General features: G+C 44.8%; 47 protein-coding genes and 1 pseudogene (2 of these 48 cut by a window edge). 24 read left to right on the forward strand and 24 right to left on the reverse strand.

From position 1 onward, the window contains the following. The 4 genes in view from B5D55_RS00270 to pheS are tightly spaced (at most 46 nt apart) and all read left to right on the forward strand, a layout consistent with a single transcriptional unit that may run on beyond the window. On the forward strand, window positions 1-632 hold the 3' portion of the coding sequence (locus tag B5D55_RS00270) for a rhomboid family intramembrane serine protease (RefSeq protein WP_078931982.1). Its footprint begins 7 nt before the window's first position; the window shows 632 of its 639 coding nt (coding positions 8-639); the start codon falls outside the window, past its left edge; its stop codon occupies window positions 630-632. A 46-nt stretch (window positions 633-678) separates the two neighbouring features. After that, entirely contained in the window at window positions 679-1,356 is a 678-nt protein-coding gene (locus B5D55_RS00275; protein WP_143593107.1) for a hypothetical protein, read from the forward strand. Between the two features lie 23 nt (window positions 1,357-1,379). Then, the gene (locus B5D55_RS00280; RefSeq protein WP_078931984.1) at window positions 1,380-1,784 is read left to right on the forward strand and encodes a hypothetical protein; all 405 of its coding nucleotides are present in this window, start codon (window positions 1,380-1,382) and stop codon (window positions 1,782-1,784) included. Between the two features lie 20 nt (window positions 1,785-1,804). Further along, the gene (gene pheS, locus B5D55_RS00285; RefSeq protein ID WP_078931985.1) at window positions 1,805-3,361 is read left to right on the forward strand and encodes a phenylalanine--tRNA ligase subunit alpha; all 1,557 of its coding nucleotides are present in this window, start codon (window positions 1,805-1,807) and stop codon (window positions 3,359-3,361) included. A gap of 42 nt (window positions 3,362-3,403) precedes the next feature. On the opposite strand, the gene B5D55_RS00290 is transcribed toward pheS, so the two are convergent. Next, window positions 3,404-4,324: an alpha-hydroxy-acid oxidizing protein gene (locus tag B5D55_RS00290; RefSeq protein WP_234975346.1), complete on the reverse strand. Its 921-nt coding sequence runs from the start codon at window positions 4,322-4,324 to the stop codon at window positions 3,404-3,406. Then, window positions 4,314-5,399 (reverse strand): 6-phosphofructokinase, encoded by a 1,086-nt coding sequence (locus B5D55_RS00295; protein ID WP_078931986.1) that lies wholly within the window; start codon window positions 5,397-5,399, stop codon window positions 4,314-4,316. Before B5D55_RS00295 ends, B5D55_RS00290 begins: the two co-directional genes overlap by 11 nt. A 160-nt stretch (window positions 5,400-5,559) precedes the next feature. Here B5D55_RS00295 and ppdK point away from each other — a divergent pair, with 160 nt between their 5' ends. Continuing rightward, entirely contained in the window at window positions 5,560-8,250 is a 2,691-nt protein-coding gene (ppdK, locus tag B5D55_RS00300; RefSeq protein WP_078931987.1) for a pyruvate, phosphate dikinase, read from the forward strand. Between the two features lie 181 nt (window positions 8,251-8,431). Here ppdK and B5D55_RS00305 read toward each other — a convergent pair whose 3' ends face one another. Further along, window positions 8,432-9,130, reverse strand: coding sequence for a tRNA threonylcarbamoyladenosine dehydratase (locus B5D55_RS00305; protein ID WP_078931988.1), 699 nt, complete (start codon window positions 9,128-9,130; stop codon window positions 8,432-8,434). Between the two features lie 29 nt (window positions 9,131-9,159). On the opposite strand from B5D55_RS00305, the gene B5D55_RS00310 reads away from it, so the two are divergent. Next, entirely contained in the window at window positions 9,160-10,608 is a 1,449-nt protein-coding gene (locus B5D55_RS00310; protein WP_159446111.1) for an OmpA family protein, read from the forward strand. A gap of 55 nt (window positions 10,609-10,663) precedes the next feature. Here the strand turns inward: B5D55_RS00310 and B5D55_RS00315 are convergent, their stop codons facing one another. Continuing rightward, a complete protein-coding gene (locus B5D55_RS00315) occupies window positions 10,664-11,563 on the reverse strand; it encodes a helix-turn-helix transcriptional regulator (protein ID WP_078931990.1) in 900 nt (299 codons plus the stop codon). A gap of 47 nt (window positions 11,564-11,610) precedes the next feature. Continuing rightward, entirely contained in the window at window positions 11,611-12,456 is an 846-nt protein-coding gene (locus B5D55_RS00320; RefSeq protein WP_078931991.1) for a CPBP family intramembrane glutamic endopeptidase, read from the reverse strand. Between the two features lie 187 nt (window positions 12,457-12,643). Here B5D55_RS00320 and B5D55_RS00325 point away from each other — a divergent pair, with 187 nt between their 5' ends. Beyond that, window positions 12,644-14,521 (forward strand): YgiQ family radical SAM protein, encoded by a 1,878-nt coding sequence (locus B5D55_RS00325; protein ID WP_078932254.1) that lies wholly within the window; start codon window positions 12,644-12,646, stop codon window positions 14,519-14,521. On the opposite strand, the gene B5D55_RS00330 is transcribed toward B5D55_RS00325, so the two are convergent. Further along, window positions 14,518-16,662, reverse strand: a complete 2,145-nt coding sequence (locus B5D55_RS00330; protein WP_078931992.1) for an EAL domain-containing protein — start codon at window positions 16,660-16,662, stop codon at window positions 14,518-14,520. The genes B5D55_RS00325 and B5D55_RS00330 overlap by 4 nt on opposite strands. Before the next feature lie 330 nt (window positions 16,663-16,992). On the opposite strand from B5D55_RS00330, the gene B5D55_RS00335 reads away from it, so the two are divergent. The 11 genes and pseudogenes from B5D55_RS00335 (at window position 16,993) to B5D55_RS00380 (ending at window position 26,400) form a co-directional block, all read left to right on the forward strand. After that, entirely contained in the window at window positions 16,993-17,976 is a 984-nt protein-coding gene (locus B5D55_RS00335) for an NYN domain-containing protein (RefSeq protein ID WP_159446112.1), read from the forward strand. A 17-nt stretch (window positions 17,977-17,993) separates the two neighbouring features. Beyond that, a complete protein-coding gene (locus B5D55_RS00340; RefSeq protein WP_078931994.1) occupies window positions 17,994-18,506 on the forward strand; it encodes a GNAT family N-acetyltransferase in 513 nt (170 codons plus the stop codon). Between the two features lie 41 nt (window positions 18,507-18,547). Further along, entirely contained in the window at window positions 18,548-18,994 is a 447-nt protein-coding gene (locus B5D55_RS00345) for a GNAT family N-acetyltransferase (RefSeq protein ID WP_200805258.1), read from the forward strand. A gap of 222 nt (window positions 18,995-19,216) precedes the next feature. Beyond that, window positions 19,217-19,674, forward strand: a pseudogene (locus B5D55_RS12085) (iron-containing alcohol dehydrogenase); the annotation flags it as partial. An 18-nt stretch (window positions 19,675-19,692) separates the two neighbouring features. Beyond that, complete coding sequence (locus tag B5D55_RS12090; protein ID WP_456154918.1) at window positions 19,693-20,379, forward strand: dehydroquinate synthase/iron-containing alcohol dehydrogenase family protein; 687 nt, start codon at window positions 19,693-19,695, stop codon at window positions 20,377-20,379. A gap of 218 nt (window positions 20,380-20,597) precedes the next feature. Then, window positions 20,598-21,764, forward strand: coding sequence for an ABC transporter substrate-binding protein (locus B5D55_RS00355; RefSeq protein WP_078931996.1), 1,167 nt, complete (start codon window positions 20,598-20,600; stop codon window positions 21,762-21,764). Between the two features lie 279 nt (window positions 21,765-22,043). Continuing rightward, a complete protein-coding gene (locus B5D55_RS00360; RefSeq protein ID WP_078931997.1) occupies window positions 22,044-22,958 on the forward strand; it encodes a branched-chain amino acid ABC transporter permease in 915 nt (304 codons plus the stop codon). A 39-nt stretch (window positions 22,959-22,997) separates the two neighbouring features. Next, on the forward strand, window positions 22,998-24,089 hold the full coding sequence (locus B5D55_RS00365; protein WP_143593109.1) for a branched-chain amino acid ABC transporter permease: 1,092 nt from the start codon (window positions 22,998-23,000) through the stop codon (window positions 24,087-24,089). Beyond that, window positions 24,086-24,898 carry an ABC transporter ATP-binding protein gene (locus B5D55_RS00370; RefSeq protein WP_078931998.1) on the forward strand — a complete coding sequence of 271 codons (813 nt, stop codon included), beginning with the start codon at window positions 24,086-24,088 and terminating at the stop codon, window positions 24,896-24,898. Before B5D55_RS00365 ends, B5D55_RS00370 begins: the two co-directional genes overlap by 4 nt. Before the next feature lie 118 nt (window positions 24,899-25,016). After that, window positions 25,017-25,757, forward strand: a complete 741-nt coding sequence (locus B5D55_RS00375) for an ABC transporter ATP-binding protein (protein WP_078931999.1) — start codon at window positions 25,017-25,019, stop codon at window positions 25,755-25,757. Window position 25,758: 1 nt separating this feature from the next. Further along, the gene (locus B5D55_RS00380) at window positions 25,759-26,400 is read left to right on the forward strand and encodes a trimeric intracellular cation channel family protein (protein WP_078932000.1); all 642 of its coding nucleotides are present in this window, start codon (window positions 25,759-25,761) and stop codon (window positions 26,398-26,400) included. A 10-nt stretch (window positions 26,401-26,410) separates the two neighbouring features. Here B5D55_RS00380 and sdaAA read toward each other — a convergent pair whose 3' ends face one another. From sdaAA to B5D55_RS00395, 3 genes are all read right to left on the reverse strand, one after another. Then, window positions 26,411-27,280, reverse strand: a complete 870-nt coding sequence (gene sdaAA, locus B5D55_RS00385) for an L-serine ammonia-lyase, iron-sulfur-dependent, subunit alpha (protein WP_078932001.1) — start codon at window positions 27,278-27,280, stop codon at window positions 26,411-26,413. Between the two features lie 10 nt (window positions 27,281-27,290). Further along, on the reverse strand, window positions 27,291-27,953 hold the full coding sequence (gene sdaAB / locus B5D55_RS00390) for an L-serine ammonia-lyase, iron-sulfur-dependent subunit beta (RefSeq protein WP_078932002.1): 663 nt from the start codon (window positions 27,951-27,953) through the stop codon (window positions 27,291-27,293). 132 nt (window positions 27,954-28,085) lie between these two features. Then, window positions 28,086-29,345 carry an ABC transporter substrate-binding protein gene (locus B5D55_RS00395; protein WP_159446113.1) on the reverse strand — a complete coding sequence of 420 codons (1,260 nt, stop codon included), beginning with the start codon at window positions 29,343-29,345 and terminating at the stop codon, window positions 28,086-28,088. A 187-nt stretch (window positions 29,346-29,532) separates the two neighbouring features. Here B5D55_RS00395 and B5D55_RS00400 point away from each other — a divergent pair, with 187 nt between their 5' ends. Further along, window positions 29,533-30,726 carry a THUMP domain-containing class I SAM-dependent RNA methyltransferase gene (locus B5D55_RS00400; protein WP_078932004.1) on the forward strand — a complete coding sequence of 398 codons (1,194 nt, stop codon included), beginning with the start codon at window positions 29,533-29,535 and terminating at the stop codon, window positions 30,724-30,726. Then, a complete protein-coding gene (locus tag B5D55_RS00405; RefSeq protein WP_078932005.1) occupies window positions 30,701-31,297 on the forward strand; it encodes a TetR/AcrR family transcriptional regulator in 597 nt (198 codons plus the stop codon). The genes B5D55_RS00400 and B5D55_RS00405 overlap by 26 nt, the downstream gene beginning before the upstream one ends. A 9-nt stretch (window positions 31,298-31,306) precedes the next feature. Here the strand turns inward: B5D55_RS00405 and B5D55_RS00410 are convergent, their stop codons facing one another. The 8 genes from B5D55_RS00410 to rbr form a co-directional block, all read right to left on the reverse strand. Beyond that, entirely contained in the window at window positions 31,307-32,260 is a 954-nt protein-coding gene (locus B5D55_RS00410) for a hypothetical protein (protein ID WP_078932006.1), read from the reverse strand. 42 nt (window positions 32,261-32,302) lie between these two features. Next, window positions 32,303-36,760 carry a type I pullulanase gene (gene pulA / locus B5D55_RS00415; RefSeq protein WP_078932007.1) on the reverse strand — a complete coding sequence of 1,486 codons (4,458 nt, stop codon included), beginning with the start codon at window positions 36,758-36,760 and terminating at the stop codon, window positions 32,303-32,305. 95 nt (window positions 36,761-36,855) lie between these two features. Further along, window positions 36,856-38,562 carry a SulP family inorganic anion transporter gene (locus tag B5D55_RS00420; RefSeq protein WP_078932008.1) on the reverse strand — a complete coding sequence of 569 codons (1,707 nt, stop codon included), beginning with the start codon at window positions 38,560-38,562 and terminating at the stop codon, window positions 36,856-36,858. Window positions 38,563-38,652: 90 nt separating this feature from the next. Beyond that, on the reverse strand, window positions 38,653-39,570 hold the full coding sequence (locus B5D55_RS00425; protein WP_078932009.1) for a DMT family transporter: 918 nt from the start codon (window positions 39,568-39,570) through the stop codon (window positions 38,653-38,655). 60 nt (window positions 39,571-39,630) lie between these two features. After that, entirely contained in the window at window positions 39,631-42,129 is a 2,499-nt protein-coding gene (locus B5D55_RS00430; RefSeq protein ID WP_078932010.1) for a glycogen/starch/alpha-glucan phosphorylase, read from the reverse strand. A gap of 73 nt (window positions 42,130-42,202) precedes the next feature. Beyond that, window positions 42,203-44,323: a glycogen debranching protein GlgX gene (gene glgX / locus B5D55_RS00435; RefSeq protein ID WP_078932011.1), complete on the reverse strand. Its 2,121-nt coding sequence runs from the start codon at window positions 44,321-44,323 to the stop codon at window positions 42,203-42,205. 88 nt (window positions 44,324-44,411) lie between these two features. Further along, window positions 44,412-45,323, reverse strand: a complete 912-nt coding sequence (gene era, locus B5D55_RS00440) for a GTPase Era (protein ID WP_078932256.1) — start codon at window positions 45,321-45,323, stop codon at window positions 44,412-44,414. A 255-nt stretch (window positions 45,324-45,578) separates the two neighbouring features. Then, window positions 45,579-46,115 carry a rubrerythrin gene (gene rbr, locus B5D55_RS00445; protein ID WP_078932012.1) on the reverse strand — a complete coding sequence of 179 codons (537 nt, stop codon included), beginning with the start codon at window positions 46,113-46,115 and terminating at the stop codon, window positions 45,579-45,581. Window positions 46,116-46,323: 208 nt separating this feature from the next. Between rbr and nrdD the strand changes: the two genes are divergently transcribed. Next, on the forward strand, window positions 46,324-48,489 hold the full coding sequence (nrdD, locus tag B5D55_RS00450) for an anaerobic ribonucleoside-triphosphate reductase (protein WP_078932013.1): 2,166 nt from the start codon (window positions 46,324-46,326) through the stop codon (window positions 48,487-48,489). Between the two features lie 39 nt (window positions 48,490-48,528). Then, the gene (gene nrdG / locus B5D55_RS00455; protein WP_078932014.1) at window positions 48,529-49,026 is read left to right on the forward strand and encodes an anaerobic ribonucleoside-triphosphate reductase activating protein; all 498 of its coding nucleotides are present in this window, start codon (window positions 48,529-48,531) and stop codon (window positions 49,024-49,026) included. Here nrdG and B5D55_RS00460 read toward each other — a convergent pair whose 3' ends face one another. The 4 genes from B5D55_RS00460 to metK are packed head-to-tail and all read right to left on the reverse strand — an operon-like array spanning window position 49,027 to window position 52,972. Beyond that, a complete protein-coding gene (locus B5D55_RS00460; protein ID WP_234975347.1) occupies window positions 49,027-50,199 on the reverse strand; it encodes an HD domain-containing protein in 1,173 nt (390 codons plus the stop codon). Then, entirely contained in the window at window positions 50,168-51,067 is a 900-nt protein-coding gene (locus tag B5D55_RS00465) for a mechanosensitive ion channel family protein (protein ID WP_078932015.1), read from the reverse strand. Before B5D55_RS00465 ends, B5D55_RS00460 begins: the two co-directional genes overlap by 32 nt. A gap of 36 nt (window positions 51,068-51,103) precedes the next feature. After that, window positions 51,104-51,739: an endonuclease III gene (gene nth, locus B5D55_RS00470; RefSeq protein ID WP_078932016.1), complete on the reverse strand. Its 636-nt coding sequence runs from the start codon at window positions 51,737-51,739 to the stop codon at window positions 51,104-51,106. An 18-nt stretch (window positions 51,740-51,757) separates the two neighbouring features. Next, window positions 51,758-52,972: a methionine adenosyltransferase gene (gene metK, locus B5D55_RS00475; RefSeq protein ID WP_078932017.1), complete on the reverse strand. Its 1,215-nt coding sequence runs from the start codon at window positions 52,970-52,972 to the stop codon at window positions 51,758-51,760. 291 nt (window positions 52,973-53,263) lie between these two features. Between metK and B5D55_RS00480 the strand changes: the two genes are divergently transcribed. Both B5D55_RS00480 and B5D55_RS00485 read left to right on the forward strand, forming a co-directional pair. Then, entirely contained in the window at window positions 53,264-53,581 is a 318-nt protein-coding gene (locus tag B5D55_RS00480) for an isoamylase early set domain-containing protein (protein ID WP_078932018.1), read from the forward strand. A gap of 172 nt (window positions 53,582-53,753) precedes the next feature. Further along, window positions 53,754-54,524 (forward strand): tRNA1(Val) (adenine(37)-N6)-methyltransferase, encoded by a 771-nt coding sequence (locus B5D55_RS00485; protein ID WP_234975348.1) that lies wholly within the window; start codon window positions 53,754-53,756, stop codon window positions 54,522-54,524. 88 nt (window positions 54,525-54,612) lie between these two features. On the opposite strand, the gene B5D55_RS00490 is transcribed toward B5D55_RS00485, so the two are convergent. The 3 genes from B5D55_RS00490 to B5D55_RS00500 form a co-directional block, all read right to left on the reverse strand. Continuing rightward, the gene (locus B5D55_RS00490; RefSeq protein WP_159446114.1) at window positions 54,613-56,187 is read right to left on the reverse strand and encodes an HAL/PAL/TAL family ammonia-lyase; all 1,575 of its coding nucleotides are present in this window, start codon (window positions 56,185-56,187) and stop codon (window positions 54,613-54,615) included. Between the two features lie 131 nt (window positions 56,188-56,318). Next, the gene (locus tag B5D55_RS00495; RefSeq protein ID WP_078932020.1) at window positions 56,319-56,714 is read right to left on the reverse strand and encodes a hypothetical protein; all 396 of its coding nucleotides are present in this window, start codon (window positions 56,712-56,714) and stop codon (window positions 56,319-56,321) included. A gap of 110 nt (window positions 56,715-56,824) precedes the next feature. Beyond that, window positions 56,825-57,671: the 3' portion of a DUF1846 domain-containing protein gene (locus B5D55_RS00500; protein ID WP_078932021.1), read on the reverse strand. The gene runs 629 nt beyond the window's last position; only the last 847 of its 1,476 coding nucleotides appear in the window; its start codon lies off the right edge, out of view; its stop codon occupies window positions 56,825-56,827.

Below are 57,671 nucleotides of genomic sequence, written 5' to 3' on the forward strand. Positions count from 1 at the left end.
AAAATCCGCTGCGAAAACCGTTTGAATATTCATTTTTTTCGGCAAGCATCATCCTCATAATCATTAACTGCATTATATTTGCAGCCACCTCTTTTTTTCCGCGCATCCAGCTGTATCTTGGCTTATGCCCCGCGCTCATCATAAAATACAAAATGCTGTGGCAGCCGGTTACATATATGTTCATCCACGGGAGCCTTTCACATCTTCTGTCAAATATGATAGGACTTCTGTTTTTCGGAATGCCGCTTGAAAAGGCAATCGGTTCAAAAGAATTCCTTTTGATGTATTTTGTATGCGGAATTGCAAGCGGACTGTGTTCGTTTGCATTCTACGTATCTACCGGAATATATGCCGCAATCCTTATCGGAGCAAGCGGTGCGCTGTATGCAGTTCTTTTTGCCTTTGCAACGGCATTTCCAAAAGCAAACATCTACATCTGGGGAATACTGCCTATTCCTTCCCCGATACTTGTGCTCATCTACACAGGAATTGAACTGTTCAGCCAGTTTTACGGAATAAAATCGAACATTGCGCACTTTACCCACCTTTTCGGATTTCTGGCGGCGTTCCTGTATTTTATCATACGGATGGGAATAAACCCGATAAAAATATGGAAGAATGCCTTTAAATAAAGGACGGAACATTAAACGCCCTGCACGAACCGGCGAAGTCAAAAATATGAAACGAATTTGCATAATCATAATATTTTTTTTCTTTTTACGCGTTTTTGCACAGACTCCGGACTTTACGGAAAAAATACGAATTCCGCTGTGGGCAGAACTTGATGCATACCCGGAACTTGCAGAAGCGCAGGACACTTCATCCGGGCAGTTTGACTATCCTATAAGCCGCCTAAAAAAAACAGCACCTTTTCTTTTAAACGGAATGGTTTACGGCTGGCGCTTTGAATATACTCCGTCAGACAGGCTGCGCGGCGTTGCAGAATATTTTAACGTAGAAGAAATCAACACGATAAAGGAAGAGGACGGTTCTATTACATACACAAAGCCATGGTTCGAAAACAACCGCGTTTACTGCTGGGTAGAATTTACGCGCACTCCGCAGATGATATGGACTCTGAAAGCCTGGAATTCAATACAGTCAAAAAAAATTCAAGGACGCGGAACAGGAATGATTGCAGACGGATTTGACGGCATTACGAATGCGACAAATGACGCGCTGAAAAACGCTATCCGTGAACATTACAGACAAATACTGAAAAACAAGCCAAAAGAAATTGACGGCCATGTCATTATCCGCGGAACGCCTCAAATCGGAATAAATGCAGGACGATATGTAGTTGAACTTGATTTTTTTCTAGAAACGGATAGAATAGTAAAGTACACTCGGTTTTGAGCTGTACAATCTGGAGGTTTACTATGAAAAAAATTATAGCTGTTATCCTTACACTGTATGTTGCTGCAGGATTTGCATTTGCGCAGTCAGAAGCATCTGCACTGCCTGAAGATGAAATCAAAGTAGATCTTACAAAAAAGACTATCACTCCGAAAAATCAGCATCTTGACCCGGAGGATAAAACAGGAAAAGTCATCATCGAATATACTCCTATGGTCGATGAAGTCCGCATTTCTTATACATGTATGTACAATCTGTACGAGCAGGGAAAAGCAATGAACGCTATTCTTGGCTGTCTTGAAGATTTTACAAAGGATAATAATTATTATCACTACAAGTATATGGAAAAAGACAGAGAAAGATATTATAAAGACAGCCGTGGCATTAAATGGGCAGAATATACCGCTCATGTAAAATTCACTCGGTAGTCTTACAGGTAAAATTTTAAATGGACATTTCAAACATCACAAAGAACCTGCACCCTCTTGAGATCAAGGTGCTTCTGCATTATTCAGACAAGGATGAACTGACGTCTGAACGACTTATCAAGGAACTTGATTACAAGGAAGGTCACGCAAATCAGGCGTTCTCCTGGCTTTCCGGAAAGAAACTGTTGAAGGAAACAGGACGTACTCCGCACACCTATTTTGAAATTACGGAAACAGGCCGCGAACTTTCAAAAACCGGTACAGTTGAAGAACGCGTAATTGCGCTTGTAAAGGAAAACGGTGCAAAAACCCTTCCGGAAATTGCAGCGGCTCTTTCCATTGAAAACAAAGACATCGGAAGTGCGTTCGGTATGCTTTCTAAAGAAGGCGTACTTAAAATGAACGCAGAAAAAAGGGCAGAATACACAGGCTCTGCACTTCCTTCACGGATTGCCATAACGGCAGAGCTTCTGAAAAAAGCTTCAGGAACGGAGAATGGACTTCTTGACAATGCAGATCTTAGTGCAGAAGAACAGTCTGCAATGGCAGGACTCGCAAAAAAACGCGGTGCCACAGACAGTCCTTTTAAAATCATCGAACGTGAAACAGTTACATACAAACTTACTGCTGATGCAAAAAAAATTACTGAAGCGCTAAAAAAAGCCGGTGTTACAGGAAACGAAATCGGCGAAGTAACTCCAAAAATGCTTGCCACTGGCGAATGGAAAAACGGTACGTTCAGAGGATATAACATTACTATTCCTCCGGCACGCATCATTCCGGGACGTACAAATCCGTATGTACAGTTTCTTGAATCCGTAAAAGACAAATTATGCTCGCTCGGATTTCAAGAATTTGACGGTCCGCTCGTAGAAACGGAATTCTGGAACGGCGATGCGCTGTTTATGCCGCAGTTCCACGCTGCACGCGACATTCACGACGTATACCGCATAAAAAATCCGACGCACGCAAAATCAATAGAAGAACCGTATCTTTCAAATATTGCGCGCGTTCACGAGAACGGAGGAGATTCTGGAAGCCGTGGCTGGAACTACAGTTTTGACCGCGAATTTACGCGCCGGCTTATCCTCCGCAGTCAGGGAACGGTTCTTTCTGCGCACCAGCTGCACAAAGCAGAAATTCCGGGAAAATATTTCGGTATTGCGCGCTGTTTCCGCTATGATAAAGTAGACGCAACGCACTTGAGCGATTTCTACCAAACGGAAGGCATCGTATTAGGTGAAGAAGCAAATCTTAAGACATTACTGGGATTTTTGAAAATGTTTGCTACGGAAATTGCCGGTGCAACAGAAGTAAAATACGTGCCGGGCTACTTCCCGTTCACGGAACCGTCTGTTGAAGTTCACATAAAGCACCCTGTTCTGGGATGGTTTGAACTTGGCGGCTCTGGTATTTTCAGACCGGAAGTTACAAAAGCAATGGGAATTGACGTTCCTGTTCTTGCCTGGGGAATTGGAATTGACCGTATGGCGCTTATGGCTCTTGGTCTGAACGACCTGAGGGAACTTTTCTGCGAGGACATTGAAAAAGTCCGCCAGAGAAAAGCTAAATTCTAATAAGTTACCTGATTGAAAAAGGGCGGAAGTTTCCGCCTTTTTTTAGTTTAACATATTTTTAATTACTTCTGACATTTTAAGTTCACCACCAGAACACAGGGCAGAAATGAACGGACGCGCAGCAAGAACGGCATCTGCACCAAGAAATTTCGCCGTCCGCACATCTTGGGAAGTACGTATTCCGCCATCAACCCACACCTCTCCGCAGTAATTACGCAGTTCTGCCGCATACGTTTCAAGGAAAGAAGCGGTACTCATATACGGAGTATCAACTCGTCCTCCGTGATTTGAAACGACGGCAATGTCCGGCTTAACTTCCCGGCACAGCGCAACATCATCCCGCGAAAAAATACCTTTCAGCATGAGCGGACGCCCAGAGAACGTGCGGAATTCCTGTATCTGCACAGAAGTTTTCCGTTCAAGATGCGCCTGATTCCGCATCGTAACGATATTATACGCATCAATATCCATTCCGATTGCGGCAGCAGTCGGACGAACACTCTCAATTCGCTTAAACAGAATGTCATCAGGATAAGGCTTTAAAAAATAATATGCCGTTTTTTTAAGGGAAGATACCGCCTGTATTCCGAATGCAAGCTTTTCGTCCGGGCTTCCGTCTCCTATGCAGATGCGGATGCCACTTTCGGAAGCAGCGCGCACATATGGAAGGTAAAAATCTTTTTCGTTTGAAAAACCGATGTTCTGGACGGCACCTGTAACCGGCGCAATTCCAATATCAGACGGAGAAAGCACAACAGAGTCAACGGAATTTTGCAAAGACGGATGAGATTTGTACCACTCGTTCCAGGCGGCGCAATTTAAAATAAAAGTGCGGCTGCCGTCAACGCCTCCCATTCCCGGAAGCTGACCTGTGCAGCCGTACCCTGCGCACACCGTGCAAAAGCGGCATTTGAAATCGCAGGAAAAAGCTGGTTTTCCGGCAAAAGACGGACTAGTCGCCAAAACAAATTCCTACTGAACGGCCGCTCTGAATAATCGGATCATCAAGCGGAATATTCTTGACTTTTCCGGCACATTCAGAAAGCGGAACTCCGACAATCTTATTGTTCTGCATAGCAACAAGTTTTCCGAAATCCTCGCGCGCAAGAAAATCAGCGGCCGCGACACCAAACTGATTGGCAAGAACGCGGTCATACGGAGAAGGAGTACCGCCGCGCTGAAGATATCCAAGAACGCTCACACGGGATTCAAGTCCTGTAGCCTCTTCAAGCTCGTGCGCAACGCGATAACCTATTGACTGCGGCATTTCAAGGCGGGCTTTCTTGAACTCTTTTTTAGTCATTTTTGCTTCTGCCTTTGAAAGTGCACCCTCGGCAACAACAACGATGGAAAAATTCTTTCCTGCATCGCGACGGGCAAGAATTTCCTTTGAAACAGATTTTATGTCATACGGAATTTCCGGAATAAGGCAGACATCGCCGCCACCGGCAATTGCGGAATACAAGCCGAGCCATCCTGCCTTATGTCCCATAACTTCAACAACCATTACGCGGCTGTGACTGTGCGCAGTCGTGTGAATTCTGTCGATTGCTTCCGTAGCAACGTCAACTGCCGTATGAAATCCGAACGTAATATCCGTTCCTACAATGTCATTGTCTATTGTTTTTGGAAGACCGACAACGTTCAGTCCTTCCTCAAAAAGAAGGCTTCCTGTTGTGTTCGTGCCGTTTCCGCCAAGAACGACAAGAGCATCCATCTTCCATTTCTTGTAGTTTTTCTTTATTGCCTCAATCGGCAGCAGTCCTGTATCTGCATCAGGAACAGGATTTTTAAACGGCTTGTCGCGTGCCGTTCCCAAAATTGTTCCTCCGCGGGTAAGAATTCCTGCCACATCACCGGTTTTTATCTGAAAGCAGTCGCCTTCAACCAGTCCACGATAGCCGTTTCTGATACCTACAAATTTCATTCCGTAGTTTATCATTCCAGAGCGGCACACACCACGTATAGCGGCATTCAGTCCCGGAGCATCACCACCGGCTGTAAGAATACCGACCGTTTTTACTGCTGTCTTTTTCATACTACTGATTATATATCAGCAGCAAACACCTTAGCAAGATTTATTTTTGAATGAAATTCACCTTTACCTGAAAGCCTGCGGTTACGGCAATTGACTATAATTCTGATAGAAGTTATTATTTTCTATTATATCTAATTTCCTATTTTATGGAGAAAAATCAATGGCTACAAAGTATGTTTACTTTTTTGGTAACGGCGACGCAGACGGTGACGAGTCAATGCGCGCTGAACTCGGCGGAAAAGGCGCAAACCTTGCTCAGATGGCAAAGGCTCCTTTGAGTCTTCCTGTTCCACCAGGATTCACAATTACAACTGATGTTTGTCAGGAATTCTACAAATTGAACCGCAACTATCCGGAAGGATTGGCTGAACAGGTTGATGAATATCTTGGAAAACTTGAAGCAGCTATGGGTAAAAAACTTGGCGACGAGAACGACCCGCTTTTGGTTTCTGTACGTTCAGGTGCTGCAATTTCAATGCCTGGTATGATGGACACAATCCTTAACCTTGGTCTTAACGACAAAGCTGTTATCGGTCTTGCAAACAAAACAGGCAACGAGCGTTTTGCCTGGGATGCATACCGCCGCTTTATCCAGATGTACGGCGACGTTGCAATGGGCGTTGACCACGATAAATTCGAAGCTATCATCGACGAAGTAAAAGCAATCCGCGGAATTAAGGAAGATACAGAACTTACTACTGACGAATTGAAGAAAATCGTTGAAAAATACAAGGCAATGTACAAGGCAGAAAAGGGAGAAGACTTCCCTCAGGATGCAAAAACACAGATGTGGGGTGCTATCGGTGCCGTATTCGGTTCCTGGATGAACCCGCGCGCCATCAAATACCGCAAGCTGAACAACATCAAGGAAGGCGCTTTGAAGGGTACAGCCGTTTCTGTAATGGCAATGGTATTCGGTAACAAAGGCGATACTTCTGGTACCGGCGTATGTTTCAGCCGCGACCCGTCAACAGGTGAAAACGTATTTATGGGCGAATACCTTATGAACGCACAGGGTGAAGACGTTGTTGCAGGTATCCGCACACCACAGAAGCTTGCTCAGCTTGAGCAGACAAACAAAGCTATCTATGATGAACTTTGCCAGATTCGCGATCGTCTTGAAAAACACTATCACGATATGCAGGATATGGAATTCACTGTAGAAGAAGGAAAACTCTTTATGCTTCAGTGCCGCAACGGTAAACGCACCGGTGCAGCAGCAGTTAAGATGGCTGTTGATATGGTCGCTGAAGGACTTATCACAAAAGAGCAGGCTCTTCTCCGCGTTGAGCCGGAACAGCTGAACCAGCTTCTTCTTCCGCAGCTTGACAAAGATGCTGTTAAAAAGGCAGTTGAAATTGCAAGCGGCTTGAACGCTTCTCCTGGAGCAGGATGCGGTCAGATTGTATTCACAGCTGACGAAGCAGAAGCTTGGGCAAAAGACGGAAAGAAGGTTCTTTTGGTTCGCAAAGAAACTTCTCCAGATGACATTGCAGGTATGGCTGTTGCACAGGGTATCTTGACTTCTACTGGTGGACGCACTTCACACGCTGCCGTAGTAGCTCGTGGTATGGGTACTCCATGTGTTTGTGGTTGTGCTGATGTTAAATTTAAAGATGCTAACACAATCGTTGTAAACGGAAAATCTTACAAGAAGGGCGCTTTCCTTACAATCGATGGTGCAACTGGTAAAGTATACGAAGGTCAGGTAGCTGTAAAACCAGCTGCTATTTCTGGTGACCTTGAAAAATTCCTTGGCTGGGCTGATGAAGTTCGTGCTGCTTCTGTTCGCACAACTGCTTCAGGCAAAACAGTTAAGGGATTCAATGTTCTTGCAAATGGTGATACACCACAGAACGCTAAAGACGCATTCCGCTTTGGTGCAATGGGTATCGGTCTTTGCCGCACAGAACACATGTTCTTTGATGAACCAAAACTTACAGCATTCCAGAAGATGATCGTTTCTGAAACAACAGAAGCACGCAAGGAGAACCTTAAGGCTATTCTTCCACTTCAGCAGAAAGACTTCTATGAAATCATCAAGGCTATGGAAGGACGCCCTGTAACAATCCGTCTTCTTGACCCGCCGCTCAATGAGTTCATTCAGGCAGAAGATGCCAAGGCTCTGAAAGCACTTGCTAAAAAACTCGGTATAAAAGCTGACGTTCTTGCACAGAAAGTTGCTGCTCTTGACGAACACAACCCTATGCTCGGACACCGCGGATGCCGTCTTGCAATCACTTATCCAGAAATCTACGAAACACAGGTAGAAGCTATTGCACGCGCAACAGCACAGCTTGATAAAGAAGGAATTAAACATGATGTCCGCATTATGATTCCGAACGTAGTAACATACCGCGAAGTAGAGCAGATTCGTGCTCAGGCAGAAGATGTAATCGCTGCCGTAAACAAAGAGCTTGGAACAAGCCTTACATTCCAGATTGGTTCTATGGTTGAATTCCCGAGAACTGCTTTGAGCGCTGACAAAGTTGCTCAGTATGCAGACTTCTTCTCATTCGGTTCAAATGACCTTACACAGACAACGCTCGGTTTCAGCCGCGATGACTACGGTAAGTTCATCCAGTCTTACCTTGACCAGAGAATTCTTGAGGACGATCCGTTCGCTACTCTTGATGCAGATGGTCCGGGAGCATTGATGGAAATCGCAGAGGCTAAAGGACGCAGCGTAAAAGCTGACCTTCACCTTGGTATCTGTGGTGAACACGGTGGAGACCCTGCATCTATTGCATTGTGCTACAAGTATGGTTTGAACTATGTTTCATGTTCACCATTCCGTGTACCACTTGCTCGTCTTGCTGGTGCTCAGGCTGTTATTAAAGCTAGCAAATAAGTTTGAAGCTGCGAGTTTCTGCGCAAGCGGAAACTCGGTAAGCAAACCGCAAGGTTTGCGACGTGCTCAGGCTGTTATTAAAGCTAGCAAATAAATAAGCCATATAAGCTAAAAACAGCTTAGACTTATAAAAAAGCGGGGCGTTCCAAAAAGGAATGGCTCCGCTTTTTTTATGGAAAAATTATTTTATCAAATCTTTTATTACTTCAGAGGCAATCACAAGCCCCGCAACGCTCGGAACGAAAGAAACGCTGCCCGGAACGGACTTTCCTGTTTCTTCATCAAGAACGCCGGTTTTCACAGGCCGTTCCTCCGAATACAGAACTTTTACACCCTTGATGCCACGCTTTGCCAGTTCCCGGCGCATTACACGGGCAAGCGGACAGACGCATGTTTTTGAAATATCAGCAATCTTAAAATCAAGCGGATTAAACTTGTTTCCAGTTCCCATACTGCTTATCACCGGAACGCCGGCTTCTTTTGCGCGCCGTATAATTTCTATTTTTGCCGTAACGTTATCCACCGCGTCTACAACGTAATCATAAGCACAAAAATCAAACTGTTCCGCCGTATCAGGCAGAAAAAAACATTCAAACGCATTTACACAGGCGTCGGGATTTATATCAAAAATCCGCTGTTTCATCACCTGCACTTTAGGCATTCCGACCGTACTGTGAAGCGCAATAATCTGACGGTTTATGTTAGAGTCGCTTACAGTATCCTTATCAACGACAGTAAGAATTCCAACCCCTGCGCGTGCAAGTGCTTCTACGGTGTATCCGCCGACGCCGCCAACACCAAACACCGCAACGTGTGCCTTTTTTACTTTCAAAAGATTTTCTACCCCAAGCAGCAGCTCTGTTCTTTCAAACTGACCCATATTCTCTATTATATGATATAATGGACGGTATGAAACAGCTTTCCTTTGTTTTTTTGCTTTTTTTTGCGGCGGCGCTTTTATGCGCTCAGGATACGGACGTACAGTTTTCCTATAACGGAAGCGGAAACTACTATCTTGTAGAACGGACAGACCTTCGCCGGTATGATAATGGAAAATACACTGGTCTTGTAAGTCGCGAAGTACGCTCTTTCATTGCGCGTACAGTTCCGCCGAAAAGCAGCGCACCCGGCGACGCATACTACGACGGAAGTTTTTTTGTTCAGGAAGGAACGATTCGCGATTCACGCGGAATAGGAAGCGGAATTCATACGTCAATTCCGTCATCATTTAGAATTACGCGGAGCGGACAGCTTTTTATGCTTGAGGACAACGGATATCCGAGTTTCAGAAGTTTTCCGTCATTTCCGGCAGATGCAATAAAAAAAGGCGACAAATGGGTTTCAAAGGCGGAACGCGCCGTAGATCCGCTGTACAAGGGAAAAATCACGAAAATCCCGATGACCGTAGAATATACGTACCTGCGCGACGAAATGTTCCACGGAGAGGACGTATATGTTCTTAGCGCGCAGTGGGCAACCCGTTACGGAATTTCCTACTGGGATTTTGGCGGCGATCTGGAACTGAAAAGCGCAAACGGCAAGCATTCTGCCACAATGTATATCAGTAAAAATACAGGAAATGCAGTTGTCGTGCGCGATTCTGTTGATGAAACATTTATTTATGCGGACGGTTCGAATGTTTCTTTCAAGGGAACAATCTCGCTGTTCACGGAATATCCGCCGGCAGTAGACAGAAGCAGGATTATTCCGGCATTGCAGCGCGCATCCCTGATTACAAAGGACGAGGCGAACGCGCTTGCCGCAGCACCAAAAAATACCGGAACACGGACGAATGTTTCCGGAGGACTTAACGGCAGTGCTGAACCAAAAACGTCCGGCGGAACTAAAAACACCGTAGGAACATCTGGTGCAGGAACACAGAAAGCCGCATCCGGAAATGCGGAACAGACGAAGCCGGTGCAGAAACAGCTTCCGTCAAAGGCAGATACGCAGCAGAAAATCAAACAAACGGCGGCGCAGGCAGAAAAACCGATTACGGTTGAGAACACGGAGGCAGGAATACGCCTTACAATGCAGAACCTGCGCTTTAAGGCAGACAGCGCAGAACTTCTCCCGGAAGAAGCAAAACGTCTTGACCAGATAGCCGCTGTTTTAAAGGAAGCGCCGCAGTCGCAGTTTCTGGTGGAAGGACATACCGCAAGTACCGGCAATGAAAAAGGCGAACAGCGGCTTTCGGAAGAGCGTGCACGGAACATTGCGCTGGAACTTTCAAAACGCGGCATTGCGGAAGATAAATTTATCTGCAAAGGAAGCGGCGGAAGAAAACCGGTTGCAAGCAACGCAACGCCCGAAGGAAAGGCACGAAACCGCCGCGTAGAAATTACTATACTGGAATAGCGATTGAAACAACGATGCAGCGGTGCAAAAACGCACTGCATTACAAAACGTTCTGTCAGCGGCAGACTTTCAGTTCGCTTCCAAAACCGGCAATCTCTGCAATAAAATCATATTCCTTGATTTTTTCTGATTCAGTGCTGTCATTACGGCGGCTTTTTGCAAGTTCAATAGGCGCGCCGTTTTTGTCAATGAAGCGGTTGCGCGTACCGACACGCCGCAAGTAGCAGCTTCCGGACTTTACATTAAGTACGGAAGTCGCGTGAATTTGGTTGAAATCAATTTTCCCTTTGAACGAATCAACGTCAACCGTCATATCGCTCCAGACATCAAGTTCAATATGACCGCTTGCATTTGTAAAAATACCGTTCTTCATCTTTCCGCCGACTTCAAGATTATCAAGATGAATGTCGCGAACGCGAAGCGTATCAATAATTCCGGAAAGTTCAAGATGAGCCACAAAACGCTGAGGAATGCGCACGAACACGAACAAATCTTCCTTTGCGCTCATATCAGTAAAATCAGGACTGTGCTTTACAAGAACGTCCATTCGGCGCGAACATTCGTCAATCTTGACTTTTGCCTGCTGTTTAAGATAATTCAGCCTGTTTGACGCAAGCAAAATCTGGATTTTTTCTTCACAAGTGCGTTCCACAATCACTTCGCGGGCAGCACCGATTTTTACGTCAATCTGCTTTTCTTCATCCAGATCGTATTCCGTCCGGCTTTCGTATAAAAATTCGTGCTTTGAAAAAAGACTTTTTTCGTTGCTCAAAAGACTGTCAAGCGATTCGTTGAACAGTGCGGAAATCGCAACGATATTCTCAATATCAGGAAGTCCTGCGCCGGTTTCCCATTTTGTAATCGCCTGACGGGAAACGTACAGTTTTTCTGCAAGCTGTTCCTGACTCATATTCTTGCCGTTTCGTAATTCCTTTAATTTATCTGCAAATGTCATAATCAAATTCTCCTGTAAAAATCAATAATGAAGTTTTCACTTTCCTTTTACGGCTGTTTATCAGCAGGAATAATATTTCCCACGTGACGTTTTTCAAAAAACATATCGCGGTTCAGCGCAACTATTGCCGCCGCCACAAAAAACAACAGCACCGTTTCTATACATTTTGTGTTCTGCGTAAGATTAATCTGCTCCTGAAGAAAATTCACCGCAAAATGAACGATTGAACAGGCAAAAATACTGCGATTGTTCCCGACGTAAATCCACGTAAAGAAAAATCCGAGCGGCATCATTCCTGCAAAAAAGTTTATCATATAAAGCGGACTCATTTCCAGTATATTCGCCTGATACGTTCCTTCTATGAAGAAAAGCGGAATATGCCAGGCAGCCCACAAAAATCCGAAGATAATTGACTCGGAAAACCAGCTGTGATACTGCGCAATTGAATCTTCCGCATAGCCGCGCCAGCCAAGTTCTTCAAAAACGGCTGTCAGAAGAAGAACAAAAAGCGTAGGCATTCCGCCGATAGAAAAAGAAAAACCGCCTGCAAAGCCGAACTGACTTACCGGTTCGCCAAAAAGAAGTGATATTCCGATTGACGCAAAAATCAGCGCAGTAAACACTGCAAGTCCGCCAAGAATATTCAGCGGATTTATCCTGAAATAGCCGCACAGTTTTTCCTTATAGTCACGTCGCAGCACAGGACTTCCCGAAAAACGCACGAATAAAAACGCCGTTACGGTAGGCACAAAAAGTCCCAGCATCATAAGAACCATTGCCGCCACAAAACCGCTCTCCCTGCGGCTTGCAAAAGCCGCCGCAAACCACAGAACCCACGTTGAAGCAAGCGTAATAAGATAAAACCGTCCCGGTCTGTACTTGTATATTGTCATAATACCTCCTGTGAAAATCAACAAAGAAATCTTTTCCCCGTCAATCTATGACTGTACGATACACCGCGCAGCGTTTTTCAGACAGAAACAGTTGTTTACACCGGCGCATTTTTCCGCTACTTATCGTGTCTTATACAAAAATGCGCCTGCTATGTGCAATTTCTGCAATTCCTGTTATACTTTCAGAATGAACAACGCATCTGCCTTTAAAAAAAACGGTTCTGCCGCTAAAAATCCGTTCCTTCCCGTGTGTCGCGCCGATATGGACGAACGCGGATGGAGTGAATGCGATTTTGTTTTTGTTTCCGGGGATGCGTATGTTGACCACCCTTCGTTTGCGGCAGCGCTTCTGGGCAGGCTGCTTGAGTCACTCGGCTACAAAGTCGGAATTATTGCACAGCCGGACTGTTCCGATCCTTCCGCATTTACCGTACTTGGAAAACCGCGCCTTGCATTTTTAATAAGTGCCGGCGCAATGGATTCGATGGTTGCAAACTATACGGCAAACAATAAGCCTCGTTCTTCCGATGCGTATGCGCACGGTGGCGAAGCCGGCCATCGTCCGGATCGCGCACTCATCACCTATACATCAAAAATCCGCGAAGCATACAAAGGCGTGACCGTAATCATCGGCGGAATAGAAGCAAGCCTGCGCCGTTTTTCCCATTATGATTACTGGTCAAACAAAGTACGTCGCTCAATCCTATTGGACAGCAAGGCAGACCTTCTGCTTTACGGAATGGGCGAACATTCGATTATAGAAACGGCTGATTTACTGAACAGCGGTATTCCAATACGCGAAATACGTTCTGTCCGTGGCTCGTGCTGGTTTTCCGGAAAGGAAGATGACGTTCCTAAGGGAAAAAACGTAATCCGTCTGCCGTCTTTTCAGGAAATTTCTAAAAACACCGATAAAGGCCGGCAGAAATTTGCAGAATCGTTTGTAATTCAGGAAGAAAATACGGATGCGATTAACGCCTGCGTTTTGGTGGAGCAGTCAGACGCGCGCTTTGTGGTGCAAAATCCGCCCGCCTTTCCTTTAACTACAGAAGAATTTGATGCGGTGATGGAACTTCCGTACACGAGGAAATACCACCCGATGTATGACAAGAAGGCGGCAAACGGAAAAACAGGCGTTCCGGCGTTACAGGAAGTGCTTTTTTCGCTTACGAGCGTGCGCGGCTGTTTTGGTGCGTGTTCATTCTGCGCAATTACGTTTCATCAGGGACGGACGATACAGGCGCGAAGCCACGAATCGCTTGTGCGCGAGGCAAAAATGCTTTCCGAACGCCCTGATTTTAAGGGATACATTCACGATGTGGGAGGACCTACGGCGAATTTCCGAAAACCCGCGTGCAAAAAGCAGCTGAACGCCGGCGTCTGCAAGAAACGCCAGTGTCTTGGAACAGATCCGTGTCCTAATCTGATTGTAGACCATTCAGACTATGCAGAACTTTTAAAAAAACTTCGCGCACTCCCTAAAATCAAAAAAATCTTTATAAGAAGCGGACTCAGATTTGACTATCTTGTAATGGATAAAGACAAAACGTTCCTTGAAGACTTATGCCGACATCATATTTCCGGACAGCTTAAAGTCGCCCCGGAAAATGTAAGCGATTCCGTCCTTCGCCTTATGCGAAAAAGTACGCACTCAGTCTATGAAACGTTTTCAAAAGAATATGCAGAAATGAACAGAAACCTGGGAATGAAACAGTATCTTGTGCCGTACTATATTGCCTCGCACCCCGGCTGCGGATTAAAAGAAACGATAGAAACGGCGCTTTATCTTAAAAAAACGGGCTTTGTTCCAGACCAGATTCAGGACTTCTACCCTACACCGGGCAGTCTTTCCACCTGCCAGTACTATACCGGTCTTGATCCGTATTCAAAGAACCCGGACGGCACGATGAAAAAAATATACGTTGCCCGCGGTGCGCACGAACGCCGTCTTCAGAGAAGCCTGATTCAATTCTCCAAGCCGGAAAACCGTTCTCTTGTAAAAGAGGCACTTGAAAAAGCCGGACGAAAAGACTTGATTGCCGTTTTTCTTGGAAAGAACAGCTAGCATTTCTTCAAAAGCTGCTCAAATTCACCCTGCGAAACAGGCGGAGAAAAATAAAATCCCTGAATGGAATCGCAGCCTATGCTCTGCAAAAACTTCAGCTGCTGTTCCGTTTCAACGCCTTCTGCAACAACGCTCATTCCAGATTCCTTTGCAAATGCAACGGTATGCCTTATAAGGCTTTCTCCGCCCGGAGTACCGATAAAATCAATGAGCGACTTGTCAAGTTTTATTACGTCAAAACGCAAAATCTGAAGACTTGCCAGGGAAGAATAGCCCGAGCCGAAATCGTCCATATGGAGCGAAAATCCCTCCCGGATAAGGGCTTCCGCAAAAGTCTTGACCGAAATGCTCTTTACTGCCATAGACTCGGTAATTTCAATCGGAACAACGGACGGTTCTATTCCTACCCTGCCTGCAATTCCTATGTAGTTCTTTACAAAATCCTTGCGGAACATACTTGCGCGCGAAAGATTTACTGAAATCGGAATAATCTCATCGCCGTCCGACTGGCGCTTTTTCTGGTAACAGCAGACTTTCTTGAACACGTATTCATCCAGCACAGGAATCAGTCCGTCTTTTTCAAACAGCGGTATGAATTCTCCCGGCGGAATAAGCTTTCCGTCCTTTCCGCGCCAGCGAATAAGCGCCTCTGCACCGATAATTTTTTTTGTCTTTGCAGAATATTTTGGCTGATACCATACCTCAAAATCCTCTTTTTCAATGGCAGACTCAAAGGCGCTTTCTATTGCATCGTCGCGCTCCTGTTTTTCAACGACTTTTTCATCATAATAGGCAACGCTTACACCATACTGCCGGCTGATTGTTTCCATAGCAGATACAGCGCGGCTCAAAAGCACGGATGCAGGAGCATTTTTGTCTACATTTCGGTACACTCCAAATTTCACCTGAAGGTTCGCAATCGGGGAGGATTCAGCCATTCTTGAAGCCTGTCCGCTAAAATAAGAATCGCTAAAGCCTTTCGTGTGAAATCCAAATCCTGCAAACATATCGTCACGAATTCTTCCGTAGAACAAAGCAGAAATTTCGCAGTTTTTGATGGACTCTGCCATCTGCACAACGACTTTTCTGCCGGCTTCCCTGCCGTGGAACTGCTCTATAGAATGAAGATTGTCTATATTTGAAACGACCAGATCAAACGATTTTCCGGGATTTCCGTTTATCGTCATATCAATGTGATGGCAGAACGCATCTTTTGTATAAAGGCCAGAGAGGGAATCATACTCAGAAATAAAGAAGTGCGCTGCATCTTCACGCATCTTAATAATTTTTCCAAGACGCATTTTCACGACAGCAACATTATACGGCTTCGTTACGAAATCGGACACGCCAAGTTCAAGGCATCGCTCCTCATCATCGCCTTCAGATGCGGACGTAGCAACAAGAACAGGAATTGCGGCGAGTATTGGATTTGACTGAATTTTTTGCAGGAATTCAAAACCGTCAATCACCGGCATATACAAATCAAGAATGACGGCGGAAATATCACGGTAATTGTAGAAAAGCACGTCAAGACCGACAAGACCGTTCTCCGCCTCGACAATATCGTAGTCTTCCTTTAGAAAATTAACAAGAATATTACGGCTTATAGGATTATCTTCGATAATAAGTATCTTGCGCTTTCCGCCGTTACTCCGCCGTTCAATCAGCTGTTTTTTCTCGTCAAGCTGTTCCACCGATGACTGCGGAATATAGTCGTTTCTTTCAGTCGCTTCGCGGACAAACAGAAATACAATAAGATGACCGTTTTTGTCTGTATACGGAAAAAGCTCCATCACGCACTGATGAAACTCGGAATCATCGGGCTTATTCTTGCGCTTGTAACTGCACCGAACAGGTTTTTCGCCGTTTTTACGGAACATTTCCCTTAAGTTATCTATATTGGAAAACATCCTGAACGTTTCCCTGTCAGCGTCATAACAGAGCGCGCTTTCTGCAAAAAATTTAAACCATTCGCTGATTTTAAGGGATTCCGTTCCGCCCACTTTCATATTCCATTCCGTATCGGAAACCTTAAGGACAGAATAAAAATCCTCAGTTAAATCAACGTATAGAACTTTCTGATAATGGAGAAGAATCAGACGTTGCATTGCGGTATACATCAGACTGTCTAAAAGCTCCATTTGCACCTCCCGGAAAATTAAAAACACCGTAAAAAACGTGTAACGGCAAATCCGCCTTCCCCCACGGCTTAAAACATAAGCACGATCCCCTTAGACGTTTGCCCTCATTTATTCGCGCGGAGAGTTGCCCCCCCCCCGTCACTATACGACGAGGCTACTGATTACGCTATTTACTATTTTAACGCGTTTTCCGCAAAAAGCAACAATAAAAACAAAAGTCTTACTTACATTCCCGTCCGTTCCGCCCCCTTCCCTTTCGCGCCGTTCTTGTTATTGCACTATTTTTACTGTACGATGTTGTTATATTCACAAAAACTGGAGATACGCAGAATGTCTGAGCGCATAGCAATTTTTTTTGATGCGGAAAACATTTCCGCAAATCACGTAACATCAATTCTTGCCAAGGTAAAAAGCTACGGCGACATTCTTATCCAGCGTGCCTACGCGGACTGGTCTATTCCGAACACAAGTTCCTGGAAAAATCTTGTAGCAAAACAGCCGATAAGCGTGTACCAGCAGTTTCATAACGGCGAAACGCAGGTCATAGACAAAACGATTATTATGGACGCAATTCAAATTGCAATTGAACATCCGGAAATCGACACGTTCTGCATTGTTGCGTCGGACAAAGGGTATTCTAACCTTGCACTGCGTCTGCGCGAACTTGGAAAATACGTACTGGGAATAGGCGAGGAAAAAAAGACAAAGCAGGATTCGCTTCTTGTAAATGCGTGCAACGAATTCCTGTATATAGAAAACCTTAAAACAGTCGACGAAAACATCCTGCTTGATACAAATGACGAAGAACACGACAAGGAAACGCCTGATATGGCGAAATTTTCCCTTTCCCGGTTTATTTCGCAGGCATACGACTCAACACCAAAGACAAAGGACGGCGACATAATGCTTTCGCGCCTTTCAGAATCAATAAAATCGTTCAAGCCGGACTTTGACTACCACGACTACGGCTACAAATCGTTCAAGGCGATGATAGAAAGTTTCCCGGATGAATATGAAATTTACGATGACGGAAAACCGCATCCGTCATTTATGGTAGAACGCAAGGAAATCAGGGACACAGACAAAACGCTTGAAGGCAGAATACACAAAATCGTCCGGAACTACGGAATTATCCGCTCAAGCGACGGCACTGACTATTTCTTCTATGCCGGAGATGTACTTAAGCAATTCCACGGCATCAAGCTTAAAAAAGGAATGAATGTCCGGTTCACCGTGCAGAAAGCCCCCGATGAAAACGCCCCGTCCAGAAAAGACAGGAACGGCAGGGCAGACAAAATTGAAATTTTAGGATGACAGGGAGAAGCCTGTAGTTGAACATTGAACTTCTGACAGAAAAAAACTTTACACCGAACTCACTTGATTTTTATAACAGAACGCAGATTGTAAAAAGGGTGTACCGCCGGCAGAACGGAGAATATGCGCTTGTCGATATGCCGTACATTGAAGACTGGACGCTTGAACGCAAACGGCTGGAAGCACAGTTTTTAAGAAGCAGTGAATGCATTGCGTATCTGGCACTTGAAAACGGTACAGTAGCCGGTTTTATCGGGCTGAAAAAAAAGCTGTACGGTTCATATATGATTTTGAATATGATGCACGTTTCTGCGGACTATCGCGGAAAAGGCATAGGAAGACAGCTTTTTGCACGAGGAAAAGAAGAAGCAAGAAAAGCCGGCGCAGAAGTACTGTACATTTCCGCCTGTTCTTCCGAAGAAACAATAGCATTTTACAAGGCGATGGGCGCAGAAATTACCGAAAATCCAATCAGGGAATTTGCGGATGACGAACCGTACGACCTGCAAATGATATGCAGTGTAGTATAGCAGTATAATTTTATTGAAACGTAATCTTGCAGGAGATTTTTATGGGCATTGAATACAAAGAAGAACGACTTACGGCAGAAGAATACATCGAGTTTCTTTCGCGGACTGATTTGGGCTCGCAATATCCAAAAGAACGGTTTGAACAGAGAATTCAAAAACTTGTAAAAAATGTTTCAATCAGTCTTGTAGCGCGCGACGGTAAGAAAATCGCAGGAGTTCTTTTTGCCCTCACTGATTTCTGCTACTGGCTTTACGTCACTGACTTAGGAGTAGACCGCGATTATGAAAGACAGGGAATAGGCACGGCGCTCATAAAAAAAACGCACGAAATTGCCGGCGGCGAAAAAGACATCGCGCTGTATCTTGTTGCAAATGAAAACGCCGTTCCGTTCTATCAAAAACTCGGAATGACAAAATCAACGGAAGTAATGGAATACAACCACATCGAATGGACTGATTTTACTGTGGGTGATGATAAGGGAATTTAACGATACATTTTCTCTTGCACAATGCACATCGTTTTATCCATTCTGCCCATAAAAAATAAAATAATTTGTTGGAAATGACAGTGCAAAAGCGGGGCAAAGCGTTTATAGTTCTGAACGTACAGAGAAAACTGACGGAGAACCGGAAAAAACGCTGGCTGAAATTGCAGTACTGTTTTTGTCTGTAAGTTTGTGCTTCAAATTCTATTTTTATGGGAGAATATTATGTCATTCAACTTTACCTGCGCACCACGCACGATTTTTGGCGAGAAAGCGCTTAAAACTGCCGCGCCGTATATTGCGGATTTCGGGAAGAAGGCGCTCATCGTAACCGGTAAGATTATTACAAAGACGGGGCTTGCCGCAAAAGTGCAGGACGTTCTTTCTGTGCGCGGCATTTCGTCAGTTATTTTTAACGATTTGCCGGGCGAACCTGACGACAAGATGATTAACGCAGCTCTTTCTGTGTTCAAGTCAGAAAAATGCGATTTTATTATAGGGCTTGGAGGCGGAACTCTCTTGATACGGCAAAGGCTGTTGCGGCGATGACTGTCCTTCCGGGGAAACTTTCTGACTATGCAGGAAAGGAAATGTCCGGGGATTTTGCGCCGCTTGTTCTTATTCCTACGACGGCAGGAACAGGAAGTGAGGCAACGAAATTTTTTGTCTACACTGACACTGCAACCGATGCAAAACTTTTGATGAAAGGCGATGCACTTTTGCCAAAGCTTGCCGTAATCGACTGGACGTATACGATAAGTTCGCCTGTTTCAATTACAGTAGCAACGGGAATGGACGCGCTCACTCATGCAGTTGAAGCGTATACTTCAAAAAAATCAAATCCCGTAACTGACATTTACTGCCTTGATGCAATAAAGCAGATTTTCAAATATCTTCCGTTGGCTGCAAAAGACGGAAACGATAAAACTGCCCGCGAACAAATGGCGCTTGCTGCATACGAAGCCGGAGTGTGCATAAACAATTCAAGCGTTACGCTCGTTCACGGAATGAGCCGTCCGATAGGCGCGCTTTTCCATGTTCCGCACGGAATTTCAAACGCAATGCTCATCACTGAATGCCTGCGTTTTGCACTTGACGGCGAGGGCGCAGAAGAGCGCTTTGCAAAAATCGCAGAAGAAATCGGCGAGGCAGAAAAAACAGACAGCCCTTCCTGCGCATCAAAGAAATTTCTTGGCGCGCTTGAACGCCTTACAAAAACGCTCGAAGTTCCTTCTTTACGCGAATACGGAATTGACCTTGAAAAATTTGCAGTCAGCGAAGAAAAGATGGCATCCGATGCGCTTGCCTCAGGAAGTCCTGCAAACACGCGGAAGGCTGTTATAAAAGAAGACATAATTGCAATTTACGACAGGCTCCGGCTGGCGTAAATTCGGAATTTATAAAAAACAGTTTTTGTCAATAGATTTTGACTGATTTTTAAAGAAAAATATTTAAAAAAATTCATTTCAAAGTCTATTGCACAAAAAAAACATTCATACTAAGTTAAAAACACGGAAGCAACAAAGCCGTTGCATAAAATGCCGTATGGCATTTTTATTCAGCAAAGGGCTTTGCGGCTCTTTGCTACAAAAACAAGGAGCCGAATATGAAAGCTTTAAAAAATCTTGTTACAGTTGGTCTTATTGCTGGAATCGCAGCAACCAGTGCTTTTTCTGCACCAAAGCAGAAAACAATCAAGCTCGGATTCAACATTCCGTTGACCGGTGATTCACCAAAAGTAGGTGAAAGTGCAAAATTTGCCGGTGAAATTATTAAAAACGAAATCAACGAAGCCGGCGGTCTTGACGTAAAAGGCACCAAATACAAGCTGGAATTCATTTATGTAGACAATGAACTTAAGGCAGACTCCGCAATTAACGTTGCAAACAAGCTCATCGACATTGACAAAGTTCTTGCTTCCATCGGTCCTGAAGGTTCCGGACGTGCCATTCCAGCGGGCGAAGTTTACAACGATGCAAAAGTTCCGATGATTACACCGTGGGCAACAAACCCGGCTGCAACAAAAGACCGTCCGTTCTGCTTCCGCGCATGCTTCCTTGACCCGTTCCAGGCTCCAGTTGCAGCTAAATTCGCAAGCGAGCAGTTCAAGGCAAAGAAAGTTGCAATCATCTACAATCTTGAGGACGACTATTCAAAGACACTTGCAGAACTGTTCCGCGATGAATGGAACGCAAAATACGGCTCAACAGTTGTATTTGAATCATTCGGTCAGAAAGACCAGGATTTTTCCGTTCAGCTTACAAAAGTCGTAAACTCAGACGCAGATTTCCTGTATCTTCCATGCTACTACAACTTTGTAGGATTGCTTACTTCTCAGGCAAAGGATTTGGGCTGGAAAAAACCTGTTATGGGTTCTGACTCCTGGGGTTCGGCAGACTTGTTCCCGCTCTCAAAGGGTGCTGTTGTAGGTGACTTCTTCACGACTCACTACGCTGCAAAGGGTGCAACAGGAAAAACAAAGGAATTCATCGACAAATACAAGAAGGCATACGGCTATGTTCCTGATGACGTTGCAGCACTTACATACGATGCAACATACATCGTTCTGCAGGCAATTCAGGACGCAGGTCTTACAGGAAACTTGAAGAAAGACCGCATTGCAATAAAGGACGCAATGGGAAAAATCTCAAGCTTTGCCGGCGTAACCGGAAATATGAAGTTCACTCCAGACGGAGATCCTGTAAAGGAAGCTGTTGTCGTTCAGGTTACAAAAGACGGCGAATTTGAGTTCGTTAAGTCTTTACAGCCGTAACCGAGCTTTCCTTTTCAAAGACTGTCCTGCAATTCCTGTTCCTTTTAGGAAGCTTGTGCGGACAGTCGTTTTATTCGTGCGGAAGATTTTATGCCAGGACGCCGTGCGTCATAAAAAAGGCGTAAAAACCGACTGCGATACCTTTAAGAACAACACCTCGACGCCTGCGTTGAGGTGGTTGATTTTATCCGTTCTGTCTGTCCTTCAATTTTTTCGTTCCAGACATTTTATACAAGTTTGAGTTACAAACTTTCTTACTGATTTTTTACGGGAGTATATATGCTTACATTCTTTGTTCAAAACGTATTCAATGCGCTGCAATGGGGAAGCTTCTACTCGATGATTGCACTGGGTTACTGCCTGGTTTACGGTGTCCTGCGCCTCATCAACTTTGCCCACGGCGATATTTTTATGACTTCCTGCTACATTGCTTTTTTTGTAGTGGCGTTTCTTGCGGCACATTTTGCCAGTCTTTCCGGTGTTCCGCTTTTCATAATTACGCTTGTAGTAACGATGGCGCTAACTTCGCTTCTTGGAATAGGAATAGAACGAATTGCCTATCGTCCGCTCCGTACAAAAGGCGCAAACCGTCTGTACGTCGTAATTACTGCGCTGATGATAGGATTTATCCTTGAAAACGGAAACCTTGCTCTGCTCGGTGCAAGCGCACGCAGCTTCCCGGACATTCTTCCTAAATATGTATGGAACGTAGGTCCGGTTACCATCACCAGCCTTAAAGTTCTTGTAATCGTGAGCGCCGTCGTCATTTTCGGACTTCTTCAGTTCATCGTACAGAAAACAACGCTCGGAATGAGTATGCGCGCAATTTCCTACGACAAATTCGCCATTCCGCTTATGGGAATTCCGGTAAATACGGTCATCACCTTTACGTTCGGGCTTGGATCTGCGCTTGCCGCCGTTGCTGGAATTCTTTTCGGAATGAGCTACCCGGTTATGGATCCGTATATGGGAATGATTATCGGCTGGAAGGCATTTATTGCAGCTGTTGTCGGAGGAATTGGTGACATCAAGGGAGCATTTTTGGGAGGATTCCTTCTTGGTTTTGTAGAAATTTTTGTAACTGCATTTCTTCCATCCAGCTACAAGGATTTAATTTCATTTGTAATTCTGCTAGTAATCCTTACGCTCAAGCCGACCGGATTTTTTGGAGTTGCAAAATCTACAAAAATCTAGCTGTACAAAAAACAAAGCCGAAGAAAAACAGAGGTAAATATGATACTGGACAAATTTTCTAACAGTCAAAGAAAATTCATTATGCCTGTAACGACTGTCATTATGATTCTTATAATTACCGTTCTGGCAAAGTTTGAAATCATCAATAACTATTTTCAGACAATTATCGTAACTATCTGCATAAACATAATTATGTCCGCCAGCCTGAACATCGTAAACGGCTATATGGGAGAATTTTCCTGCGGACACGGCGGATTTATGGCGACAGGCGCATACGTTTCTTCCGTAGTAACGCTCGTTCTGTTCAAAAACGGAAACGCCATTACAGGTCATGCGCTTCTCCCGGAAGGCTGGGCGCTTCTTGGGTTTCCGATTGCCGTTATAATCGGAGGACTTGCATCAATGCTGGTAAGCCTTATAGTCGCCATCCCGTCTTTCAAAACGCGCGACGACTATCTTGCAATCATTACCGTTGCGGCAAACTTCATCGTTACTACGGCAATTAATAATATCCCGGCAGTAGGCGCAAGCCGCGGACTAATGGGGATGAAATCCGTAATGAACGGAATGGCTGGCGTCATCGACATTCCATGGATTCTTGTCTGGGGGCTTATATTTGCAATAACGGCAGTAGTTGCAATTCATTTTCTTATGAACTCAACGCTTGGAAAAGGAATAAGCGCAGTAAAATACGATGAAATTTCTGCAGAAATTATGAGCGTAGACACAAACCGAATGAAACTGATTGCGTTTACGTTCAGTTCATTCCTTGCAGGAATCGCAGGCGGACTTTTTGCGCATCTTCTTGGCTTTATAAATCCGTCAAGCTTTGGAATTATGAAGTCAACGGAAAGCCTTGTTATGGTCTACCTTGGCGGAATGGGTTCTTTGAGCGGCTCAGTCATTTCTGCAGTAGTATTTACGTTCCTGCTTGAACTTTTACGCCCGGCACAGATTTTAAAATGGGTTATCATTCCGTTAATTCTTATCCTGATTATGGAATTCCACCCGGAAGGAATTATGGGTTCACGCGAACTTACGCAGGTATTCCCTGCACTGAAAAAACTGTTTCCTGCAAACAAGAACCTTGAGAAGCCTGAAGCGCTTTCCAAGGAAGGAGGAGCTGCATGAGTGAAACACTGCTTAAAATAGAACACCTTACGCACCGTTTCGGCGGACTTCAGGCACTTACAGACATAAACGTTGACCTTCAGAAAGGTTCTATAAACGGACTTATCGGACCGAACGGAGCCGGAAAAACTACAGTATTTAATCTTGTAAGCGGATTTTATGTTCCGTCTGAAGGAAGCATAGTTTTTGACGGGCAGAAACTGAACGGGCTTCGTCCTCACAAAATCGCAGACCTTCATATCGGACGAACGTTTCAGAACATACGTTTGTGGAGCGATATGACCGTCCTTGACAACATCTGCATTGCCCAGCATTCAAGGCTCGGGTTTAACCTGAAAGATGCTTTTCTGCGAACAAAAAACTACCGTGCGAGAGAAAAAGAAATTCACGAAAAAGCATGGACACTTCTTGACAAGTTCAGCCTTGCAGACAGTGCGCTTGACTACCCGAAGAACCTGCCGTACGGAATTCAACGGCGCGTAGAAATTGCGCGTGCGCTCAGCCTTGAACCGAAACTTCTGCTTCTGGACGAACCGGCGGCAGGTCTTTCTACCTCTGATCTTGACGGTCTTATTTCCTACATCAGATGGATTCACGATACGTTCGGCGTAACAATCTGGATGATTGAACATCAGATGCAGGTAGTAACGTCACTGTGCGACCACATCAAGGTAATCAACTTTGGAAAAGAACTTGCAGAAGGCACGCCGGCAGAAATTCAAGGAAATCAGGCAGTCATTGATGCATATCTTGGAAATGCAGAAATTGACGAGGAACTTAAGAATTTTAAGGCGCCGTTCAATCACTAGCCGAAATGCTGGCGTCAGGGTATGAAGTTCCAGAAAAATACGCCATCCGGTTTTGTACCGTTATCTCGGTGCTTTCTCCGGAACTGCTGATTAAAAATTTAAGATAGAAGAGGTATATATGATGCTTGAAGTAAAGGATTTAAAGGTATCATACGGAAACATAGAAGCGCTTCACGGAATTTCGTTCAACGTTGACAAGGGAGAAATCGTTACGCTAATCGGAGCAAACGGCGCGGGAAAAACCTCGACGCTTATGAGTCTTGCACGGCTCGGACGTCCGGAAGCTCCTGTCGTAAAAAGCGGAGACATTCTTTTTGAAGGAAACAGCATCCTTAAAACAGAACCATACGCGCTCATTCAGAAAAGAATGATGTGTCTTGTTCCTGAAGGACGGCACATTTTCGGAAACCTCACCGTTGAGGAAAACTTGCAGATGGCAACATACGGACGGAAAAACTGTCCTGACCGCGATTCGCGCTCGGCAGAACTTTACGACCTTGTGTATGACCTGTTTCCGCGCCTGTACGAACGGCGGAAGCAGCGGAGCGAACTGCTTTCAGGCGGAGAACAGCAGATGCTTGCAGTAGGACGCGCACTTATGACAGACTGTTCGTTCATTATGCTTGACGAACCGAGTATGGGACTTGCGCCTAAACTTATGTTTGAAATGTTCCGCGCACTAAAACGCCTTAACTACACGGAAAAAATGACTATTCTTGTTGTAGAACAGAATGCAAAAGTCGCCCTTGAATTTGCAAGCCGCGCATACGTACTTGCAACAGGCGAAATAATTGCAAGCGGAACAAGCGAAGAAATTGCGTCAAACCCGGACGTAAAAAAAGCTTATCTGGGCGGATAATATGCTTTTTCTTTTTGAACTGACCGGAACTGCTGCGTTCGCTTTTTCGGGCGCAGCAGCCGCCGTTCATAAAAAAATGGATATTTTCGGCTGTGTCATTCTTGGAATGACGACTGCCTGCGGTGGCGGCATTATCCGCGACCTTCTGCTTGGAATAACGCCGCCATCTGCCTTTACGCATCCGGTATACGCCGCCTGTGCGGCATTCGTTTCAATACTATTTTTCATCACCGCACCAAAAGCAAACATTTCCTGGTCGAGCGCCGCATTCCGCACGGCACACAGGCGATTTTTCTCCCTTCTTCTATTAATAATGGATTCTGTAGGACTCGGTATTTTTACGGCAGCCGGCGTAATTACAAGCCTTAACCGCTTTCCAGAACAACAGGAATTTCTTGCCGTATTCGTAGGAACTGTAACTGGAGTCGGCGGAGGCGTTCTGCGAGATGTATTTTCCTGCCGCATTCCGTCTGTTTTTGTAAAAGATTTTTATGCCTGTGCCGCCGTTTTAGGCGCAGTTCTGTGCATCGCAATGCGCTCATTGCTCGGAGAAACAGCGGCGCTCATCTCCGGCACGGCGCTGACCGTACTTCTCCGCTTGCTTGCAGTCTTTTTTAAATGGCATCTTCCCAAGCCGGACTGATCACCTACCGCTAACCTTTCATCTTTTCCATTACTGCGGCGGCAGTAGGCGTTACGGCAAGACCTTCGCCGCTTGTTTCTTTCAGGCAGGAAGGAAGAAGTTTTCCTATTCTTCCCATAGACTCTATTACTTCGTCAGCAGGAACGGCGCTTTTTATGCCTGCCATTACCATTTGCGATGACACGACTGCATTCACCGCGCCGCATACATTCCTTTTTATGCACGGCACTTCTACAAGCCCGGCAACTGGATCACAGGTAAGACCAAGCATATTTTTCAGCGAAAGCGCAACTGCATCTAGAATTTGCCAGTTCGTGCCTCCCTCCAAAAACGTGATTGCACCTGCCGCCATCGCGCTTGCAGAGCCAATCTCCGCCTGGCATCCGCCTTCTGCGCCGGAAATGCTTGCCGCACTTGCAATCACTCCTCCTATTCCTGCGGCAACGTACAGCGCCTGAATTATTTTTTCTTCGCCGCACTCCTTCTGCTCCAAATACGTAAGAATCACAGCCGGAATAATGCCGCAGCTTCCAGCGGTAGGTGCGGCTACAATACGTTTCATACAAGCATTCGACTCACCCATCTTCACCGCTTTTTCCATCACTTCCGTAATAAAATCACCCACAAGCCTGTTCGGCTGCTTTCTGAATGCCTCAAGTTTTGCGCCGTCGCCACCGCTCAAACCGCTTGCCGATCGAAGCGACGCATCGTATGATAAATCAGCGTCCTTCATTGCACGGAACATTTTTTCCATCGTTCCGAATGACTCAGCAAACGAAACATTCCGTTCCTTCATATCGTCTTCTATTATAATCTGCCAGAACGGACAGCCTTTTTTCTCCGCAATCTTTGTTATCTCTGATAATTTTCCAAAACTCACAGCATCCTTCCTAGTCAAGCAAACTGTAATACGTTACTTTTTCTACACCTTCAAGATGAGAAAGCCACTTTACCGATTCCGGCGGAACTTCCTGATCGCACTCAATCACCATAACTGCATTTCCGCCCCGGCTGGAACGATACAACTGCATGGCAGCAATATTTACTGATTTATGGCTGAGCATGCTTGTTACTTCGGCAACGTGACCGGGCTGGTCAAGATTATGCACTATAAGCGTAGGACGTTCACCGCTGAAATTCGCACTAAGACCGTCAATACTTGCAATATTTATGAGAGAACCGCCAATTGATTCTCCAACAATCTCAAGCGTCCTGCCATTTACGCCGGTCAGAATAAGCTGCACGGAATTCGGATGGCTGTTTTTAAGGGAAGATTTGCCGAATGAAAATTCCATCCCGTTTTCCCTGGCAATCTCAAAACTCCGCGCAATGCGTTCATCGTCCGGCTGCATACCAAGAAGCCCGCCCACCAGCGCAAGCGTAGTTCCGTGACCTTTTCCCGTTGCAAGAAAAGAACCGTACAGAAGAATCTGCGCTTTTTTTACAGGCTCTGCAAGAAGTTTCCGCGAAACATACCCGATTTTTACAGCCCCAGCCGTATGGGAACTTGAAGGCCCGACCATAACAGGTCCCACAATATCAAAAATATTCATTCTACGGATATTATAATTACTGTAAAATTTAATGACTATAGAAAAAGAGAAAAATCAGGGGGCTTGACACGGAAAAAAGAAAATAAAAAAATGGCAGACTGTTAAAAAATCAGCCTGCCGTCATCGTTTTCCTTACCTAAGTTTAAGGCATTGTTCGTATTCTGAATCACAGCGCGCAAGCGTTGCGGTAATGTTTTTTTCATCAGGAATGCGTTTTTCTTTATTGCGTGCAAAATCTGTCAGGATAGAAGCAAGGTCAAACCCTGCCGGATAATAATGATCCGGAAAATCAGAAATCCGTCCTTCCTTCATAATTTCTATAAGACCTGCAAACGACGGATCATTCTGCGTTACGCCGTTCACCGTAGAAAATGAATAGTGGCGGTCAATATATATCTGGGAATTTTCCGGGCGAAGAAGAAACTGCACGATTTTCTTTGCAATCCGCTTCTTTTCAGAAGTTTTTGAAATTGTAAGAACAATATCAATTCCTGAATTTACCGTATTTTCAGACTCAACGTCACTTGACGGAAATACTATCGTATCAATACGCGCATCAGGATTAGCCCTTTTTACAAGCGGAACTGTCCAGATGCCGTTTATCATCATCGCAATTTTTCCGTTTGCAAAATCATTTACGGCATCAAGATATACGGAAGAAATTGCTTCCGTTCCTTTCGTATAGTTCAAAAGTGCTGCATACTTTTCAAGAACTTCGCGATGCGTCTGCAAAAAAGACGTATTTCCGCTGTTTTTCTGCTCAATAAATGAATCTGGAACAATCACAGGAACAATATTGTTCCACACAGGAAGTGCCGTCCAGTTTTCACCAAAAGACATTGCAAACGCAGGAATACCGGCCTCTTTAAGCACGGTGCAGACATTCATCAGTTCAGACCAGGTTTTAGGCGGAATAAGTCCGTATTTTTCAAAAATCGCCTTGTTATACATAAGCCCGGACGCATTCACCGCATACGGAATTCCTAAAATTTCACGTCCCTTACTGCCGTTTATCTGGTAAAGCATATTGATGTAATGCTCGTTTATGGATTTGATGAATTTTTCTTTTTCAAGATTCATCAGATATCCGCCTTCAGCAAGTTCTGTATAAATAGAATTTCCATCCATTGCAATGACATCAGGAATGTCATTCTTTTCAATCCGGGCACGAAGATACAGTCGCGAATCACCAGCCGTAAGGATTTTGATTTTATACCTGCTTTTTGTTTCAGCACAGAATTTTTGTGTCAGATATTCAAACACATCTTTTTTTCCCGAATCCATAAGATAGAACTGCAATACATTCGACTTTGAATTAAGACTTCTGAGAGCAACAATCAGAAGAACAAAAAAAACTACCGGCAAAATGAAAAACACTTTTTTATTTCTCATAGATTTCCCTCTTTTTTTGAAATCTCTCTGCGGTTCTATCATATCCCCAAAAAAACAAGCCGTCAAACAATTTGTTTTTAAAATCTGAAGAACAACAGAACCGCCAGATAAACAGAAATTTCCGGGAACTTCCAGATTTTTTCCGACAATTGCTCATTTTTTGTTAAGATGTTAAACTGACAGAATTATGAATACATTAGTTGCACTATGCGCAGTCGGCGCAGAAAAAATCCTTGGCAATGAGATAAAGCACCTCGGCTATAAGCTTGCCGGAAACGCTCCCGGACGCGTCTTTTTTACCGGTGACGACGATTCTCTTTACCGTGCAAACCTTTGCCTCAGGACAGCCGACAGGGTTTTTTTACAGATGGCATCATACCCGGCAGAAGATTTTGACCAGCTTTTTGACGGAGTACACAGCATAGACTGGCAGAATTATTTTAAAAAGGACACGAAAGTTACCGTTGATAAAGTTCGCTGTTATAAATCCAAACTGAATTCTGAACACGCAATTCAGGGAATTGTACAGAAAGCGATTTATCAGAAGCTTGGCGAACGGTGGCATATGTCCTCCCTTCCAGAAACTGGTTCGGAATCAAATGTACGCGTCTATCTGGACGAAAACAACGCTCTCATCCTGCTTGATCTTTCAGGACTTCCGCTTCATAAGCGCGGATACCGCGTAGACGGAGGAATTGCGCCGCTTCGTGAAACGGTTGCTGCCGTCCTGCTTCAGGAATTGATGTGGCGCAGAAAAATACCGCTGCACGATCCTTTCTGCGGTTCAGGAACTATTCCAATCGAAGCCACCTTGTATGCGTTTAACGTTGCGCCGGGATTCGGAAGGCGTTTTGCAATTGAAAATTTACCAATCTACAATGCGCGCCGCGCCGAAGAAATACGCCGCAACGAAGCATCCCTTATCCGCACGGACGTAGAAGTCCGCATCACCGGAAGCGATATTGATAGCGCGGCTGTAGAAAGAAGCCGCAAGAATGCAGAATATGCCTGCGTTATGGCAGGACGCGCCCTTCAGTCTATAGGAAGTGATGCAAAAGTTCCGCGCCCGGATTTTGTGCAGGCAGACTTTAGCGAACTTACCGCACCATACCCGACCGGGCTTATTCTGTGCAATCCTCCGTACGGAGAACGTCTTGGCGATGAAGAAGAAGCCGAAGCACTGTACAGAAAAATGAAGTGCCTGCGCGATGAATTTTCCGGGTGGAATTTCGGCGTAATCACCGCGCATAAAAAGTTCCAGGAAAATTTCGGAGCGTATGCTTCGCTTCTTAAAGACCTTAAGGCAGGAAATTTAGACACGACTTTATACATATACAGAAACAGAGAGGAAAGAGGTGGCGACTATCGTAGAACACGATAAACGAAAACACGAGATTTTGCAGAAAGCACTCGATGTTTTTATTGAAGAAGGATTTGAAGACGTAACTTTTCAGAAAATCGCGGACAGGTGCGGAATTACGCGCACGACGTTGTATATTTATTTTAAAAACAAGCGCGAAATCTTTTTGTGGAGCATAAAGCAGCTTACGTCACGACTTGAGGCAGAACTTGTTTCCATTGTAAAGAACAAGTCTGTTTCCGCAGAAACAGCCCTGCGTTCTATGCTTGAAAAAATAATTGACGAATGTCAGGAAAACCAAAAACTGTTCAGCGTTCTCCTTCCATATCTTCTGCAATTACAGAAAGCAGGCATCGATTCCGGCGAACGGGTACGGCGCAGGGTAATCCGACTGCGCCATCTGCTTTCGCTTCTTGTAATTCAGGGAATAAAGAACGGTGAATTCAATAACATAAACGTAAAAGACACGAACGAACTTCTGTACAGTTTTATTGAATCGGCAATTTTTCGGCTTGTAATCCTTAATCAGAACAACATACAGGAAATGAAATCTGCAATAAATCTTGCCATCGACGGAATTACAAGAAAATAAAACCGCCCCTTACCGTGAATACGCGCTTAAATCCGGCGCAGTTTCCGCATTATCAGTATCATCAGCTGTGCTTGAGGCAAAACGGCTGTAGCCGGACAAATCGTGATTTTCATCGGAGGACGCACCAAGAGAAATTTTAGCAGACTCCACTTCCTTGCCATCCAAATCTTTTACTGTAATCGGTACAATCTGCGACCACTTTATCTGGTTAAACTGCGCGCCGGACGGCTTTTTTTCAGTCTTTTCAAAAACAAATCCCTCTATTTTTATATCAACATCAAAAAAATCTTTCAGCAGGATATTACGTAAATCAATAACAAAATCTTCCTCTAGATTTTCAAGAGAACTCTTTATGCTGAACGGACGCGTTTTTGAACCGGCAGAAACAACAAGGCACGGCGTATATCCGTCAAAAAGCACGGAAGCAGACGCAGGAAGTTCTATCGTTCCGCCCTTCACTGTAAGCCAGGAATACGTTTTGTCAAATTCCAGATAACAGCCGTCAGGAATAATGTATTTAAAATCAGCGTCAGAATAGCCGGTTGTAGGAGCAGGAATAAAAGACGCATTCTCCTCAGAATTGACCCTGGGCCAGTCTGACCAGCCGGTTATTTCATATCTTCCGTCCTTAAAGTAACGCACGCAGTACGCATACATCTGTTCATCTGAAATCAATTTGTCATTAAAAGTAATAGCCGGCAATGAATTACCAAGCGGAAAAAACTGAGCAATATTTTCTGCGCTACCATCTAATTCCTCTCCGGTTGTATTGTTTAATTTCCTACGGAACAAATTAGCATACGAAATATCTGATTTTAAATATAAAGAAACGTCAATTGAACTGTTCGCGTTATCTATAGTTATATACGGTTTTTGAATTTCCTCATCATCCTGAGACTTGCAGGACGTCAGCGCAAAAAAAACTGCCGGTAAAATACAGAGAAATCCTAGAATTTTTTTCATAAAAACCTCACAGTATTTTATCGGCATATTACAGGTAAATCTTTACTCTGCCGCAAAAACGCTTACAGTCTTAGGCTTAAGGCAGACGACCGTTCCGCCCTCCGCAGTACCGCCTTCACCGCCGAAAAATTTAATTCCGTCAGTAACAGGCGACCACTTCTCATCTTCCGGGAGCTTATACTTTACGTCCATATTAAGCGGATTTGCAATAATTACAGCGTTTTTCCAGCTGTCGCCGGTGTGCGCACCGCTGATTTTCCAGCCAAGCACTTCTTCCGGCAGCCCTTCCTTGCGGTTGTCGATGAACACAAGGTTTTCTTCCACCGTTTTTCCGTCTGCAATCCTGAAAACAGGATGATTTTTGCGAAGGGCAATAAGTTTCTGCACATAGCAGACAACATCCTGCTTAAGGGCGCAGCGCTGCCAGTCAAGTCCGTTTACTTTGTCGCAGACATTATATGAATTCCGGAAATACGATTTTTTTCCGTCAGAAGTTTTTGCAACATCGTAAAACGTCGCACCGCAATCAAGAAGTTCCTGCGGAATTTCTTTTGTTCGCATAAATTCCATTCCGGCATGAAGTGCAGGCATTCCCTCAGAAAGAATGACTAAAGAAAGCGCCATTTTCACAAGCTGTTCGTAATACGCTTCAGGCTTGTTTTCCTCTACAAGACGGATTTTGTCGTTCAACGTCATATTGTCGTGGATTTCCGTGTAGTTTACGGACGTCCAGGTTGTTTTTCCCCACGGTTCAGGATTTCCCGTTCCTTCAACTTTTTTGTTGTCTACCTGCGGGTGAGCCGTTGCACCGACAATACCGAACTTCACTGCTTCGCGGCGGTTTCCGTTATGAATGAATCCCGGTTCTTTGTCGTCAAAAACTGGTCCTTTTATTGCACAGCGCACCGCATCATTAAAATGACCTATTCCCGGCATTTTTGAAGCATTTTTCTGGCAGGCACTTTCCATTTTTCCGGCGCGGTACATATCCCAGCCTTCGCCGTAAATAAGAACGTCTTTTTTAATTTTATGAAGTGCCTTATCAATTTCATTCATCGTCTTTACATCGTGAAGACCCATCAAATCAAACCGGAATCCGCAAAGCTTGTATTCAGAAAGCCAGAAACTGAGCGTATCAATCATATATTTGCGGAACATCTCGCGTTCGCTTGCGGTGTCTTCTCCTGCGCCGGAATATCCTTCCACGCGGAAGAAATAGCCCGGAACGCAGACTCCCAGCGCCTGATGAAGTCCGTTGTTCACGTGATTGAACACAACGTCCATTACAATGCCTATTCCGCTGTCTGCAAAAGATTTTATCATCTGCTTGAATTCTTTTATGCGCACTTCGCCGTTAAACGGGTCGGAAGAATAAGAACCTTCCGGAACTCCGTAATTCTGCGGATCATATCCCCAGTTGAACGTGCCGAACACAGGACGTTTTCTGTACTCTTCGTTATGCATATTCGCTTCGTCCACCGTGCTGAAGTCAAACACAGGAAGGAGCTGTACGTGCGTTACACCAAGCTTTTTGATATGGTCAAAACCGGTAGGAACGCCGTCAAATGATGTTCCCGGTTCAACAGCTCCTGTATAAAGCCGCCGTTTTTCTTCAGAACCGTTCCATGACGGAGATGAAGTAAGATCTGCAATATGCGCTTCGTATACGACAGCATCGCACGGTGTTTCCACCGAAGGAAGGCGCACATTCTCCCAGCCGTCAGGATTAGTGCGCTTCATATCAATAACCATAGAGCGAATGCCGTTTACGCCGCACGAACGGGCATACGGATCGGCACTGTGATTGTAAACGCCGTGAACGTAAAGACCGTATTCATAATATGTGCCGTGCAAATCGCCTGAAACGACGGCTTCCCAGACACCGCCGGCATTTTCGTCCTTCATACGGTGCATTTCAATTATTTTTTCCGCAGAAGAACCGTTGCCGTCAGGATACAAAATAACGCTCACAGACTGCGCTGTAGGTGCCCACAGGCGGAACACAGTACTATTTCTGGAATAAAGTGAGCCCAGTTCAACGTCCGTAAGATAATTTTTCTTAAACTCATCGCAATCAAAATACCATTCAAGAGCCGCAGTATTTTCACCGGCGCACGTTTTGCTTTTCATACGTCCGCTTAAAATCAATTTTTCAAGATAGTCTTTCATATGGACAGAGCCAGTCCACCCTTTTACAAACGTACGGGCAGCAAACGGTGCTTTCACCCATTTTGCAGGGCATCCAAATTTTTCCACAGACGAAACTTTTTCTGCACGCACGGAAATATGCGCCGTTTCCTCAGGACGAAGCGGAACGTCATTTATCAAAAGTTCCGGAAGCGCATCAGTATTTCCGTTTAAATGCCAGAGCGCCGTACAATCATACTGCCTGTTTTTCCGAATAACGTTAATTTCCAAAGACCAGCCACGTCCGAACGGAAGAACGGCGCCGAATTCCTTACAGCCGGAAGGAAGGCACGGACGAAGAGAAATTTTGTTTTCCGCAAGACGCGGCACAAAACCGATAACGTCCTGACAGATATTCCGCGCAAATTCGGCAACGCTCCACGCCTGACTGAACGTACCGGACAGCACCGGATTTCCGTCACTGTCCGGGCGCGCGTGAATGTTCTCGCTTAAAGAACCGGCACATCCGAAATCCATAATCATTTTTGATTCATTCTGCAAAATTGCGCCTGCTTTCTGCGGAAGCGTTCCTTTGCTGTACAAAGCGCTTGCAGAAATATACGCGCCTGAATTCCATTCCCAGATTGTACCGTTGTGATAGGCGGCATCTTTATTATAGAATTCAGGATTTTCATGATCAGGGTGGAAAAGCGGATCTTCCGTACTCAAGCTGAACAGTCCGAACGGGCTTACAAGTTCACGCTCTACGTTTTTCATCACGGAAGCGGCAGCCGTTTCTTCTATAAAGTTACTTTTTCCCTCGTTATATGCGCCCGGAAGAATTTGCGGAACTGTAATTGCAAAAAGCTGGTTCGGGCGGACGCGCATATCTTTTGCCCATTCGCCGTACTCGCCTTCAAGCAGATGGTCTGCAAGCGCATCATTATCCGCGCTCCAGAAATACGTCCTGAACGACTGCCTTACAGTTTCTGCAAGTGAGTTATAATGCGCGGCTTTCTGCTCATCCCCGCATTTTTCCATAAAATACGCGCCAAGTTTCAGCGCGGTAAACCACAATGCCTGAATGTCGTTTGCACGGTTTCCGCGCGGAGACCAAGGTTCGTTTCCCCTTATGCGCGCGTCCATCCAGGTATCTGCATCACCGTGCGTTAAAAAGCCGCGCTTGTCGGTGCGCTGAATGTCTGCATCAAGCGCGGTTTCCACCGTCGCCTTTAATTTTTCTATAATTTCAACATCACCGGAATACTGAACGTACTCCCAAAGTGCGCGGATAAACCACAGCGTACCGTCCGCCGTATTGTAAATAACGTCATCAGCATTGCGGTAGCGGTTAGGAATGCGTCCGTAACTCGGACTTTCCTTGTTCAGATCCTGAAATCCCGCAAAACCAAGCAGAACGTCCCGCGCCTCATCAAAACAGCCGGAAACAAGAAGCGTACCGCACAGGGAGATGAACGTATCGCGCCCCCAGTTATCGCGGAACCAGGGAAGACCAGCCCATATTCCGCGGTATGAAGAATCGTGATCCATCGTTGCAAGCATCCAGGCACTGAAACGCGCCCACTGCACTGATTCGTCAAATTTTGCGTCACCGGAACGGAACGAACATTTATCAAGGAACGCCTGAACTGTCTTGCAGTGCGTATAAATTGCGCCGGTTTTTACAAGACGCAGGGCTTTTTCGGAAGCAGTTTTTTCGTCCGCCTCAAAAACAACGTACCAGCCGTTTTCGTCCGGCACGAATTCGTCCTTCATATTTTTTTTAGGAAAAAGCGACTCATCAAGCGCATACAGTTCAAGAATATCGTCATTGATTTTAAAGTAAAAATCGAACGGAGCGGCAACGGCGATTCCCGTATTAGATGAAAGGACTGTTATTCCGCCGGAAGACACCATTTTCCATTCAAAGACAGGCGGAATAACGGCAGACGGCGTTTTTTTCTCAGAAACAGCCGGTGCGGAAGCAGAAGCCGCTTCATTTTCAGGATCGTTTTCCTGCAGGAACGCCAGATTTTCTGCCTTGTCCTGCTTTTCTTTTTCATAAAACGGTACAATTCCAAGAATTCCCGGATTTTTCGTTCCTGAAATAAAAAACGCCTGCTCATCGACCAAAAGCGATACATTCAGCTTTACGTTGTCATAGCAGGCGGAAAATCCCTGAGGATATACATCAATATATTTTGCTTCGTTACACGCGTGACCGGCTGCGGCAAAACCTTTGCAGTACCGTTTTGTTTCGCGGTAATAGCCGCTGTTTTTTACGTCAGCGGCGCATAAAAATTCAAAATACCCGTTCTTACGGTCTGTCCAGGCACAGCGGCGTCCGGAATTCTGTAAAATCCTAATATTCATAGCCGTTAAAGAATATCTTATGAATGGCTAAAAAACAATAGGTCAGCGCCGCACTTGAAGGGCAAAAAAACTCCCTCCGCGCTCCAGGACAGGCGTTATTTTTCCTTCACAATCTCTTTTGCGCGTGCCAGCGCTTCATTGATTGTTTCAAAAATATTTTCGCGTCCCAGTTTTTCAGCGATGCCGGTTTTTTCAAGCAGCATATACGGCTGCGTATGAATTCCCGAAAGGATGATTTTTATTCCTTTTCTGTCACACGCCGCCTTACACTGTTCAAGCGCCTGAATTCCGCCTGCATCAAGATAAATTGTATTGCGCATATAAAAAATCATCGACTTGCAGTCTGCACCGGCGCGCTCAGACGCCATCTCAAACTTGCGGACTGTTCCGAAAAACAGCGGACCTTCAATTTCATACACAAGCGCGCCTTCCGGAATTTCAAGCTGTTCCGCCGTTCCGTCGCCGGAAATACCGCCGATAAGCGTATCGCGCTTAGCCTGAACTTCGCTTACGTCAATCATTTTCTTGATAAAGAAGAACGCCGCAAAACCAAGTCCGACTTCAATCGCTACCGTCAAATCAATGAATACGGTGATAAGGAACGTAACGGCAAGCACGCAGATGTCGGATTTCTGCCCTTTCAAAAGTTTTCTGATTGCCGGAATGCCCGCCATATTCCAGGCAACGCTCATAAGTACGGCAGAAAGAGCCGCCATCGGAATATAGACGACGTATTTTCCAAGGAAAACCATAATTACAAGAAGAACGACAGCGTGAATCATTCCTGCAACAGGCGTACGACCTCCGTTCTTTATGTTAGTCGCAGTACGGGCAATTGCTCCTGTTGCCGGAAGCCCTCCGAAAAGCGGACTGAAAATATTTGCAATTCCCTGACCGATAAGTTCGGTGTTGGAATCGTGTTTTGTACCAATCATACCGTCTGCAACAACAGCAGAAAGCAGGGACTCGATTGCGGCAAGCACCGCGATTGAAATTGCCGTAGGAAAAACAGTTGTGATGGTAGAAATGCTTAAGTCAGGGAGTGACGGCTTAGGAAGTCCTGACGGAATGACGTATCTGTCCTTGATGATGTCCGTGTGCCAGCCACAGGTATTTGCAATTACAAGATTTGCTACCGTTGCAAGAATAATGACAATCAGCGAACCCGGAATTTTATTTGTAACTTTAGGCCACAAAAAGATTATTACAAGGCAGACAGCCGCCATTGCAAATGAATACCAGTTTATCGTATTGAAAAAATGCGCATAGACTAAAATTTTTCCGGCAAAATCTCCTGGCATTTTCCCGAACGTCCGTCCGCATACAGAAACCGGGCTTGAAAAATCAGCCGTAAGTCCGAAAAAATCACCTATTTGCCCGGTTGCAATCGTTACTGCAATGCCGGCAGTAAATCCAACGACAATCGTATACGGAATGAACTTTACAAGTCCACCCATCTTAAAAACGCCCAGCAAAATAAGGAAAATGCCGGCAATAAGCGTTGCGGTGGCAAGCCCGGACATTCCAAGTTCCGGGTTGTTCACAATTCCGTAAATAAGTACCGTAAATGCGCCGGTAGGTCCGCCAATCTGAACGCGTGTTCCGCCGAATGCCGCAATACAAAAACCGGCTACAATCGCCGTGTACAAACCTGTCTGCGGACTGCATCCTGAAGCAATGGCAAACGCAATGGAAAGCGGCAATGCCACAATTCCGACAATAATACCTGCAATCAAATCCTGCGCAAAGGCTTTTCCGTCATAGCCTTTCAGCGTGTTCAGCAATTCTGGTTTATAGCTCATTTTATTCCAACCTGACATTTTATGTAATTTTGTCTATAATGCGCTTTTTTTGCAGATTTTTCAACACGAAAGAAAGGTTTTGTAACACTGCTACGACGTTTTCTGCGCAAGAAGCACGGCTATGAAAATCAGTACGCAGCCGACTGCGCCCCACGGAGAAAGAGATTCCCGAACTCCGTTTACAGGAATAAGAATACTGAAAAGCATACCGAATACGCTTTCAAAACTAAGAAGAATAGTTGCAAGGGAAGGATTAAGGTATTTAAGACCGATATTCTGCATTGCAAATGCAAGCGCCGTACTTCCAAGCCCCAGATAAAGAACCGAAACGATGCATCTTGTGTTCTGCATCAGTTCCACAGGGAAAGGCTGTATTTGCAGGGTGAAAGCGCTGGTCTTCATATCGTAGAACGGCGCGCACAGCCAGCCGAGCAATGCCGCTACGGCAAATTCTATAAGCGCATACAAAAACGGATCAGTTTCTTCGCCTGTCTTTGAAAAAGCACCCTGCCAGAACATCTGTAACGCAAAAAAAACACCGCACGCAAGAGTAAGTACATCACCGGCATTCAAGCGTATTCCGTCGCGTATATCTTCACCAAGCGAAAGAAAACCAATTCCGGCAATCTGAATGAAAACGGCGGCAAACACAAACCATTTCGGTCGCTTTTTCATAACCGCCCAGCACAAAAACGGAATTATCACAACGTATACCGTCGTGAAAAATGCATTCTTTCCAGGCGTAGTAAAATTACACCCTACAGTCTGCGTAAGATACCCAAGAAACAGAAATACACCCACAAGGCCGGCCTTAAGAAGATACGCCTTGTTAATCCGCTTAAGCCTCTGGAAAAATACAATCATCATTACAACTGCCGCAATCGAAAAGCGGAACGCAACCATATAAAGCGGACTTATATACGCAAGGCTGTCTTTTACGACAACAAACGCAAAGCCCCACACAGCCGCCGCAATCAGGCAGCACAAGCCGGACAATACCTGAATCATATACACCTCAAAAAAAAGCCGGCCTTAAAAAGACCGGCTTCCATCTACTGCTGCTTTTTATTATTTCTTAGCAGTTTTTTTAGCAGATTTTTTCTCTGTCAAAGCAGAACCTTCTACCGGACGAGGCAACTTTTTAAGATGCCAGATGTCGCGTACATAATCTTCAATAGTGCGGTCAGAACTGAACTTTCCTGCATTTGCGATATTCATCAGACAAGCTTTTGCCCATGCTTTTTTATCTGCATACAGTTTTTCCATTTCGTCCTGAGCCTTGCAGTAGGAATCAAAGTCCGCAAGAACGTAATATACGTCCGCACGGTTTCCTTCTACGCCGTACACAAGTGAATCGTGCAACTCTTTGAAAAGCTGATGTGTCGGGTCATAAGTACCGTCAACAAGCTGCTCCACAACTTTTGCAAGTCCTGGATTGCGCTCAAGATATTCCTGCGGATTGTATGAATGATCCCTTTCAATCTTGAGGATTTCATCAGTAAGAAGACCGAAAATAAATGCGTTCTCCTTTCCGGCTTCCTCAACAATCTCAATGTTAGCACCGTCCATAGTTCCCATTGTAAGCGCACCGTTTACCATAAACTTCATATTTGAAGTTCCGGAAGCCTCAAGACCTGCTGTAGAAATCTGCTCGGAAACATCTGCTGCCGGGAAGATTTTTTCTGCAACAGAAACACGGTAGTTTTCTACGAATACAACGTGAAGCCTGTCGTTTACGCGTCGGTCGTTGTTAATTCTTTCTGCAACAGTGTTAATAAGCTTGATGATAGACTTTGCACGGCGGTAGCCTGAAGCAGATTTTGCACCGAAAATGTATGTCTTCTTAGCCGGCTTGTAGTTAGGGTCTTCAAGCATTTTGTTGTATACATACATAATGTGAAGAATGTTCATAAGCTGGCGTTTGTATTCGTGAAGGCGTTTTACCTGCACGTCAAAAATGCTGTCTGCATCAATGATTTCATTCTGTGCATGTTTCAGATAGTCTGCAAGGCGGCGCTTGTTATGCTCCTTAATTGCAATAAGTTCATTCAAATCTTTATCGCTGGTGAATTTTTCAAGTCCCTTAAGTTTGGTAAGGTCTTTTTCCCAGCCATGTCCGATTCTCTTTGTGATGAACTCAGAAAGTTCTTCATTTGCAGAAAGAAGCCAGCGGCGCTGTGTAATACCGTTAGTCTTGTTGTTGAATTTTTCCGGATACAGCTCGTACCAATCGTGAAGCTCCTGCTCCTTAAGAAGGCGAGTGTGAAGTTCTGCAACACCGTTTACGCTGAAACCTGCGTGAATTGCAAGCCATGCCATATATACTTTTCCGTCATTAATGATGGACATACGACCGTGTTTTGCATAATCGTTAGGATATTTTTCTCGCAGCTGAATCATAAAGCGGCGGTTGATTTCTTCAACAATCTGATAGATGCGCGGAAGAAGTCCCTGGAAAATCTCAATAGGCCATTTTTCAAGTGCTTCTGCAAGAATCGTGTGGTTTGTATAAGCAAATGTGTGAGTTACTACGTTCCAGGCATCGTCCCAGCCTACGTTGTATTCATCCATAAGGATTCTCATAAGTTCAGGAATAGCAACAACCGGATGAGTATCATTAAGCTGGATTACGTGAAGGTCAGCAAACTTGCTGAAATCAGTTCCGTGATCAGCAACATAATGGCGTACCAGATCCTGAAGAGATGCAGAAGAGAAGAAATACTGCTGCTTAAGGCGGAGTGCTTTTCCGCTCGGACCTGAATCATTCGGGTAAAGTACGGCGCTGATGTTTTCCGCGCTGTTCTGACGTTCAACGGCACGGTTGTATTCCATATTGTTGAACAGCTGCAAGTCAAAACCGTTCGGGCTTGATGCCTGCCACAGGCGAAGCGTATTTACCGTGCCTGTTCCGAATCCCACGATAGGCATATCGTACGGAGTAGCTGTAACTTCTTCCGCATTTTCGATGTAGTAGCGGTCGCGTCCGTCAGGAGTTTTTCCGTAAGCAATGTTTCCGCCGAATTTTACCGTTACGGAAAGATCGCTGCGCTTGATTTCCCACGGGTCGCGGTGAGCAAGCCAGTTGTCAGGATATTCAACCTGATAGCCGTTCTCAATCTTCTGCTCGAACATACCGTAGCGGTAGCGGATTCCGTAACCGTGTCCCGGATAGTCAAGCGTTGCAAGGGAATCAAGGAAACAGGCTGCAAGACGGCCAAGACCTCCGTTACCAAGACCTGCATCAGGTTCCTGATCCTCAATCATATCATAATCAATGTTCATTCCTTTAAGGACTTCCTTAACCTGCGAAGAAATTTCCGCATTGATAAGGTTGTTGCTCAAGGCACGTCCCATAAGGAATTCTGCTGATAAATAATAAAGCTGCTTAACAGGCTTTTTTTCATACTCATGACGTGTTGCCATCCAGTTCTCCATAATAATTTCAAGAACGGACGCAGATACAGCGTCAAATAAATCATGTTTGCTGGCCTGGGAAATATCTTTTCCATACTGTCTTTTCAGGCGAGCAGAAAGATTTTCCTTAAAACGATCGGCATCAAACTTCATTTCGTAACCTCCAGGTTATTACAATAGATAGACCGTACAAAATATTTGAATATTTTGCAACCATACACGAGTTTTATTTACTCATTAAAACAACAAAACTTCCGGCAGGAAGAATATACCGTTTCTGTTCAGAAAGACATTCCTCCTTTCCTGGTTCTGCTATACAATCATTACCCTCGATTGAAGTATCTGCCGCCAGATACCACTTTTTCCCCTTATGAGGTGAAGGCAATGTAATTGTTACGTCATAAATGTCGGTGTTTCCCGCAACGTAAAAATCATTGTCGTACTTTCCGTCGCCGTTCATACACATAGAACCGTCCAGCATAAACGCAAGGAAACGGCTTGGATTTGACCAGTCAGGATTTTTTCCGGTAAAGTCAAACCATTCGATTTCCGGCGTTTTTGTCGAAAAGAACGTTTCGCGGTGGAACACCTGATGATTTTTACGCAGCTGAATAATGCGCCGCGTAAAAACTACAAGCTCCTCATTTTTTTCCGCAAGGTTCCAGTTTATCCAGGAAATTTCGTTATCCTGACAATATGCATTGTTATTTCCGTTCTGCGTACGGCGGAATTCATCGCCGGCAAGCATCATCGGAACACCCTGCGAAAGCATAAGGCACAGGATATAATTCTTTATTTTCTTAAGGCGGAGCTTTTCTATCTTAGGATTAACGGTAATTCCTTCAAAACCATGGTTATAACAGTTATTATCATCAGTTCCGTCGCGGTTGTTTTCACCGTTTTCGTCGTTGTGCTTTCCGTTAAAGCTGACTAAATCGTTAAGCGTAAAGCCGTCGTGTGCGGTGATAAAATTTATTGACGCGGTAGTAAGCCTTCCGTCGTGGTTGTACAGGTCGGAACTTCCGGCAATGCGCGTTGCCGCCGCAGTTACGACACCTTCGTCACCGCGTATAAAGCGGCGTATGTCGTTCCGGTAGCGGTCGTTCCATTCGCTCCACCTTCCGCCCGGAAAACCGCCAACAAGATAACCGCCGCCGCAATCCCACGGCTCGGCAATAAGTTTTGTATTGGAAAGAACCGGATCTTCTGCAATTGCATTTACAAGGAAAGCCTGCATCTGAAGCGCACCGGCAGAATCACGGCAAAGCGCAGAAGCAAGGTCAAAACGGAAGCCGTCAACGTGCATTTCCATAACCCAGTAACGCAGGCTGTCTATGATAAACTGCGTAACTACAGGGTGATTTGCATTCATCGTATTTCCGCATCCGGAAAAATTCATATAATACTGCTTTTCCCCCGGCGGAAGAATATAGTAAACGGAATTTTCAAAGCCGCGGAAACTGAACGTATATCCCTGCTCGTTCCCTTCGGCAGTATGGTTGTAAACAACGTCAAGAATTACCTCAAGACCGGCCTTGTGCATCTCGCGCACAAGTTCCTTGAACTCGCGCACAGGACCGCCGGGCGTACGGTCGGAAGAATAAGTCGTTTTTGGCGCAAAAAATCCCACAGAACTGTAGCCCCAGTAATTTGAAAGTTTTTCGCCTGTCTTTGGATTTATATTGTTGTTTTCGTCTTCGTCGAATTCAAAAATCGGCATAAACTCAACTGCCGTAATGCCAAGATTTTTTAAATAAGGGATTTTTTCAATAAATCCTTTGTATGTTCCCGGTTTTTGCACTCCTGACGTAGGAGAAGCCGTATATCCTTTCAAATGAGTTTCATAGATGACTGACTTGTACAGCGGATAGTTCAAAGGCTTGTCGCCCTGCCAGTCAAAATCACTGTCGTCAACAACAACGCACTTTGGAAAATCAGACAGGTCAGAAAGCCTGCCGTTTTCTACGCCGGCAAGTCCCAGCGCACGCTGCTTGTTGTACGAACGGAAGACAGAACCGCTTGTAAAAGACTTTGCATACGGATCAAAAAGAAATTTATTGAAGTTAAACCGATGTCCCTGCGGCGGATTGTACGGTCCGTCTACCCGGTATAAATACAAAGCTCCTGCTGAAAGACCTTTTACAAAAACATGCCAAATGCTTCCCGTTCTGTTTTTTACAGGGTCGAATTCAAATGAAAAAGAAGGCTGCTTGTCCTGCGGAGTGTCAAACAAATCAAGAACAACACGCTCTGCATTCTTGCTGAACACAGCAAAGTTCACGCCGTCACCACAAGTTACAGCACCGAGATTTCTCGGACTTCCTTCCAGAAACTGTAAAGAGTTCATAAGCGTTATACTAGCACAAAAGAAACTTAGTTTCTATAGGTCTGCGCGTCATTGCCTCCGTTTTCAAACAAGACAAAAAACGGCTTTCTTACGGTATAAGACGAGTTAAAGTCGTATCGTGCTGGCGCCAGTTCTTGTCAACTTTTACCTGTAAGTCAAGTTCTACCTTGTATGGAAAGACATCGCAGATTTTCCTGAGCGCCGCAATGCGTATTTCCTTTATCATGGATGCACCTTTTCCTATGACAATGCCTTTCTGGCTTTCGCGCTCAACGCAGATAAACGCGCGCACCCAAAGCCTGCCGCCGTCGCCGCGCCGTTCCAAATCGGCAATCTGAACGTAAAGGCAGTGCGGAAGTTCCTGTGAAAGACGGTTTATCGCTTCGCCGCGGATAATCTCCGAAATGCGGAATTCAATATTCTGGTCGGTGTACAAATCTTCGGAATAAAGCGGCGGCTGTTCCGGCGCAATGGCATACAGCGCTTTAAGAACGTCGTTTATTCCTTCGTCTTTCTGCGCAGAAATCTCAAAAATCCGGGACTCCGGAACGTCCGGCAGGAATTCCCTGACGAACTGGCGCGCAGGAGCAGGCTGCGAGTCCCTTGAATCTATTTTGTTCAGCGCAACTACAAGGCGGTCTGAATAGCGCGCGGCAAGAGAAACATTCATCTGCTCTTCTCCGCCTGTCGGACGCGTCGTATCTATTATGTAAAGAATGCAGTCCGCGCCTTCAAGCGTTTCTTCCGTAACGGACTTAAGCCGGAGGTTCAGCTTTTTCTCCGACTCGTGATAGCCGGGCGTATCTACAAAAACAAGCTGTCCGAACGATGTATTTACAATTCCACGGATAGCATTGCGAGTTGTCTGCGGAACAGGAGAAACAATTGCTACAGGTTCCTGGCAGGCGGTATTCAAAAAAGTTGATTTTCCAGCAGACGGTCTGCCCAAAATAGCAACAAGGGCATTTTTCTGCGTTTCTTGCGTTTGATTTTCACTCATAGAAAAACAGTATAGCAGATTTTTACCGGAAAAACACGAAAAATCCGAAACTCCCCGCATAAAAAAAATACCGCACGGAAAACAAAGCAGTTTCCTGTACGGTATTTTTGGTTCGTCAAATTGCCATGCACGAAGGCACGGCAGAATGTCTAAGGGTTTACCCCCTTAATGCAGTTAATTATCCGTAAGTCAATGACTTATAGCAATTTGACGGGAAGTACTGAGTCATCGCTTCAAGTGTTAATCAGCACTTCTCTAGTAGTTTTCTTTGTTAATTTCAAAATAACTCTGCGGATGAGCGCATACAGGGCAGACCTTAGGAGCTTCTTTTCCGACTACGATATGACCGCAGTTGCGGCACTGCCAGATTGCATCTCCGTCCTTACTGAATACTACCTTGTCTTCGATGTTCTTAAGGAGTTTGCGGTAGCGTTCTTCATGGTGCTTTTCAATAGCAGCAACGCCTTCAAAAAGTTTTGCAATAGCATCAAATCCTTCTTCGCGTGCTGTTTTTGCAAAACCGGCATACATATCTGTCCATTCGTAGTTTTCGCCTTCTGCTGCAGCCTTAAGGTTTTCTTCCGTAGTTCCTATTCCGCCGTTCAAAAGCTTGAACCACATTTTTGCGTGCTCTTTTTCGTTGTTTGCAGTTTCTTCAAAAATAGCTGCAATCTGCTCGTATCCGTCTTTCTTTGCCTTGCTTGCAAAATATGTGTACTTATTGCGGGCCTGTGATTCACCTGCAAACGCAGTCTGCAAATTTTTCTCTGTCTGTGAACCTTTCAATTCCATAAAAATTAATCTCCTGCTGATTGTTGATATACAATAAAAATATCACTTTTTGGCAAAAAATCAAGAAGATTATTTTAGAAAATCATGACAAATTTGACCAATTGATTATTGACCATAAAACGCTATTAGTAGTATTCTAAAAAAGAAAACGGCACTATATCTAGTGTCATTTTTTATGCAAAATGGAAATCGGGAGGTTCCTCTATAAATGAAGATTATTAAGCGCAACGGTGAAGAAGCCGTTTTCGATATAAGCAAGATAGCAACAGCAATTACAAAGGCAAACAATCAGGTACCTTTGAACGAACAGCTTTCACGCGAGCAGATTCAGGCAATCGCCGGACGTATTGCAGACGTATGCAGCCAGTCTGCAACAGAAATGAACGTAGAGGCAATTCAGGATTTAGTAGAAAAAGAAATAATGAAGCAGGGAGCATTCTCCATTGCAAAACTGTACATCACCTACCGTTACCGCCATGAACTTATGCGAAAGGCAAATTCCACGGACAAGCAGATTTTAAGTCTTCTAGAATGCTGCAATGAGGAAGTAAAACAGGAAAATTCAAATAAAAATTCAACTGTTGTAAGCGTTCAGCGCGATTATATGGCAGGAGAAGTTTCAAAAGACATCACAAAACGTTTTCTTCTTGATGAAGATATCGTTCAGGCACACGAAGACGGACTCATTCATTTCCACGACGCAGACTATTTTGCACAGCACATGCACAACTGCGACCTTGTAAACCTTGAAGATATGCTTCAGAACGGAACTGTCATAAGCGGAACAAAAATCGACACGCCTCACTCTTTTTCAACGGCATGCAACATTGCAACACAGATTATTGCACAGGTAGCTTCTTCACAGTACGGAGGACAAAGCATTTCGCTTTCACACCTTGCACCGTTTGTAAACGTAAGCAGACAGAAAATCAAGCGCGAAACAGAAGAAACGGCTCGCCTTACAGGAATAAATTACACTCAGGAACAGTTTGACTATATCGTAAGCAAGCGCCTTTCAGAAGAAATTACGCGTGGCGTTCAGACAATCCAGTATCAGGTAGTTACGCTTATGACCACAAACGGTCAGAGTCCGTTCGTAACTGTATTTATGTATCTTAACGAAGCAAAGAACGAACAGGAAAAAGCAGACCTTGCCATGATCATAGAAGAAGTCCTGAAACAGCGCTATCAGGGCGTAAAAAATGAAAAAGGCTTCTGGGTAACCCCTGCGTTCCCTAAACTCATCTACGTTCTTGAACCGGACAACATCACCGAAGGCGGACGCTTTTACTACCTTACGGAACTTGCTGCAAAATGCACCGCGCGACGTCTTGTTCCAGACTACATTTCGGAAAAGAAAATGCTTGAACTTAAGGAAGGAAACTGCTATCCGTGCATGGGATGCCGTTCGTTCCTGACTGTATACCGCGATCCGGAAACAAACAAGCCGAAATTCTACGGACGTTTCAATCAGGGAGTCGTCACAATTAATCTTGTTGACGTTGCCTGCTCTTCCGGCGGCGATACAGAAAAATTTTGGAAGATTTTTGACGAGCGCCTTGAACTGTGCCACCGCGCGCTTCTTATCCGACACAAGCGCCTTTTGGGAACACCGAGCGACGTAGCACCGATTTTGTGGCAGAACGGAGCACTTGCACGCCTTAAAAAAGGCGAAGTAATCGACAAACTGCTTTTCAACGGATATTCAACAATCTCGCTGGGATACGCAGGACTTTGTGAATGTGTACGCTATATGACAGGAAAACCGCACACAGACCCGACTGCAACACCATTTGCACTTGAAGTTATGCGCCATATGAACGAAGCGTGCGCAAAATGGCGCGCAGAAACGACAATTCATTTTTCCTTGTACGGAACGCCTCTTGAAAGCACAACGTATAAATTTGCAAAATGCCTGAAACGCCGCTTTGGTATAATAAAGGGAGTAACGGACAGAAACTACATCACGAACAGCTATCATATCCACGTTACAGAACAGGTAGACGCTTTTGAAAAACTGTCGTTTGAATCGCAGTTCCAGGAACTTTCGCCGGGCGGAGCCGTAAGTTACGTTGAAGTTCCGAATATGGAGCAGAACATTCCGGCAGTTATGTCAGTCCTCAAGCATATTTATGAAAACATTATGTATGCCGAACTGAACACAAAAAGCGACTGCTGTCAGCAGTGCGGCTATACAGGAGAAATTCAGATTGTGGCAGACCAGGACGGAAAACTCATCTGGGAATGTCCGAACTGCAAGAACCGTGACCAGTCAACAATGAATGTTGCGCGCCGCACGTGCGGCTACATCGGAACGCAGTACTGGAATCAGGGAAGGACGCAGGAAATCAAGGAACGCGTACTTCATCTGTAAACCGCTGCAAAAAAACGCAGGAAATGCAGGATAAATCGTATGTATTACGGAAACATAAAAAAAACCGACATTGCAGACGGCGACGGTGTAAGGGTTTCGCTGTTTGTTTCAGGCTGCAGGAATTGCTGCAAAGGGTGCTTTCAGCCGGAAACGTGGGATTTTAAATACGGTACGGAATTCACGCAGGAAACGGAAAATCAGATTCTGGAGTTTCTGCGCCCATCCTACATAAGCGGACTTACTGTTTTAGGCGGAGAACCTTTTGAAGAGGAAAACCAGCGCATTCTTGCCCCTTTTCTGCGCAAAGTAAAGGAAACTTATCCCTCCAAAACAATATGGTGCTACACAGGCTACGTTCTTGAAAAAGACCTGCTCCCCGAAGACGGAAGAAAGCACTGCGAAGCAACCGGCGAAATGCTGAAGTACATAGACATTCTGGTAGACGGACCGTTCATTGAAGAACAGAAAAACATCTCCCTTAAATTCCGCGGCTCTGAAAACCAGCGCATTTTGAAACTAAAGAAAATTCTTTTATAGTCACTTCTCCGTAACAAGCGGAACGCAGCCGTATTCGCTGTCTTTATAATTCAAAAAGTCTTCTATAAGGCGCGCAGATTTTTCCGAAACGTCAGAAAGCCGCCTTCCCTTTTCACCGCCATCCACCGCAACAAGCGGATTTATATACCGTTGTTTCACCAAAAGATTTACGCAATAGTGACCTTTAAGCGGCGCATCCGTATGCCTGATTTTCGTCATCGTGCGGAACGTCCGGTAAAGACACATAAAGTCTGCACAACCCAAGCCATCCGCCGCATCAAACCGTTCGATTGCCTGCCGTTCGCTCAAAGAAAAACACTCATCTTCCGAAATAATGCCGTATTTCACCGCAAGCGAAACTACATCCGCAAGAAGCTGGAGAGTAAGTTTATTTTCGTTCAGTTGAAGAATATGCCCGGTTTCGCAGAATTTTCGGCAGTATTCTTCAGCGGCAGGCAGGGAAGAAAAGCCGAGTTCGTCAATTCCGTACTCGTTTTTCAAAATGCGGATGTCCTCATAAACTGCCTGAACTTCGCCTAAAGTCCAGCTTCCCTGCAAGGCAGCACCGCTCGGAAACATATACTCAAGTCTGTCTGCGCTAAGCTGCGGACGTTCGTTGTCTGCTACAGGATATAAATGATAGTCGCAGATTTTTTCTACCGGAATTCCGTCGCGTTCCAAAAGCGCGCACAGCGCATCATCGCTCCGAATGACGCGTTCCGTTCCAGTTTCCGAATCTGTCTGCGTAAGTGCATCACCTTTTCTGAATTCTGCAACGTGACTGAAAATCGGCGTTGCAATGTCGTGAAACAGTCCTGAAAGAGTCTGGATTTTGTCACGGGTAAAATGCCACACAATAAGCGCAACACCTATGCTATGGTCAAAACGGGAATAATAAAAACGGTTTTTATAAAGACTAGTCCAGTCCGTACCGCACAAAAGCCCTACTCCCTTAAGCCGCTTCATCGACGGAACGGACGAATATTCCTTCAAAAAAGACGGAAAATCCGGCGAAAGAATTTTATGATATTCCGCCACATCAAAATTCTGCCCTTCAGGATAAGTCCTAAGCATTGTGTTCCAGTCAAGACTGTCATATATATTCGTCCTGATCACGATGCAATCTCCATTAAATGTAATGTTATTGCGCCGCAGAAGAAAGAATACTGACATCAATCCTGCTGAACGGAATTTCAATGCCTGCATCATCAAAAACTTTTTTCATGGAAATAAAAACGTCGTTCTTTGTCTGAATTAAATCAGACGGATTAAACCATACGGCAAGCGTCATATTTATTCCGCTATCACCAAATCCGTCGTACCACACGGCAGAAGCCGGAGTTTTTAAGACAGTCGGACACATCTCAGGAACTTTACGCAGCGTTTCAAGAGCAAGCGTCATATCCGTATCATAAGCAATTGAAATGCTGAAATTCATACGCCGTTCTTCGTAAAAATTATTATTCTGAAAATTCGTATTTATAATCGTTGAATTAGGAATACGGATAAGCTGATTGTCCGTATTGTGTATTCTTACGGAAAGAAGTCCCACCGAATCAACAGTACCGCTTACTCCGCCTACAGAAATAAAATCACCGATTTTCATAGTCCGTTCGCTTAATACAAACAGTCCGCTTATAAGATTACTTACCGAAGTCTGTGCGGCAAAACCAAGCGCAACACCGGCAATTCCAGCCGCTCCCCAGATTGCACTGAGTTTTACACCAAAAACGCTCAGAATATAAAAAATAACCGTAATATAATAAACATAATGTACCGTCTTATGAACAAGAAGCATCTGGTGGGTGTCAAAGCGTGTAGCAAGACCTTTTGAAAGTGCCTTTTTTAAAAGACGGAATACAACCGTTATAAAAAGAAGGATAAGCACTACGCCGATTACTTTAAACATATTCTCCCAGGTTAAAAGTCCCCTGAAAAACGAAACAAAACCTGACGTAACTTTCCCTACAGTCTGATTTGCCGCGCTTACAGCAGCTTCCTCAACCGTATGCAATGCCGCAGAAATCCCCTGTTCTTCCATAAATTACACCTCTCATAAAAATCATTATGTCTTAATCTAAATTTCATTATGCCTGCATATATCGCCTATAAAGCACTCTTTGCAGCGCGGATTTCTTGCAGTGCATACGTATCGTCCGTGCAGGATAAGCCAGTGATGGGCATGCTCCATATATTTTTCAGGAATTCGCGCAACAAGGGAAGATTCCACCTGCTCCGGCGTAGTTCCTTCCGCAAGTCCGATTTTAGGGCTTATTCTAAGAAGATGCGTATCTACCGGCATAACCGGCTTATGGAACACGACGTTCAAAACTACGTTCGCAGTTTTTCTTCCTACGCCGGGAAGAATCATAAGCTCTTCTCTGGAATCAGGAACTTCGCCGCCGAATTTTTCAAGCAGGACACGGCTAAGCCCGATGACGTGTGAAGCCTTGCTCCTGTAAAGTCCGATTGACTTTATATACGGAATCAAGCCTTCCTCGCCAAGCGCAAGCATTTTTTCAGGAGTATCAGCAACAGCAAAAAGTGACTTCGTTGCGTTGTTCACGCTTTTGTCCGTAGCCTGCGCAGAAAGAACGACCGCTACCAAAAGGGTGAACGGACTTGTCCAGTTCAGCTCAGACTTCGGTTCGGGATTACGGCTTTTGAAACGTTCAAAAACAGTTTCAATTTCCTGCTGATTTAACAGTTCCATCAGTTTTAGCCCGGAAGATTATTTTACAGCAGCAAGCAGTTCTGCTGTCTTATCAGTCTGCTCCCACGGAAATTCGCTTCTTCCAAAATGACCGTAAGAGGCGGTCGGGCGGTAAATAGGGCGGCGCAGGTTAAGCGTGCGTGCAATTCCTGCCGGAGTACAGTCAAATACTTTTTTAACCGCCTCTTCAATCTTAGAAACCTTAACTTTTTCCGTACCAAACGTTTCTACCATTACAGAAACCGGGAACGGTACGCCGATTGCATACGCAAGCTGCACTTCCGCACGCTCAGAAAGTCCTGCCGCAACAATATTTTTTGCAATGTAGCGCGCCATATACGCCGCAGAACGGTCAACCTTGCTAGGATCTTTTCCGCTGAATGCACCGCCTCCGTGACGTCCCATTCCGCCGTAAGTATCAACAATAATCTTACGGCCGGTAAGTCCTGCATCTCCGTCAGGTCCGCCCTTTACAAAACTGCCGGTAGGATTTATAAAGAATTTTGTATTACTGTCCAAAAGACCTGTAGGCTCAAGAACAGGCTTAATAATCTTTTCAATAATCGTGCTTTCAATTTCTTCATGCGAAATTTCCGGGTCATGCTGATGAGAAACGACAACTGTATCTATGCGAACCGGCTTGAATCCTTCGTATTCGATAGTAACCTGACTCTTTGCATCCGGGCGGAGCCACGGAATTGTCCTTGTTTTACGAAGTTCCGTTGCACGACGCAGAATGTTGTGCGAATAGATAAGCGTTGCCGGCATAAGTTCCGGCGTTTCGCTGCACGCAAAACCGAACATCATTCCCTGATCACCTGCGCCCTGCTGTCCCTTGAATTCTTCAAGACCAGTTCCTTCAACCCCCTGTGCAATGTCGGAAGACTGTGCGTGAATTCTGTTCATAAATTCCATCTTGTTTCCGTCAAGGCCGAATTTTTCATCAGTATAGCCAATGTCGCATGCAACGCGTCGCGCAATTGATTCAACTTCAGACGCAAGTTTTTTTGCGTTTTCCTCGGCATTTTTTGTAAATTTTACTTCACCGCCAACAAGAACAAAATCGGTTGTTGCAAACGTTTCGCATGCAACGTGCGCATTGGCATCAAGACGCAGGCATTCGTCAAGAACTGCGTCTGAAATCTGGTCGCACAGCTTATCCGGATGACCTTCGCCTACGGATTCAGAAGTAAATAAATAATGTTTTTTTGATTTTGAAGAGAAAAGCCCCATAACAGACCCCCTGTTTAGCAAGAATTTATGCAATTAAAAAATCGCACACCGCTCTGCAATTTGGATAAATCGGCGGAATGGTTTATGTGCAACAAATATATATCAATTATCAAAAAACTGCAACAAAACCGCACCACAGGAACAGAAAGAACACATCGTAAAACATTTTTTTACAACAAAATTACTCAAATTTTAGAAAGTATTGTACTAATCAATGGTTTTATAGTATATTATTTTACGTAGTATACGTAGTTTTATACGCATTATTTCTAAAACGTTCTGGAGGAGTGTATGGCACTCAAAAAGACATTTTCAAAAGACAAAAAAAAATGCACCGTAACATTCACTGTTTCTGCAGAAGCAGCACAGGGTGCAAAAAAAATCAACATTGCCGGTGATTTTAACAGCTGGAGCAGCACTGATACTCCGTTAAAACAGGGAAAAGACGGTTCTTTCTCTGTAAAACTTGAACTTGATGCAGACAAAGAATACCAGTTCCGCTATCTTCTTGACGGTTATAAATGGGAAAACGACTGGAAAGCTGACAAATACATTCCTGCTCCGTATTCAAATGCCGACAATTCCGTTGTCGTAACAAAAGCAAAATAATTACTGCTTTTTGAACGTTCCCGGGACGAGAAAAAACATCGCGTCTTATTACTCTTCGCTTTATTGCAGCAAACAACCTGCATAATGTATCTGATTTTATACCGATACGTGCAGGTTGTATTTTTTTTACATCATATATTCCTGACAGCCTTTTAAGGATAAAAACTTCCGCATGAACAAAATCATGGAAAAACAACTTATCAAACAGACAGAAAAGATTGAAAACCTGCACAAGGACGGATTTAAAATAATTCAGGACGGCAAACGGTTTAAATTCGGAATAGACGCCGTTCTTCTTGCAGATTTTGCAAAGGCACGGAAAACGGAATACGTAATCGACCTTGGCACAGGCACCGGAATCATTCCGATTTTAATGGCGGCAGACAAAAAAGGCGGAAGTTTCAGTGCTCTTGAAATACAAAAAGAATCAGTAGACATGGCAAAACGGAGCGTTCTTTTGAATAATTTACAGGAAAAAATCACCGTAATTCACGGCGACATAAAAAATGCCAGAACGATTTTTCCTGCACAATGCGCAGATTCCGTTACGTGTAATCCGCCGTACATTTGCGGACAGGCAGACGTTCAGCAGAACGAAAGCATTGCGATTGCGCGGCACGAACTTTTATGCAGTCTTGAAGACGTTGTGTACGCGGCAAAATATCTTTTAAAACCGCAGGGACGGTTCTACATCATTCACCGCCCCGAACGCCTTTCTGACCTGTGCGTACTTCTTGCAAAACATAACGTAAATCCAAAACGAATGCGTTTTGTCCAACCGTATACAGATAGCGCACCCACAATGATTCTTGTTGAAGCGCGAAAAGCTATGAAACCGCAGCTTTCAATAGAAAAACCGCTTGTAATTTACAAAGAAAAAGGCGTATACACGGAAGAAGTAAGCGCAATTTACGGAAAATCTTCCGGCACAGACCAATTATGACGCAAAAAAAGCGCAGCGGCATGGAGAAGTGTTTTTCTCCGCACCGGTGCGCTTTTTACGTATCATTATGCGTATTTACGCCTTCACCTTACGCAAAAAGTTCCGTTGCCTTTAGCCAGGAAGCAACGGCTTCTGCCTCTTTATCAAGAGCGCGGTCATCAAGAACGAATGCGCTCATGCGGCGCACCTCACTATGTACTTTTTTTGTAAAAGGCGCAAAATCTTCTGCGCCGCACAAATCTACCGCCTGCATTGCGGCAAGCAAGTGAACGGCAAACTGAAGGTACACAAGGTCAATCTGCTCGGAAAGCTTTCGCGCAGAAATCGTACCCATCGAAACCTTATCCTGATTAAGAGCCTCTGTAGGCTGACTTGTAAGCGAAATAGGGAAGCAGTAGCTCATAACTTCGCCGCGGATTGCAGAAATCGTAATCTGCGCCGCCTTAAAGCCAAGCCTTAACCCCGCGCGAGGGTCATCATCTTTCGTAAACGGAATAAGGTTTTCCGTAAGTCCGTTGAATTTACCGTCAATAATTACTTCTGCCTGTTTGTCGCTCAAATCAGAAATATTAGCAAGTGCAGTACGCAAATAGTCGCAGGCGGCGCAAATGTGTCCTCCGTAAAAATTGCCGGTGTTGTAAAGACGGCCGCTTTCAATATCAACAAGCGGATTGTCATTAGCAGAATTCAATTCTTCCGTAATCCAGCTGCGAGCAACAGAAAGCGTATCGCGGTAAACACCATTAATCTGAGGCGCACAACGGATTGAATATCTGTCCTGAATCTTGTTTTCCTGTTTTTTGTAACCTTTTCCGCCAAGCGATTCAATCTGACTTTTAAGGAATTCCTCGTATCTGAAAACGCGTTTTGAATCCTTTACAATGTTATATACATAAGATGCACTCTGGCACTGTCCAGCGTGATTTTTTATTTCGCTTACCTTTGCAACGAACGGAGTATCTTTTCCGCGTGTAATTTCAGAAGTAACGGCCGTAAGAAAGTCAGAAATTTTTGCAAGACGTTCCGCTTTCTTCCATGCAAGGGAGGCAACCGCCGTCATTACGGAAGTTCCGTTCATAATTGCAAGACCTTCCTTTGCTTCAAGCGGAAGCGGCGTAATTCCTTCTGCCTTGAACGCTTCTAAAGCAGGAACAATTTTTCCCTTGTAGTAAACGTCGCGCTGCCCCATAATGACTGCTCCAAGGTAAGAAAGCGGCGTTAAATCCCCGGAAGCACCTACTGAACCAAGCTGTGGTATTACTGGAATTATATCTTTGTTTAAAAGAGTAACAAGCATATGCGCAAGTTCAGGACGGATTGCACTGTGACCGCCTTTTACGTTTCCGTTCAAACGGCACAGGACGACGGCACGCGCAGTTTCCCGGTCAAATTTTGCGCCAAGCCCTATTCCGTGATAAGTTACGATATCGCGCTGAAGTTCGCCGGCTTTTTCAACGCTAATCTGATTTGCACATGAATCGCCAAAGTCCGTCGTAACGCCATAAGTAGGAACGCCGGTCTGTATATAATCCATAAGGAATTTCCGGGATTTTTCCATCGTATCCCAGAAAGCTTTATCTTCCGGCAGCTGCACTGCCTCGTTTTTATATGCAACGTCCCATACATCTTCAATCGTAAGATTTTCGCCTTTTACTGTTTTCATATTCATCTTTCCTATAATATGTAACAAAAATATACCTGTTTATATTAGCGGATATCCATAAAAGGCTCAATGACAAAAAAAGCTGCCCGAACACGGACAGCTTTTTGTAATGTTTAATTTACAGGAAAAATTTACTGACGGGCAAACTCAATATCCATAATTGTAATTTTTCCATCTTTAATTTCATAATCATCGTCTAAATACTCTTTTGCATCAGCAGGAACATCAGCAAGCTTACCGTTTTCGTCGGCAAGCTTATTTACTGTAATAGCAATCGTTTCGTCTTTTGAAGGATCACCTGTATATGTTCCTGTCATACCTGTACCTGACCAGTCAGAACTCTTCATCACAGCAACCAATGTATTATCGTCATAGAACGTAAGTACATATTCTGCCCCATCTTCGTCTGTTCCGTTATAAACAGCAACTGTTGACGGATCATCATCGTCATCATTGTTACAACCTGCAAATGCAAGTGCCATCATAATTGCAGCAAATACTGCCATAATCTTTGCGAGCTTTTTCATAAGCACACTCCTATAAAATTGTATTTATAAGTAGTGTACGCCCCCCCCCCCGAATTTTGTCAAGAAAAAAATTCAGATTTCAGCATTTTTTAAAGAATCACTGAACATAGCTACAGGCTCTTTGACTTTTTGCGGATTGGCTCGCTTGTTACGTCAACGCCAAGCTTTTTAAAAATCTTTTTGTCAACTTCGCTCAGCATAACGGTAGTATGCACCTGACAGCCAGACAGTTTTGGAAGCTGCTCGATTGCGCGGCGACAGTTTTCATCGTCCTTGGAAAGCATTGCAAGGGCAACAAGCACTTCATCCGTGTGAAGACGGGGATTGTTTCCGCGCAGGTATGATACTTTCATATTCTGAATCGGCTCTATCATGCTTGAAGGAATAAGCTTTACGCTGTGATCAATGCCGGCAAGATGCTTTGTGGCATTTAAAAGAAGCGCCGCGCTTGTTCCAAAAAGCGAGGTAGTTTCGGAAGTTATTATCGTGCCGTCAGAAAGTTCAATTGCCGCAGTAGGAACGCCGCTTTTCTGACCGCGCTCTTTTGCCGCAACAGTAACTTTCCTGTCGTTCGTCGTAATTTTTGCCTGCCGCATTAAAAGTTCAATTTTATCAACTTCGTTTTCTGAGCCTTTTCCTTCCGCAAGAAGGTCAAGGGCGGCATAATAGCGGCGCAAAATCTCCTGTCTGGAAGCCTCGCAGCATGCCTCGTCGTCAAAAATGCAGTAGCCTGCCATATTAACGCCCATATCAGTAGGCGACTTATAAGGATTAAAACCGTAAATGCCTTCAAAAATAGCGTTAAGGACAGGGAAAATTTCTATGTCGCGGTTGTAGTTTACGGTCGTCTTTCCGTAAGCTTCCAGATGGAACGGATCAATCATATTCACGTCATTCAAGTCCGCAGTAGCAGCCTCATACGCAAGATTTACCGGATGCTTGAGCGGAAGATTCCAT

The sequence above is a fragment of the Treponema porcinum genome, assembly GCF_900167145.1.
Classification (GTDB): Bacteria; Spirochaetota; Spirochaetia; order Treponematales; family Treponemataceae; genus Treponema_D; species Treponema_D porcinum.

Coding starts and splice junctions, on each gene's coding strand:
- B5D55_RS00275 (WP_143593107.1), top strand. CDS start 679: ATGAAACGAATTTGCATAATCATAATATTTTTTTTCTTTTTACGCGTT.
- B5D55_RS00280 (WP_078931984.1), top strand. CDS start 1,380: ATGAAAAAAATTATAGCTGTTATCCTTACACTGTATGTTGCTGCAGGA.
- pheS (WP_078931985.1), top strand. CDS start 1,805: ATGGACATTTCAAACATCACAAAGAACCTGCACCCTCTTGAGATCAAG.
- B5D55_RS00295 (WP_078931986.1), bottom strand. CDS start 5,399: ATGAAAAAGACAGCAGTAAAAACGGTCGGTATTCTTACAGCCGGTGGT.
- ppdK (WP_078931987.1), top strand. CDS start 5,560: ATGGCTACAAAGTATGTTTACTTTTTTGGTAACGGCGACGCAGACGGT.
- B5D55_RS00305 (WP_078931988.1), bottom strand. CDS start 9,130: ATGGGTCAGTTTGAAAGAACAGAGCTGCTGCTTGGGGTAGAAAATCTT.
- B5D55_RS00310 (WP_159446111.1), top strand. CDS start 9,160: ATGAAACAGCTTTCCTTTGTTTTTTTGCTTTTTTTTGCGGCGGCGCTT.
- B5D55_RS00315 (WP_078931990.1), bottom strand. CDS start 11,563: ATGACATTTGCAGATAAATTAAAGGAATTACGAAACGGCAAGAATATG.
- B5D55_RS00320 (WP_078931991.1), bottom strand. CDS start 12,456: ATGACAATATACAAGTACAGACCGGGACGGTTTTATCTTATTACGCTT.
- B5D55_RS00325 (WP_078932254.1), top strand. CDS start 12,644: ATGAACAACGCATCTGCCTTTAAAAAAAACGGTTCTGCCGCTAAAAAT.
- B5D55_RS00330 (WP_078931992.1), bottom strand. CDS start 16,662: ATGGAGCTTTTAGACAGTCTGATGTATACCGCAATGCAACGTCTGATT.
- B5D55_RS00335 (WP_159446112.1), top strand. CDS start 16,993: ATGTCTGAGCGCATAGCAATTTTTTTTGATGCGGAAAACATTTCCGCA.
- B5D55_RS00345 (WP_200805258.1), top strand. CDS start 18,548: ATGGGCATTGAATACAAAGAAGAACGACTTACGGCAGAAGAATACATC.
- B5D55_RS12090 (WP_456154918.1), top strand. CDS start 19,693: ATGAAAGGCGATGCACTTTTGCCAAAGCTTGCCGTAATCGACTGGACG.
- B5D55_RS00355 (WP_078931996.1), top strand. CDS start 20,598: ATGAAAGCTTTAAAAAATCTTGTTACAGTTGGTCTTATTGCTGGAATC.
- B5D55_RS00360 (WP_078931997.1), top strand. CDS start 22,044: ATGCTTACATTCTTTGTTCAAAACGTATTCAATGCGCTGCAATGGGGA.
- B5D55_RS00365 (WP_143593109.1), top strand. CDS start 22,998: ATGATACTGGACAAATTTTCTAACAGTCAAAGAAAATTCATTATGCCT.
- B5D55_RS00370 (WP_078931998.1), top strand. CDS start 24,086: ATGAGTGAAACACTGCTTAAAATAGAACACCTTACGCACCGTTTCGGC.
- B5D55_RS00375 (WP_078931999.1), top strand. CDS start 25,017: ATGATGCTTGAAGTAAAGGATTTAAAGGTATCATACGGAAACATAGAA.
- B5D55_RS00380 (WP_078932000.1), top strand. CDS start 25,759: ATGCTTTTTCTTTTTGAACTGACCGGAACTGCTGCGTTCGCTTTTTCG.
- sdaAB (WP_078932002.1), bottom strand. CDS start 27,953: ATGAATATTTTTGATATTGTGGGACCTGTTATGGTCGGGCCTTCAAGT.
- B5D55_RS00395 (WP_159446113.1), bottom strand. CDS start 29,345: ATGAGAAATAAAAAAGTGTTTTTCATTTTGCCGGTAGTTTTTTTTGTT.
- B5D55_RS00400 (WP_078932004.1), top strand. CDS start 29,533: ATGAATACATTAGTTGCACTATGCGCAGTCGGCGCAGAAAAAATCCTT.
- B5D55_RS00410 (WP_078932006.1), bottom strand. CDS start 32,260: ATGAAAAAAATTCTAGGATTTCTCTGTATTTTACCGGCAGTTTTTTTT.
- pulA (WP_078932007.1), bottom strand. CDS start 36,760: ATGAATATTAGGATTTTACAGAATTCCGGACGCCGCTGTGCCTGGACA.
- B5D55_RS00420 (WP_078932008.1), bottom strand. CDS start 38,562: ATGAGCTATAAACCAGAATTGCTGAACACGCTGAAAGGCTATGACGGA.
- B5D55_RS00425 (WP_078932009.1), bottom strand. CDS start 39,570: ATGATTCAGGTATTGTCCGGCTTGTGCTGCCTGATTGCGGCGGCTGTG.
- B5D55_RS00430 (WP_078932010.1), bottom strand. CDS start 42,129: ATGAAGTTTGATGCCGATCGTTTTAAGGAAAATCTTTCTGCTCGCCTG.
- glgX (WP_078932011.1), bottom strand. CDS start 44,323: ATGAACTCTTTACAGTTTCTGGAAGGAAGTCCGAGAAATCTCGGTGCT.
- era (WP_078932256.1), bottom strand. CDS start 45,323: ATGAGTGAAAATCAAACGCAAGAAACGCAGAAAAATGCCCTTGTTGCT.
- rbr (WP_078932012.1), bottom strand. CDS start 46,115: ATGGAATTGAAAGGTTCACAGACAGAGAAAAATTTGCAGACTGCGTTT.
- nrdD (WP_078932013.1), top strand. CDS start 46,324: ATGAAGATTATTAAGCGCAACGGTGAAGAAGCCGTTTTCGATATAAGC.
- nrdG (WP_078932014.1), top strand. CDS start 48,529: ATGTATTACGGAAACATAAAAAAAACCGACATTGCAGACGGCGACGGT.
- B5D55_RS00460 (WP_234975347.1), bottom strand. CDS start 50,199: ATGTCAGTATTCTTTCTTCTGCGGCGCAATAACATTACATTTAATGGA.
- B5D55_RS00465 (WP_078932015.1), bottom strand. CDS start 51,067: ATGGAAGAACAGGGGATTTCTGCGGCATTGCATACGGTTGAGGAAGCT.
- nth (WP_078932016.1), bottom strand. CDS start 51,739: ATGGAACTGTTAAATCAGCAGGAAATTGAAACTGTTTTTGAACGTTTC.
- metK (WP_078932017.1), bottom strand. CDS start 52,972: ATGGGGCTTTTCTCTTCAAAATCAAAAAAACATTATTTATTTACTTCT.
- B5D55_RS00480 (WP_078932018.1), top strand. CDS start 53,264: ATGGCACTCAAAAAGACATTTTCAAAAGACAAAAAAAAATGCACCGTA.
- B5D55_RS00485 (WP_234975348.1), top strand. CDS start 53,754: ATGAACAAAATCATGGAAAAACAACTTATCAAACAGACAGAAAAGATT.
- B5D55_RS00490 (WP_159446114.1), bottom strand. CDS start 56,187: ATGAAAACAGTAAAAGGCGAAAATCTTACGATTGAAGATGTATGGGAC.
- B5D55_RS00495 (WP_078932020.1), bottom strand. CDS start 56,714: ATGAAAAAGCTCGCAAAGATTATGGCAGTATTTGCTGCAATTATGATG.